This window comes from Natronococcus sp. (assembly GCF_047921035.1).
GTDB lineage: Archaea > Halobacteriota > Halobacteria > Halobacteriales > Natrialbaceae > Natronococcus.
Window position 1 is genome coordinate 54,164 of record NZ_JBLRWX010000003.1, and the last position, 41,850, is coordinate 96,013.

Here is a 41,850-nt window from a genome sequence, read left to right on the forward strand (position 1 = left end):
TGTGCCGCGGACTGGATCTCGCCGCCCTCGTCACCGAGGTCGATCCAGAGCTTCGTCATCTTCGGCTTGTTCGCCTCGGGGAACGCTTCAGCCTCGAGTACTTCGCCGACCCGGATCTCGACGTCGAACGGATTCTCGACCATACGTCGAACGTGGGTTCCGATCCCATAGTTCTACGCCAGACGGCAGGGTCTCACATCGAACCATTACCACTCCGAACTTTCAACATTGTTGCCGCGAACGAGGGCGTATGGATCGTCGTCGACTTCTCCGTTCGGCCCTCGGCGCCACGCTCACCGCGGCGCTGGCCGGGCGAGGGGTTCGACGGCGCGAATACGGGGTTCAATTCCGAGGCCGAGCTGCTCGAGGCACCCCCGAATACGACGCCGATCACCCGCGAGGGGTCGGGGATCGAGACCTCGCTGGGCGGTGGCGTCGCGGTCGCCGACGATCGCTGTTACTTCGGCTCCGGGGGCGACGTCGTCCGCTTCGCGACAACGGGGCAACGCCGCTGGGCGTACGAGGCCGACACCGCCGCGGGGGTCAGATCGATTCCGGCGCTCTCTCGGGACGTGGTCTACGTCTCCTCGGACAACGGGACGTACGCGCTCGACCGCGAGGACGGGACGACGGTCTGGAGCCACGACCGCGAGACGACGGGGACCACGCAGCCGACAGTCGGGCACGGTCGGGTCTACCTGCCGCGGGAAACCCGATCACGAACGGTCTGTCTCGACCTCGAGTCGGGCGAGCCCCTATGGACGCTCGAGACGGACTTCTACAGCGACCAGCCAGTCGCCGTCGCCGACGGAGTGTATTTCGGGACGCCCAACGAGGGGCTGTTCGCGGTCGAGCCCGACGGAACGGTTCGGTGGCACGACCCGGAACTGCGAACCGACGGGCGGATGGCCGCCGTCGGCGAGAGCCTCTACGCGGTCGCGTTCGGCGGTCCGTTCGGCAGCGGCGACCTTCACGCCCTGTCTCCCGCCGACGGGAGCGACTGAGCTGGCGGCGACTCACTCGAGCCGATCGCGCAACTCAAGCGTTCGCTCGGTTAGCGTCTCGGCGTCCTCGGCGACGAATTTCACCGTCGCCTCCCGCCCGACGTCGGCGCGGTCGATCACCGCGATAGGCGTCTCCCGGTCGGCGAAGACGCCGTCGGTCGATTCGTCCGAACCGTTCTCGGCGACGGCCCAGTCCAGGTCCTCGAGCGCGGCCTCGATCTCCCCGTCGAGCCGACAGTTGACGGCGAACCGGAGGTCGGGTGCGGACTCGCGAGCCGCGAGCAGGAAGGTGGCGAGATGCGTCGAGGCCCCGAATCTGACCCCGCGGTTCGGGTGGACGCCCTCGAGCGTGCGCGTGATTCGACCTTCGACGGCGGCCGTCTCGGCGACCGATTCGGCGTAGGGGGTCGCGCCGACGACGTTCATCCCGACCTCGGGGACGAGCCGCGAGACGTCGGCCGCGACGAGTCGATCGACGACTTCCTGGACCGCCTCGGCGGTCGGCTCGCGGGCCGCCGCGTTCCGCAGGTCGACGGCATGGTTGACCGCACCCGGCCCCTCGCCGACGTCGTAGTAGTACCGGACCGCGCGGGCGAGGAAGTCGGTCGCGCCCTCGACGGCGGTCTCGAGGGACTCACCCTTCGACAGCCGGGCGGCGATCGCCGCGGCCAGCGTACAGCCCGAGCCGTGGGTCGCCTCGGTGTCGATCCGCGGGTGTTCGAACGTCTCGACCCCCTCCGCCGTGACGAGCCGGTCCCGGACCGTCTCACCGGGGACGTGACCGCCCTTCACGAGGACGGCGTCGACGCCCGTCTCGAGGATCGCCTCGCCCGCTTCTCGGGCGCTCTCTCCGTCGGTCACCTCGACTCCCGACAGCACCTCGGCCTCGTCGGCGTTCGGCGTCGCGAGCGTCGCCGCGCTCAGGAGATCCTCGTAGGCGCGTTCGGCTTCGGGCTCGAGCAGTCGATCCCCCGAGGTCGCGACCATGACGGGGTCGACGACCAGCGGGAACTCGAACCCCGCTGCGCGGTCGGCGACCAGCCGAACGGTCTCGGTGGTCGCGAGCATCCCCGTCTTCGCCGCGCCGACCGCGAAGTCGTCGACGACCGCGTCGAGCTGGGCCTCGACTTCCTCGAGCGGGAGCGCGAACGACGACTCCACGCCGCGAGTGTGCTGGGCCGTGACGGCGGTGATCGCCGACGTCCCGAAGACGCCGTGGGCGGTCATCGTCGCCAGGTCGGCCTGGATCCCGGCGCCGCCGCCTGAGTCGCTGCCCGCGATCGTCAGCGCCACGGGGCGGGCGTCGGGTGCTGGCGTTCTCATGGGAGAAGCTATCGCCCCGTTGTACTAATCGGTAGTGGTCGGCGCGGCGGAGTATCGGCGTCGAGAGGGTGGCGGATCCGGCGTTACCAGTAGTCGGTAGTATGATTTCTGTGTCGTACGAATTTGCTACGTGCAGACGCAAACTGCTCGCTTCGCTCGCCGTTTCTACTGGGCGAACAGCCGTCCGAGACGCGCGACAGCGCGTCTCTCTGCGGAACGACGATCGAAGCGCGAGCGTAGCGAGCGGTGAGTGAGTCGTCTCTACGTAACGCGAGTTTCACGCGATACTCTGAACAGGAATCGTACTACTGTTGCCCGTCGGCCAGTCTCGCGTAGGCGTCCCACGACGGATCGACCCGCGGGTGCTCGAGGACCTCGCCGTCGACGACGACCGTTCCATCCCCGCCCTCGTCCGCCTCGACCCGTCCGATCTCGGCCACGACGGTCCCTCGATCCTCGAGCGCCTCGCGAACCGCGTCGACGCCGTCGGGGTCGGCGGCGATGACGAGCGAGCCGCAGCTGGTCGCCGCCCAGGGATCGATCTCGAGGTGCTCGCAGACTTCGATGACGCCGGGACGCATCGGGACGGCGGCGCGGTCGATCTCGAAGCGGGTCCCGGAACCGGCGGCCATCTCGTTCAACGCGCCCGCGAGCCCGCCCTCGGTGACGTCGTGCATCGCCGTCACGGGACCCGCGGCGGCCGCGGTGAGGGCGTCCCGGACGCAGTGGACCTCCTCGAGTCGCTCCTGGGCGTCGGCGACCACGTCGTCTGGAAGCTCGAGTTCCTCGGGAAACAGCGTGCCCAGCAGGCCGACCGACTCGACGGCGGGGCCGGTGGTCAGCAGGAGGCGATCTCCCGCCCGCGCGCCGTCCGGGCGGACGATGTCGTCGTGTGTGCCGACCCCCATCGCGGTCGCGGCGCCGACCCACGGGTGTGAGGGATCGGAGTACCGCGCCGTGTGCCCGGTGACGACGGCGACCCCGAGGTCGGCACACTCCTCGTGGATCGTCTCCCAGACCGTCGCGAACGCCTCGTCGCTCATCGTCTCCGGGAGGGTGAAACAGATCGACAGATGAGAGGGCGCCACCCCGCTGACGGCGACGTCCGCGAGGATCAGGTCGAGCGCGAACCGGGCGGCGCGCTCGAGGCCGAGCGCCGGGAGGATCGAGACGGGGTCGGTGGCGGTCACCAGCGCCCGCCCGCCGACGTCGATGACGCCGAAGTCGACGCCGTGGCTCGGCCCCAGGGCGACGTCGTCGCGCTCGGCGCCGAGGTTGGGGGCGATCCGCGATTCGAAGAACTGCCGATCGATTTTGCCGAGGTCGCTCACGGCCGGTGAATGCGGGGACTGGCTCTTAGCGGTAGTGGTTCGACGGACGGACGGCTGCTTTCCGCCCCGCTCGGAGGCGATCGGACGAGCCGCTGGCAACCTAACTTCGTAGCAGTCCGCCGTCGATCGGCACCTCGGCGCCGTTGACGAAACTCGCCCGCGGACTCGAGAGGAAGGCGACGACCTCACCCAGCTCTCGCGGGTCGCCGATGCGATCCATCGGGATGTCGTCCGCGAGGTCGACCAGTCCCGACTCGTAGTCGTCGTACTCGCCGCGCTCGACGCGGGCCTCGACGAGTTCCTCGATTCGGGGCGTTTCTATCGTCCCCGGCAACACGGCGTTGGCGCGGATCTCGGGAGCGAACTCCCGCGAGACCGTCTTCACGAGTCCGATCACGCCCCGGCGAACGGAGTTCGACAGCAGGAGACCGTCGGCGACCTCCCTGACCGTTCTCGAGGTGATACAGGTGATCGACCCGTGTTCGGAGTCGAGCAGGTGGGGGTGAGCTTCCTCGATCGTCCAGACGACGCTCATCACCAGCAGGTCGTAGGCCTGGTACCACTGCTGTTCGCTGGTCTCGAGGAAGGTCGTGCTCGGCGGGCCGCCCGCGGAGGTGACGAGGTGGTCGAGCCCCCCGAACTCCTCGACCGTCTCGCTCACCAGCCGCGAGACGTGGTCGGGGTCGGTGAGGTCGGTCTCGACGGCCAGCACCTCGCCGTCCGCCGTTTCGGCGAGTTCCTCGCGGGCCTCCTCGAGTCGCTCGGCGTCGCGGCCACAGATCGTCACGTTCGCACCCGCCTCCGCCAACGCCTGCGCGCTCGCGAAGCCGAGCCCGCTCGAGGAGGCCGTTACCAGTGCCGCCGTTCCGTCGAGATCCAGTTCCATACCGCGACCGACGTCGTCCGGATACAAATCACTCCGGACTCCGGCACGTCGTCGCCGCTACTCCTGGTGGCGAACCCGGACCACGCCCTCGGAGCTGACGCTGACGGTCAGCGGCGCGGACACCTGCCGGCCCGTGATCGCGTTGCCGGCAGCGTCGCTGACGACCTTCATTAGGTCCGGCGCGGTGTGATCGACCTTGACGCCGGCCTCGTCGCAGGCCTCGTAGACGAGCTGGGGGACGTCGTAGAGGTCGGTTCCCTCGGGGACGCGAACGCGAACCGGGGCCTGAAGCGCCTCGGCGAAGGCGACGGTCTCCCGGGCCTTCGCGACGTTCTCGCGGGCGCTGGCCTCGATCGAGGAGACGTTCGCCCGGGAGGTCCCCAGTGCGTCTGCGATGTCGGCCTGGGAGACGTCCCGTTCGCGCAACGCGAGCACCTGCGCCTGGCGGTAGGTCAACACGCTGTCCTCGGGATCGAAACCGATCTCCTCGAGGACCGCCGCGACGTCATCGATCACGACGATCCCCTCCGCCGCCGGTCGAGTGGGCTCGCGTCGGCATACGAGACACTAGCCGGTGGCGGGATGAAAGCTTCCACGGTCGCGGACCGATCTGCGACCCGAATACGGCTTCGGACGGATCGGCGCTGTCCACTCGAGGGAGCTACGAGCCCCAAAAGTTCTCGCGGCTGCCGAGTCGTTCGCGCTTCGGTGCGGTGGGTCCCTGGTTGGATTCGGTCTCCTCGTCGTCGGCGACGTCGTCATCGTCGTCGCTGGCACCCTCGTCACCGTCGTCACCGTCGTCCTCCTCGCCGTCCATCGGGAGGAGTTCGATTTTCTCCGCGCGTGCGTGGTTGCTGTGGACCCGGGTGATCTCGACTCGCGCCCGGGCCTCCGGGAGGACGCCGTCGACCATCACGATGAACCCGTCCTCGGTTCGACCGACGCCCGCACCGCTCTCGTGCATATCGACGACGTCGATCACGACCTCCTCGCTGGGCTTGACGGGCTGGGTCTTCAGATCCTCGATCGGCTGGTTGTAGTGGTTACACCACTCCTTGCCACCCCGATCGCCGTAGTGCTGACAGCCCATTCCCGAGATCCGCTCGGAAAAGCTCGGGCAGTCATCAGCGAGTGGACAGTCTGCCATGCGGTGTACTACCGGTGGCGTCGTTAAACCGTTTCCGTCTCGAGATCCGGGCTGGGACCGTCTGCCACGGGATTCGCCCGACGAGAGCGTAACGGCCGAGCGGCGAGCGTGGGATTCGTAGGACGAACGCCGAATCAACTGGTCGTTCGTGACACGGTGTTTCGAAAACGTTTACGGGAGGGGCGTCCGATCGATAAATGATGAAGATCCTCGTGACGGTAAAAGAGGTCTCGACCGTCGAAGACGAGTTCGAGATCGAAGGCACAACCATCGCCGACCAGTACCTCGGCGCCGACCTCAACGAGTGGGACGACTACGCCGTCGAGGAGGCCGTCCAGCTCCAGGAAGCCGGCATCGCCGACGAAGTCGTCACGGTGACGATCGGCCCCGAGGAGTGCGAGCAGACGATCCGCCAGGCCCTCGCGAAAGGCGCCGACCGCGCGATCCGCGTCTGGGACGACGCCCTCGAGGACGTCGACCTGCTCGACGTCGGCGCGAAGACCGACATCCTGCGGGCGGTCGTCGAGGCCGAGGACCCCGACCTCGTGCTGACGGGCGTCCAGTCGGGCGACGACAACTGGGGGGGCACCGGCGTCTCCCTGGCCCAGGACCTCGGCTTCGAGTGGGGCGCCGTCGTCAACCACCTCGAGCACGACCTCGAGGACGGCGTCGCCTCCGTCCGGCGCGAACTCGAGGGCGGCGTCGAGGAGCTCACCGAGATCGAACTCCCCGCGGCGCTGACGATCCAGACGGGGATCAACGAGCCCCGCTACGCCAGCCTGCGCGGTATCCGCCAGGCCCAGCGCAAGGAACTCGACGTCCAGACGCTCGGCGACCTCGGCGTCGACGAGGGTGCGGTCGAGGGCGCCGTAACGGTGACGGACATGTACGAGCCCGAGAGCGAGACCGACGCGACGGTCTGGGAGGGCAGTCCCGAGGAGACCGCCGCCGAGTTGGGTGAACTGCTCCGCGAGAAGGGGGTGGCGCCATGACGGATATCCTGGCAGTCACCGACCACCGCCGGGGCGAACTGCGCGACGTCAGCTACGAGACGATCACCGCGGGCCGTCAGCTGGCAAACGAGACCGGCGGCGACCTCCACGTCGTCGTCATCAGCGGTCCCGTCGAGGAGTTCGCCGAGAAACTCAACCGGGAGGGCGTCGACGCCGTCCACACCGTCGAGTACGGCGAGGAGTTCAACCACGACGTCTACGCCCAGGTCATTACCCAGCTCTACGACGAACTCGCTCCGCAGTACGTCGTCGCCCCCAACAGCGTCAACGGTCTCGACTACGCGCCCGCCGTCGCGAACGCGCTCGGTCTTCCGCTCGTCACCGACACGGTCGACCTCGAGGCCGACGGCGACACCCTGATCGCGACCCGCGAGATGTACGGCGGCAAGGTCGAGACGACCAACGAACTGACGGGCAACGCCGTCGTCACGATCCGGGGTGCCGAGTGGCCCGGCGCCGACGGCACCGGCGACGCCGCAATCGAGGAGTTTCACGCCGAGATCGACGAGGACGCGATCCGCTCGACGGTCACCGGCTTCGAGGAGGTCGGCGGCGGCGACGTCGACATCAGCGAGGCCGACGTGCTCGTCTCCGTGGGCCGCGGCATCGAGGAGGAGGAGAACCTCGAGATCATCGAGGAACTCGCCGACGCGCTCGACGCGACGGTCTCCTCGTCGCGACCGATCGTCGACAACGGCTGGCTCCCGAAGAACCGCCAGGTCGGCCAGTCCGGTAAAGTGGTGACGCCCGACGTCTACATCGCAATCGGCATCTCCGGGGCCGTCCAGCACGTTGCCGGCATGAAGGGCTCGGAGACGATCGTCGCGATCAACACCGACCCCAACGCGCCGATCATGGACATCGCCGACTACGCGATCCACGACGACCTCTTCGACGTCGTCCCCGCGCTCACCGAAGAGTTCCAGTAGCCGATCGCTCCTCCGGCGATTCCGGCAGGCACGTCTCGCGGGGGGGACTCGAGCGATCGTCGACAACCGTCACCTACTTTTTCGCCCTGTCCTAAGCGCGGGTAATGGAACTGCTGGAGCGCCGACGGGCGCTGATCGAGGAGCGTCTCGTCGCGGTGGTCGACGGGGTCGAGCCCGAGACGCTCAACGAGGAAGTTCGCCACGTCGCGCTCTCAGGCGGCAAGCGCGTGCGACCGATGGTGACGCTGCTGGCGTGTGAGACTGTCGGCGGCAAGCCCGAGGATGCCGTCGACTTCGGCGTCGGCATCGAACTCGTCCACAACGCCTCGCTGGTGATCGACGACATCATCGACCGCTCGGACCTGCGGCGCGGCACCGCGAGCGCCTGGGCCGAGTTCGGCCACGGGCCGGCGATCATCACCAGTGACGGCCTGCTCGGGGAGGCGTTCGCCCTCTTTTCGGCGGATCCCAAGGCCACCCAGGTCGTCGCCGAGGCGATGGTCGAACTCGGCGTCGGCGAGGCGACCGAACTCTCCTCGCAGCCCTCGAACGAGGAGGAGTACATGACCCTCGCGAGACGAAAGACCGGGGCGCTGTTCCGGGCTGCGGCCGAACTCGGCGCGATCGCCGCCGACTCCGATCCCTTCACCGTGGAGGCCCTCGGCGAGTACGCCGAGCGCGTCGGCGTCGCCTTCCAGATCCGCGACGACGTCCTCGACGCCGTCGCCGATCCCGAGGCGCTCGGGAAGCCGACCGGCCACGACGCCGCCCTCGAGCGTCCCTCGGTCGTTCAGGTGACCGATCTTAGCCCGGCGGAAGCCAACGCCCGCGCCCGCGAGGAGGCCGATCGGGCGATCGACGCCCTCGAGCGGGTCGACGCCGTCGACCGCGAGGCGCGGGAGTACCTGCGCGAGCTGGCGGAGTTCGTTGTCGAGCGCGAGCAGTAATCGGTCTCAGGCGCTGTCGGGCCGGTGTGGCTCCTCGCCGTCGTCCTCCGAGAAGTGCGACTCGGCGACCGCGAACGCGAGCGTGCTCACGATGCCCAGCAGCGTCCCCGCGGTGAGCGCCGTCGCGAGGAAGGTCAGCCCGACTGCCTCGAGGAAGTAGGCGCTCACCGCGTAGAGGACCATCGCGATCGAGACGACGTAAAACGGCGCGTTGAGGTACCGCCACTCGAGACGACCCGCGATGTACTCGTCGGTGATCTGACCGAGACTCGTGGTGACGCCGGCGGCGGCGAACCACTGGACCGAGCCGTACAACAGCGCGGAGAGCATGACTGGGACGCCGACCTCGCCGGCCGCCTCGGCCTGGACCCGCTCGAGTTCGTTCGCCCCGCTGACGCCGCCCAGAACGAGCAAAACGGTCGCGACGACGTACGCGAGCATCGTCGTTCGGCCGGCGTACAGCGACCGTCTGGCCCCCTCGACGGCCTCGTCGAGGCGCTCGCCGAGCCCGAGCCCCCGCGAGATGAGATAGAGTCCTAGCAGCGTCGACGTCATGCCGAGGACGACCCCGGGCATCTCGAGGACGGTCCCGATTAGCGCGAGCGGGTAGATCAACAGGAGGATCCCGATCGGGATGAGGACGGTCCCGCGGGTCTCGGGATCGTTCAGCACCTGTTTGAACGTGTAGTACATCGACTCGAGGTTCTGGGCCTGCCTGACGACGACGCGACGTACGCCGTCGATGGGGACCCGCGAGCGGATGACGGGGATCACGGACTCGTCCTGTGCACCGTCGGTGACGACCAGGGCGGTGACGTCCTCGGCCGTCGAGAGGCTCGCGAGGACGGTGTCGACCTCGTCGCCGACCTCGCGGTTGGCGTCGACGTCGCCGTCCTCGTTGCCCGTGACGATGGCGACCTCGACGCTCTCGCCTCGAGACGAGAGATCGTCGTAGATGTGGACGCCCTGGAAGGCGACGTTGACGTCGGAGTCCTCGGGATCCGCGGTCGCCAGCGCGACGGCAGCCTCCTCGACGGCGTCGCGGCCGATCACCGGCGTGGTAAAGTCGGTCTTGCGGCCGAGATCGTCGTCGAGGTCGACACACAGGACCAGCAGCATCGCTTCGTGGTTGGTCACGGCGGTATTTCCCTCTTCTGGGAGCGACGGAACCGCGAGGCGGCTCGGCGGTCACCCGCGTTCGGGTTCGGCGTGGGAACGATACACAGCGTTCAACGCCGCCGTTTCGTACCGCTTTTGAGGCTCCGCCGGTTACGTACCCTCGAATGATATCGAAGGGCTGTGAGCAGTGCGCGAAAGGCGGCAAGATGGTGCTGTTCGTCTACGGTTACTGCGACCAGCGCGACTGCTTTTACTGCCCGCTCGGCGAGAACCGCAAGAACGTCACGGACGTCTACGCGAACGAACGGCAGGTCGAGCGCGACGAGGACGTCCTCGAGGAGGCCCACCGGATGGACGCACTGGGTACGTCGATCACCGGCGGCGAGCCCCAGGAGGCCCTCGAGCGAACCTGTCACTACCTCGAACTGCTGAAGGAGGAGTTCGGCGAGGACCACCACACCCACCTCTACACCGGCATCACGGGCGGCCGCGAGAACATGCGCAAGCTCTCGGAAGCCGGCCTCGACGAGATCCGCTTCCACCCGCCGTACGAGCTGTGGGGCGAGATGCACGGCACCGAGTGGGAGGAGATCCTCTACATCGCCCGCGAGGAGGGGCTCACCCCCGCGTTCGAGATTCCCGGTATCCGCGCCGAGGAGGAGTTCCTCGAGTTTCTCGACGAGGGCGCCGCCGACTTCTGTAACGTCAACGAGTTCGAGATGTCCGACGGGAACTACCGCCGGATGCAGGAAGAGGGGTACGAACTCAAGGAGGGCCACATGAGCGCCGTCGACGGCTCCCGGGAGGAGATCCTCGAGGTGATGGGCGACCACGAACGGGTCTACTTCTGTACCTCAGTGTTCAAGGACGCGGCCCAGCACCGTCGTCGGCTGAAACGGGCCGCCCGGAACGTCCGCCGGGAGTTCGACGACGTTACCGACGACGGTACGCTCGTCTACGGGAAGACGTACGCGGACCCCAAGCGGTTCGCCGATCTGGGCGTCCCCGAGGAGTTCTACACCGTCAAGTCCGAGCACGTCGAGGTCGCCTGGTGGCTCTTAGAGGAGATGATCGAGGAGGGAGACCTCGAGGACGGTGAAATCGTCGAGCAGTATCCGACCTACGACGGCCAGGTGGTCGAGCGGACGCCGTTAGCCTGACTTCTCCTACGACTGATGTCGTAGACTTTCGCTGTAATCTATGCGCTGTGGCCGGGAGTGTGGCTCGAGCGACGGCGAGAGCCACACGACTCGGGAGAGGGCAGGCGATCAACCGGTGTCCCGCGGGTGACCGCAGGCGGTGAGCGACTATCCGAGTGCGGTCGCGCTCGGATCCCCTGTCGACGTTCTTCCCGCTGTGGGACTTTCGGTCCGTGCGAAGACGCGCTTCGTGTCCGTGAGCAGAATCGGGTCCGAGCGCGACCGACGGGTGCGCGAGTATTCGGCTCAAAACGTTGGTTAGTCGATCTCCGTCGGATCGACTTCCGGTAGCGTGATGAGGTTCTCGCGGCCGATTCGAAGCTTCTCGACCTCGTCGTCGTCGGCCATCTGCGAGAGCAGCTGGGAGACCTTCGCGTTCGACCAGCCGGTCTCGGAGACGATCGACCCCTGTTTCATCCGCCCGCCGTTTCGCCTGAGCAGTCGGAGAACCCGCTCCTCGTCGCTCAGCAGTTCCGGGTCGACCGTTTCTTCCTCGGCCTCCTCGGACCCCTCGACGTACGCGAAGGTCTGGCCCGACGATCCTCGAGAGGCGGAGTCGACTCCGGCGTTCGACCCTCGAGCCGCGTCGGCGTCTGGCGCGCCCGATTCAGTCTCCCGCCCCGAAGCGGTCGTCGGGTCGTCCCGCTCGGTCGGCGACGGCCGCCCGTCGGTTCGTTCGCCCGCGTTCGACGGGAGGAGTCCGAAAACCCACAGCGCCGGCGACCACTCGGACTCCGCGGACCACCGCGCCAGGGCGTAGCTTCCGACCCCGACCAGTACCGCGAGAACGATCAGTCCGCCGAACAGCAGTTCGGCGCTGGCGGGTGCGAACCCGCCGGCGACGCCGGGCGATCCGTCTCCGGCGCCCCGGAGGAAGGTCGTCTCGAGTTCGCCCTCGTCGAACTGGTAGGGGCCGTCGACGACGAGTGCGCTGTTCTGGGGGCTCACCGGGAGGTTGTAATCGTGGAAGCCGTGGTCCGAGGGGGCCTGAATCACGAGGCGTTGGTCCTCGGCGATCGCCGAGAGCCACGGGCCGTCGGCGCCCTGGAGCGCGTCCCCGACGTGGATTCGCGTTCCGTCGACCGCCGCGAACTCGGTCCAGGTAAACGAGTACGAGAGGACGCCGACCGCCGATCCGGACTCGTTCGATCCGTCGTCGTCGACGGACCGTAGCTGCGGATCGTCCCAGCCGGCGTCTTCGATCGCCATCTCCCGGTCGGTCGCGTCCGCTGCGGTCTCGACGTGGGGTTCGAACAGGCTTCGATCGTAGACGCCCTCGCGGTCGTCGCCGGAAACCGTCTCGGCGTACGCGAGGAACGCGTCGGCCTCCTCTCGGTCGCTCAGGAGGAACCGGCTCTCGATCGTCCAGACGGCGTCCCCGCTCTCGGAGACGTTGATCCGGATCTCCTGGGCCGGATCCGCGGCCTCGAGCGTCGACCCGTTGTCGACTTCGGGCTGTGTGCCCTGAACTGGTGGCGCGCTCGCCGGTTCCGAAGCGGTCGCTGTCGACGCGGCGGCGGCAGCCGCTCCGGGGATCGAACCGGCAAGTAACACCACCAGTACGACCGACGTGACGATCGAAACCCGCATACATACCACCGACATTCTCAGAGTAAAAAACACTTTCTATGGGAAAATAAAAAATCACAGCGAAGCATGAAGCGTCTCCGCCCCTCTCGAACGGTCCCGAAACGACGACGGCCGATCGTATTTTATATCATGAGTTATTACGGTGTATTGATGAAGGGTGTGATGGCCGTCATCCTCGCAGGACTCCTCGCCCTCTCGCTGCCAGCGATGGCCGTCTCCGCGAGCGATCCGGGACCGGATGTCGGTCCCAACGAGACGGGCGTGGTAGTTCCCGCGCTGGAGGAGCCGGACCAGGGACCGACGTTCGTCGAGGTAGACGGGACGACGAACCGACTCGATCCCGGCGAGGAGAGTAGAAGCGAACGGATCGAACACGGCACCGACCTCGGAGCGACGCTTATGGCCGCGGACGACGAGCTCAGAGTCGACTACGAACAGGAACGGCTCGTCCGAAACGGGTTCGACAACGCCTCCAGCGAGGACCGCGAGGAGATGGTCCGATCGGGGTACGACCGTCTTCAGGAGCGGACCGACGCGCTCGAGGATCGCGAGCGGACGGCGGTTCGAGCCCACGCGGCGGGCGAGCGGTCGACGACCGAGCTGCTCCAGACGTTCTCGCGGAACTACCACGAGTCGGACGTGATCGAGCGCGCGCTCGAGGACCTCGTCACGTACGCGAACGAGATTCCCGGATACTCCCTTTCGATTCGAGACGACACGAGAGAGCTGGAGACCCACCGTAGCGACGTCCGGTCGCAGCTGGATACGACGCCGAACGGGTTCGGCGACGATCGGAAGTCGCTGGCCGTTCGAACCGCCGAGACCGGCTACACTCTCTCGTTGCTGGATCGGAACTACGTCCGAGAGACGACGCGGTTCGACGCCCGGAACACCACACAACCGAACCAGTTCGACGATATCGTCGACGCACACGAGACGGCCCAGGAGCTGTACCCGTGGGTGTTCGGCGGCGACCACCAGACTCACTCGACGGTCGCCGAGGAACGGACGGCACAGCTGTACCAGGTCAGGGCTATCCACGACCACGGGCAGCTGACCGCCTCCCTCGACGGCGGAACGGGATCGGTCTACCGGGAAGTTCAGACCCTCGACTACCGGCAGCTCCCGACGATCAACAACAGCCGGTGGAACGACGACGGGCTCGTGCTCTCGATCAACGAGACCGCCGCGAACGGCCCGGCCGAGGTCGTCGTGACGGCCGCCGAAACCGGTGAGCCCGAACCCGCCACTGTTTCGATCGACGGCGAAGAAGTCGGCGAGACCGGCTCGAGCGGCTCGCTGTGGCTCCTCCCGCCCGACGGCGACTACGACCTGCGAGCGGAGACGGACGACGGCAGTATCGAGGGGACCGTCTCGAGTAGCGACACGTCAGGGGACGGCGAGTAGCGGGCGGTAGCCGACCGTTTATATAGGAAGGCGACGCCAGGGTGCGTCGTGAGACCGGAATCGCCGTCCCGAGCCCGCGCGTCCGACGACCGGGGGGTCGCCCCGGTGATCGGGGTAGTGCTCCTGATCGGCGTTACCGTCGCGCTCGCGACGGTCGTCGCGGTCGGCGCCGGAGGACTGAGCCCGGAGCCGGCCCACCAGCCGGTGGCGTTCGATCTGACGGCCGACGGCGGCGAGGGAACGATCACGATCGAACACGTCGCCGGTGATCCGATAGCCGTCGACGACCTCTCGGTGACGGTCGCCGTCAACGGCGACCCGCTCTCCGATCAGCCGCCCGTTCCGTTTACCGGGGCGACCGGATTCAACCAGACGCCCAGCGGCCCGTTTAACGCCGCGAGCGACTCCACCTGGACGGCCGGCGAACGGTCGACGATCTCCGTGGCCGGATCCAACGATCCCACCGTCAGTTCGGGGGACATCGTCTCCGTGACGCTCGCCGTCGACGGCCAGCAGATCGCCGCCCTCGAGACGACGGCCGACTGATACGGATTGTTGTAGCGTTCTACCGGTGATCGCTCGGGCGGGGACAGCGATCACCGGTAACGAACTACAATAGTCCGTATGACTACTCGGGGGCGCGAGCGACGGTCGTGATCGCGACCTCCGGCTCGTACTCGGGGCCCATGAAGGCGTGTCTGACGTCCTCGAACCCGGCGGTCTTGAACATTCGGTCGGCCTCGTACTCGTCGTAAAACAGCATCATCGCGTCGGCCAGCCGCTGTGCGATCGGATTCTCGGGGTAGTTCGGGCCGACGACCAGCACCTGGCCGCCGGGTTTGAGCACGCGACGGAACTCCCGGAGCGCGAGGATCGGGTTCGGCCAGTACTCGATCGAGCCCGACGACCAGACGACGTCGAAGGTGTCGGTCGCGAACGGGAGCCGTTCGGCGTCGCCGCGGTGGAAGTGAACTGGCGGGGCCCGCTTGCCGAACTTGGCATAGGCCTGCTCGAGCTGGTGTTCGCTCTGGTCGATCGCGTACACCTCGTCGACGTGCTCGAGCAGCCCCTCGGTGGCGAAGCCGGTGCCACAGCCGACGTCGAGCACCGTCGACTCGGGCTCGAGCTCGAGCAGTGCGAGGGCCTCGCCGCGCATCTGCTCGTTCCAGATGAACGGGTTGATCCGGTCGTACACCGTCGAGAGGTACTTATAGAACAGCCGCGCTCGGGCCTTGTTCTCGAGAACTCCCATTGCGAACCGGTTTCGATCCGACGGGCATATGTCTGCTGTTCCCGGTCGATTCGTCGCACGATGATCGCGGACTACCGCCGAGCGGTGGGGCGTCCGAACGGGATACTTTCGCAACTACCATATACGCGTTGCTGCAAACGTTCGCTTGCTTAGAGTATGCCGAGGCCACAGGTTCTCGAACGAATTAAGTCGGCGGAGGAGGAGGCCGACGAGATCGTCGCACAGGCAGAAGACGACCGCGACGAGCGAATAGCCGAGGCCCGGAAACGTGCCGAGGAGATTCGCACGGAAGCGGAACAGGAGGCGCGGGATCTCAAGGAGCAGCGCCTCGAGGAGGCGCGCGCGGAGATCGACGAGGAGTGCGAGCGCGTCCTTCGCGAGGGAGAACAGGAGCGCGAGGCGCTCGCCGAGCGTGCCCAGAGCCGGGTCGACGAGGTGACCGACTACGTCGTCGAACTGTTCCAGGAGGACGTTCATGCTCAGACCTGAGCGGATGAGCAAGGTCTCGGTGACCGGTTCCAAGGGCGTCATGCCCACGGTCATCGAGCGCATCCACGAGCTCAACCTGGTTCATCTCTCGGACTACGACGGCTCCTGGGAGGGGTTCAACAACGGCAACCCGATCGAGGGAGCCGACGACGCCTCCGAGAAGCTGGTCACCGTCCGCGCGCTCGAGAGCTCGCTCGAGCTCTCGGACGACGACACCGCGCCGGGAACGATCGACGACGACTGGGAGGAGCGACTCGAGCGCATCCGGACCCGAATTAACGAGCTCGACGACCGCCGCGGCGAGCTCCGCGAGCAGCTCCGCGACGTCGAGGAACGGATCGATCGGGTCGCCCCCTTCGCCGAGCTGGGGATCGACCTCGATCTGCTCGGCGGCTACGAGTCGGTCGACGTCCTCGTCGGCGAGGGCTCCGTCTCGGAGGTCGAGGCGGCGCTCGAGGCGGCCGACGACGTCCGAGCGTACGAGACGTTTACCGGCGGTGACGTCGTCGCCGTCGTCGCCGCGCCGACCGAGGACGCGGGCGAGGAAAACGTCGTCGACGACGCGCTCGTCGGCGTCGAGTTCGCCCGTCACCCGGTCCCCGAAACCGAAAAGAGTCCCGACGCCTACGTCGCCGAACTCGAGGAGCGCAAGCGCGACCTCGAGAGCGACCTCGAGGAGATCGACGCGGAGCTCGCAGAGATCAAGGACACGGAGGGTTCGTTCCTGCTGCGCGTCGAGGAGGAGCTGACGATCGAGGTCCAGCGCGCGGAGGCGCCGCTACAGTTCGCGACCAGCGACCGGGCCTTCATCGCCGAGGGCTGGATCCCGGCCGACGAGTACGACCAGTTCGTCGACGCGCTTCGCGGCGCCGTCGGCGACAGCGTCGAGATCGAACAGCTCGAGGTCGCCGACTACGACGAACACGAACACGGCGCCGAGGCCCACACGGGCAGCGGCGGCGACGGTGACGGCAACGGCGGCGAGCCGAGCGCTGACGCCGAAACGGAGCAGCCGGCCCAGCGCAAGGCCGCCACCGACGGCGGCCAGCCACAGTCCGGCCACGGCAAGGGCGCCGTGACGATGGACGACGAGCCGCCGGTCATCCTCAACAACCTCACCCCGGCGAAGCCGTTCGAGCTGCTCGTCAAGATGGTGAGCCAGCCCAAGTACAGCGAGCTCGATCCCACGCTGCTGATCTTCCTGACCTACCCGTTCGCGTTCGGCTTCATGATCGGGGACATCGGCTACGGGATCCTCTACATGCTGATGGGCTGGGGCGCCTGGAAGGTCTTCGACTCCGACGCCGGCAAGGCCGTCGGGACGATCGGTATCTGGGCCGGTGCGTTTACGATCCTGTTCGGCTGGCTGTACGACGACATCTTCGGCATCCACATGTCGGACGTCGGCCTCGGGTTCATTCCGCTGGCGGGTACCCTCGACAAGGGCCTGCAGGCGACCGACTGGGCGATCTTCTGGATCATCTTCAGCATCGCCTTCGGTCTGATCCACCTGAACGCGGGGCTCATCCTCGGGTTCATCAACGAACTCAGTCACAGCGTCAAGGCTGCCGTCTACGAACGGCTCTCGTGGATCCTCGCGATGAACGGCCTGTTCGTCTGGATCTTCAGCCTTCACGCGGTCGAGCAGAAGCCGGCCTTCCTCGTCGGCGCCACCGAGGAGGCGGTCCTCTACGACTTCATGGGCTTTGCTGGCCTTCCAGAGATCGTCGGTATCGTCGGCCTCGCCGCGTTCATCGCCGGCAGCGCGTTGGTCGCCGTCGGTGAAGGCATCGCCGGCATCTTCGAGATCCCGGCCTGGGCGTTCGGTCACGTCCTCTCGTATCTCCGGATGGTCGCCGTCCTCCTCGCGAAGGGTGGGATGGCGTTCGCGGTGAACCTGCTGGTGTTCGGCGCCTACGAGACGCCCGAAGGGTACACGTACTTCAACTACCCCGGGTTCGGTATCACGGAGATCTCCGGCTACGAGTACGCCGAACTCACTCCCGAGTTCGTGGGTCTCGTCCACGCCGGTGACGGACCGCTGGTGTCGGCGATCGCGATCGTCGGCGCCGTCCTCGTCTTCGTGTTCGGACACATCCTGGTCTTGCTGCTGGGTATCACCGCAGCGGGGATCCAGATGCTCCGCCTCGAGTACGTGGAGTTCTTCCAGAAGTTCTACCAGGGCGGCGGCGAGGAGTACGAACCGTTCGGTCACGAAAGCCGTGAAGAGGCGACGTCCGCCTCGGCACAGCCGCAGGCCGACTGATCGCCACCGCGACTCGTTTCGCGCCTTCAGCTTCTGTGGTTTCGGCTCCCTTCTGTAGCGGTCGAAACGGAGCCGAGAGAAGATTGTTCTGAGTTAACATAGGCCTCCCTCGAGCGGTGTGAGGGGGGAGCTGGGTCGAAATGTTTCGAGAGTTTTATGGGGTGTGCAGAGACAGATACGGCTGTCAGGAGCAATCGAGCTCACAGTGAGTCTTAAACCATGATTGAAGGAGTTGAACTCGCCACCGCCCTTGCACAGCAAGCCGAAAGTTCCGAAGTTCTCGCCCCCGAGTCCGCAGCCGCACTCGCTGTCGGTCTCTCCGCGCTCGCCGCCGGATACGCTGAGCGGGGGATCGGCGCTGCCGCCGTCGGCGCGATCGCCGAAGACGACGACATGTTCGTTCCGGGTATCGTCATGACCGTCCTGCCGGAAACGCTCGTCATTTTCGCGATCGTCGCCATTTTCCTGGTCTAACGACCACCCCTTCCCCCTTTACAATGAGTTTGGAAACAGTCGTAGAAGACATTCGGGAAGAAGCCCGCGCGCGTGCGGAGCGTATCCGCGACGAGGGCGAGACTCGCGCCGAGGAGATCGAGGCGACCGCGGAGGAGGACGCCGACGAGATCCGCGAAAACGCACGGCGTGACGCCGAGCGCGAGACCGAGCAACTACGTGAACAGCGACTCTCCAGTGCGAAGCTGGAGGCGAAACAGAAGCGCCTGGAGGCCCGACGGGACGTGCTCGGCGACGTTCGCGAGAACGTCGAGGAGGAGCTGGCCACCCTCGAGGACGGCCCGCGGGAAGCGCTGACCCGCGAGCTGCTCGAGGCCGCAAGCGAGGAGTTCGACGACGGCCACGACGTCAACGTCTACGGCCGCGCCGACGACCGGGAGCTGCTCGAGTCGATCCTCGACGACTACGACGGCTACGAGTACGCCGGCGAGTACGACTGTCTCGGCGGCATCGTCGTCGAGAGCGACCAGTCCCGGGTCCGCGTGAACAACACGTTCGACTCGGTGCTCGAGGACGTCTGGGAAGACAACCTCCGGGAGATCAGCAACAGACTCTTCGAGCAATGAGCACGGTCGTTCTCACTCGCACGGCTCGTGAGCCACTCCCTGCAAACACTCTCCGGTGGTTCGCGTGAGTGTAGGCGCCTCGAATCCGGAATACGTGAACGCTCGCGTTCGGTCGCGCCGAGCCTCGCTGTTCGCGGACGAAGACTACCGCAAGCTGATCCGGATGGGGCCGAGCGAGATCGCACGGTTCATGGAGGAGACGGAGTACGAACGCGAGATCAACGCGCTCGGAACGCGCTTCTCCGGTGTCGACCTGATCGAGTACGCACTGAACCGCAACCTCGCGAAGCACTTCAACGACCTGCTGGACTGGGCGGAGGGGCGACTGTACGACCTCATCGCACAGTACCTCCGGAAGTTCGACGTCTGGAACCTGAAGACGATCATCCGGGGTATCTACACCGACGCGGATTCCGAGGCGATCCAGACCGACCTCATCCGCGCCGGCGACCTCGACGAGCGGACGATCGACCGACTGCTCGAGGTCGACTCGATCGAGGACGCGATCGACGTCCTGTACGGGACGATCTACTACGAACCCCTCAGCGCGGCCTACGAGGAGTACGAGGAGACGGGCGCGCTCGTTCCCCTCGAGAACGCGCTGGATCGAGAGTTCTTCGAGCACCTGCTCGACGGCTTCCGTCGACCCGACAGCTACGAGCCCCAGGAGGGACCGGAGGCGCTGTACCTCGAGTTCCTCCAGGCGGAGATCGACTTTCGGAACGCCCGGAACGCGCTCCGGCTGGCGCGAAGCGGCGCCGACCTCGACCCTGCGGCCTACTACATCGAGGGCGGCGTGCTGTTCGATCAGGGCGAGCTGAGCCGGCTCGTCGCCGACTACGACGAGCTGGTCGATCACATCGCCGAGAACAAACGCTACGGCGACCGGCTCTCGGTCGCGCTGGATCGACTCCGCGAGGCTGACAGCCTTATCCAGTTCGAGCACGCAATAGATGCTGCACTACTCGAGTACTCGGACCGACTCTCGAGTATCTACCCGACCTCCGTCTCAGCCGTGTTCTCGTACATCCTCGCGAAGGAACGCGAGGTCGAGAACATCCGCGCGATCGCACGCGGCCGCGAGGTCGGGCTCACCGAAAGCGAGATCGAGGACGAGCTGGTGATCCTATGAGCCAGGAGATCGCAGTCGTCGGCAGCCCGGAGTTCACGACTGGATTCCGACTCGCGGGCGTTCGCCGCTTCGAGAACGTTCCAGACGAGGAGAAGGAGGAATCGCTCGACGACGCCGCGACGGCCGCCCTCGAGGACGAGGGGGTCGGGATCGTCGTCATGCACGACGACGACCTCGAGTACCTCTCGCGGGGCGTCCGTCAGGAGGTCGAAACGAGCGTCGAACCGGTCGTCGTCACCATCGGGAGCGGAACCGGCGGCGGCGGACTGCGCGAGCAGATCAAGCGCGCGATCGGTATCGACCTGATGGAAGAGGACGAACAAGAGTAAACTATGAGCCAGGCAGAAGACATCGAATCCGTCGACGAAGGCGGAGTTATCGAAAGCGTGAGCGGTCCGGTCGTGACCGCCGCGGACCTCGACGCCCGGATGAACGACGTCGTCTACGTCGGCGACGAAGGACTGATGGGCGAGGTCATCGAGATCGAAGGGAACCTGACCACGATTCAGGTCTACGAGGAGACCTCCGGGGTCGCTCCGGGCGAACCCGTCGAGAACACGGGCGAACCGCTCAGCGTCGACCTCGGACCGGGGATGCTCAACGCCATCTACGACGGCGTCCAGCGTCCCCTCGACGAGCTCGAGGAGAAGATGGGCTCGGCGTTCCTCGACCGCGGAGTCGACGCGCCCGGTATCGACTTCGAGCGCGAGTGGGAGTTCACCCCCTCCGTCGCCGAGGGCGAGATCGTCGAACCCGGCGACGTCATCGGAAAAGTTCCCGAGACGGCGAGTATCACCCACAAGGTGATGGTACCGCCGAACTACGAGGGCGGCGAGATCACCTCGATCGAGACCGGCGAGTTCACGGTCGACGAAGTGATCGCCGAACTCGACTCCGGCGAGGAAATCACCATGCACCAGGAGTGGCCCGTCCGCCGGGCTCGCCCCTCCGACGAGAAGGAAACCCCGACGGTGCCGCTGGTCTCGGGCCAGCGGATCCTCGACGGCCTGTTCCCGATCGCGAAGGGCGGGACCGCGGCGATTCCCGGTCCGTTCGGCTCCGGGAAGACCGTCACCCAGCACCAGCTCGCGAAGTGGGCCGACGCCGACATCGTCGTCTACGTCGGCTGCGGCGAGCGCGGCAACGAGATGACCGAAGTCATCGAGGACTTCCCCGAACTCGAGGACCCGAAGACGGGCAAGCCGCTGATGTCCCGGACGTGTCTCATCGCGAACACCTCCAACATGCCGGTCGCCGCCCGCGAGTCCTGTATCTACACGGGGATCACCATCGCGGAGTACTTCCGCGACATGGGGTACGACGTCGCGCTGATGGCCGACTCCACCTCCCGGTGGGCCGAGGCCATGCGCGAAATCTCGAGCCGGCTCGAGGAGATGCCCGGCGAGGAGGGGTACCCCGCCTATCTCGCTGCGCGGCTCTCGGAGTTCTACGAGCGCGCCGGCAAGTTCCAGCTGATCAACGGCGACGAGGGATCGATCTCGGTCATCGGCGCCGTCTCCCCGCCCGGCGGGGACTTCTCGGAGCCGGTCACCCAGAACACGCTGCGTATCGTCAAGACGTTCTGGGCGCTCGACGCCGACCTCGCCGAGCGACGCCACTTCCCCTCGATCAACTGGAACGAGTCGTACTCGCTGTACCGCCAGCAGCTCGACCCCTGGTTCCGGGAGAACGTCGCCGAGGACTGGCCCGAGCGACGCCAGTGGGGTATCGACGTGCTCGACGAGGAGGACGAACTCCAGGAGATCGTTCAGCTCGTCGGGAAGGACGCCCTGCCGGAGGACCAGCAGCTGACCCTCGAGGTCGCTCGCTACCTGCGCGAGGCCTGGCTCCAGCAGAACGCGTTCCACGACGTCGACACCTACTGCGACCCGAAGAAGACCTACCGGATGCTCGGCGCGATCAAGACGTTCAACGACGAGGCGTTCGACGCCCTCGAGGCCGGCGTCCCCGTCGAGGAGATCCAAGACGTCGACGCCGCGCCCCGGCTCAACCGGATGGGCGTCGCCGACGACTGGAACGAGTTCATCGACGAGCTCGAATCGGACCTCAGAGAGCAGATCAGAGCACTGTACTAACATGAAAGAGTACCAGACAATCACGGAAATCAGCGGTCCGCTGGTGTTCGCCGAGGTCGACGAACCCGTCGGCTACGACGAGATGGTCGAGATCGAGACGCCGCAGGGCGAGACCCTGCGCGGACAGGTCCTGGAGTCGAGCGACGGACTCGTCTCGATCCAGGTCTTCGAGGGAACGGGCGGGATCGACCGCAACGCCTCCGTCCGATTCCTGGGCGAGACGATGAAGATGCCCGTCACCGAGGATCTGCTCGGGCGGGTGCTGGACGGCTCCGGGAACCCGATCGACGGCGGCCCGGAGATCGTCCCCGACGAGCGCGTCGACATCGTCGGCGAAGCGATCAACCCCTACTCCCGGGAGTATCCCGAGGAGTTCATCCAGACCGGCGTCTCCGCCATCGACGGCATGAACACGCTGGTTCGGGGCCAGAAGCTGCCGATCTTCTCCGGCTCGGGGCTGCCCCACAACGAGCTCGCGCTCCAGATCGCCCGACAGGCGTCGGTGCCCGAAGAGGAGGAGGGCGATAGCGCGGAACAGAGTTCCGCGGACCATTCGAGCGGCGACGAGCCGCGAGAAGACGACGAGGAGGGCTCGGAGTTCGCGGTCATCTTCGGCGCGATGGGGATCACCCAGGAGGAGGCAAACGAGTTCATGCAGGACTTCGAGCGCACGGGCGCCCTCGAGCGCTCGGTCGTCTTCATGAACCTCGCGGACGACCCGGCCGTCGAGCGCCAGGTCACGCCGCGGCTCGTGCTCACCACGGCCGAGTACCTCGCCTTCGAGAAGGGGTACCACGTCCTGGTCATCCTGACCGACATCACGAACTACTGCGAGGCGCTGCGCGAGATCGGTGCGGCACGCGAGGAGGTTCCGGGTCGGCGTGGCTACCCCGGATACATGTACACTGACCTGGCCCAGCTCTACGAGCGCGCCGGTCGTATCGAAGGCCGCGAGGGATCGGTCACGCAGATCCCGATCCTGACGATGCCCGGCGACGACGACACCCACCCGATCCCCGACCTGACCGGTTACATCACCGAGGGCCAGATCGTGATGGACCGGGACCTGAACAGTCAGGGAATCGAACCGCCGGTGAACGTCCTGCCGAGCCTCTCGCGGCTGATGGACGACGGGATCGGCGAGGGCCTGACCCGCGAGGACCACGGCGACGTCTCCGACCAGATGTACGCCGCCTACGCGGAGGGTGAGGACCTGCGCGACCTCGTGAACATCGTCGGTCGCGAGGCCCTGTCCGAGCGCGACAACAAGTTCCTCGACTTCGCCGACCGCTTCGAGACGGAGTTCGTCCAGCAGGGGTACGACACCAACCGCTCGATCGAGGAGACGCTCGATCTCGGCTGGGACCTGCTGTCGATGCTGCCCAAGGAGGCGCTCAACCGGATCGACGAGGACCTCATCGAGGAGTACTACCGCGAAGAGGAAGCCGAGACCGCCGAAGTCGAGGCCTAACGCAGCGAAAGACCGCGAGCCCGCTCGAGGCTCGCGCTTCCGATTTTTCGACGACGCCGTCACGTACAGCGAGCTGACCACCGTTACTGACGGATCCGTTCGACCGTCGGAATCAAAACGAACATAACGATCGTTGCTTGAGGTTGAGTTATGCAGAAGCCACTGCTCGTCACGGAGTTTCTCGATCGCGCGCGAACCCACTACGGCGAGTCGGAGGCCGTCGTCGGCACGGACGGCGAACGGTTCACCTACGACGAACTCGGCGAGCGCGCCGACCGGTTCGCCGCGGCGCTTCAGGACCGGGGTATCGAGAAGGGCGACCGCGTGGCGGTGCTCGACCCCAACACCCACTACCACCTCGCGGCGGCCTACGGCTCGATGCAGATCGGCGCGGTCCACACGCCGCTGAACTACCGGCTCACGCCCGAGGACTTCGCGTACATCCTCGAGGACGCCGGCGTCGACGCCGTCTACGCCGACTACGAGTACGCCGACCGGATCGAGGAGATCCGCGACGAGGTGCCGACGGAGACGTTCATCACGAACGACGTCGGCGCCGTCGAAGGGAGTGAGGCCGCCGAAGGCGGGCGATCCTCGTCGGACTCGTCCGACGGCGGGTGGGAGGACTTCGAGCAGGTGCTCGAGGACGCCACGCCCGAGTACGACCGTCCGGAAATGCACGAGGACGAGATCATCACGATCAACTACACCTCGGGAACGACGGGCGATCCGAAAGGGGTCTGTCGGACCCACCGCGGTGAGACGATCCACGCCTACCTGGTCGCAGTCCACCAGAACCTCACCGACGACGATATCTACCTCTGGACGCTACCGATGTTCCACGTCAACGGCTGGGGGCACATCTACGCCGTCACGGGGATGGGCGCGAAACACGTCTGTACCCGCGGGGTCGACGCCGAGTGGCTCTTCGAGACGATCCGCGAGGAGGACATCTCCTACCTCTGTGGCGCCCCGACAGTGTTGAACATGCTGATCGACTACTACGGGGACAACGAGGTCGAGACGACGGGCGCGAACGATGTCCGGATCGCGACCGCGGGGTCGGCACCGCCGGAGGCGACGCTGCGGACCGTCGAGGACGAGTTCGGCTGGTACCTGAAACACGTCTACGGCGCTACCGAGACCGGGCCGCTGATCACGACCTCGGACGCCCGGCGCCACTTCGACGACGACAGCGATAGCCGGTTTGCGGTCAAGAAACGCCAGGGCCTGGGCTTCATGGGCACCGAGATCCGGGTCGTCGACGAGAACGGTGAGGACGTTTCCCGGGACGGCGAGACGCTCGGCGAGGTCGTCGTTCGCGGAAACCAGGTCATGGAGAAGTACTGGAACAAACCCGAGGAGACCGAGGAGGCTTTCTCGGATCGCGTGGAAGGCTACTACCACACCGGCGACCTCGCGACGATCGACGAGAACGGAATGATCGCGATCCAGGACCGCAAGAAAGACATCATCATCTCCGGCGGGGAGAACATCTCGAGCATCGAACTCGAGGACACCCTCTTCGACCACCCGGAGGTCTCCGACGCTGCCGTCATCCCGTCGCCCAGCGAGCAGTGGGGCGAGACGCCGAAGGCGTTCGTCGTTCCGGAGAGCGGCGATCCGGACGACCCGGGCGTCAGCGAGGACGACCTCGTCGCGTTCACCCGGGAGCACCTCGCGAACTACAAGACCGTCCAGCGGATCGAGTTCGTCGAAGAGCTGCCGACGACCGCGACCGGGAAGGTCCAGAAGTACGAACTCCGCGAGCAGGAGTGGGACGACGAGGAGGGGATGGTCGGCCAGGGATAGTCCGCAATACGCCCGTACGCCCCGTCGACAGGGCCGAGACGGTCGAGACGCCGTCTTCCGCGCCAAGCAAAACTGTAAACAGTTATCCGACTGGGAACGCAATCCCTCCACAAGATGGCCAAGGACGTCAAACCGACCCGCAAGAACCTGATGGAGATCGAAGACCGGATCGAACTCTCCGAGCGCGGGCACGGGACCCTGGAGAAGAAACGGGACGGGCTGATCATGGAGTTCATGGACATCCTGGACAAGGCCCAGGACGTCCGCGGCGACCTCGCAGACGACTACGAGGACGCCCAGAAGAAGATCAACATGGCCCGGGCGATGGAGGGCGACGTCGCGGTTCGGGGCGCCGCCGCGGCCCTGCAGGAACACCCCGAGATCACCACCGAGTCGAAGAACATCATGGGCGTCGTCGTCCCGCAGATCGAGTCCTCGCGAGTCTCGAAGAGCCTCGATCAGCGCGGCTACGGGATCATGGGCACCTCCGCGCGCATCGACGAGGCCGCCGAGGCCTACGAAGATCTCCTTGAAAGCATCATCCTCGCCGCCGAGGTGGAGACGGCGATGAAGAAGATGCTCCGAGAGATCGAAACCACCAAACGCCGCGTCAACGCCCTCGAGTTCACGATTCTGCCCGACCTCTACGAGGGCCAGGAGTACATCGAGCAGAAACTCGAGGAGAAGGAACGCGAGGAGACCTTCCGCCTGAAGAAGATCAAGGACAAGAAAGAGCAGGAGGAAAAGGAGGCACAGCAGGCCAAAGACGACGTCGAGGAGACCGAGGAGGCCGCGACCGGCGACACCGCCGGCACCGAGTCCGAGGAGATGGGGCAGTCGACCGCCGGCGGCGTCCCCGGCGGCGACTGAGCCGCAATGACCTGTTCGGCGTGTGGATCCGACGCGACGATCGCACTCTCCCTTTCTGCCGAGTATCGCGACCACGCGCCGTCGAACGCCGCGGCGATACGCGTCTGCACGCATTGCCTCACGGTCGATCCGATCGGAAGCGACGCTGACCCGACTATCGAACCTGACGACGGTCCCGACTTCTCACGGATCAGCGACGCCCTCCCGACCCGTCCGGAGCGAGCGGTTCCGCTGCTCCTCGCAATCGACCTGTCGTCCTCGCTGGCGACCAACCGCGCCGCGATCGAGTCGCTGCTCGAGGACGTCGAACGCGCCGGCACGGACCCGCTGCTGGCGATCGATCGACTCGTTGCGGATCCGACCCTCGAGCCGGCGGTCGACCTCGAGCGGCGACGCCACCAGTTCGAACAGCTGCTGTACTAGAAGAGCGACCTCGCGGGATTACTTCGCCGTCGGCGTCACGTTGTTGCTGACCGCCTGCTTGACCTGTAGGGCCGCGCTCGCGGCCAGTCCGCGGGCGACCTCGTCGCGTTCGTCGGCCGTGATGAGTTCCTCGGTCGGCTCCTCGAGATCGGGCTGGAAGCCGGCACTGACGGGATGGCCGATCGGGGGCTGGACGGCGACGGTCACCTGAAAGCCGGCCTGGCCGCCCGCGACGTCGGCGTCGACGACGTACTCGTCGGGCAGGAACTCTCGAGTTCGGGCGGCGATCCGCGAGACGTCGCGGCTGAGCGTCCGCCGTTGGGTGGTCGAGAGCTCCGGAACGTCCGCCGCGGCGCGCTGACCAGCACCGGTCTCGCCCGGCAGCCCTGCATACGGCGTATTTCCGTTCATGAGAAGTTGTATCCTGTGTATAGGGGCGATAGGTGAAAAGCGTTCGCCTTCGGGCAGCTCAACAGATCGGCTCGCTCTCGCCGTAGACCGCGAGCGCCAGCGCCGTCGTGTACGTTCCCGCGTCGGCCCGGCTGCTTTCGACGACGACACTCGGTTCGTCGAAGGTCCAGTCGCGAAGGTCCTGGCCCGCCTCGAGCCCTTCCCGGACGCGTCGTTCGACGTCCTCGCGGTCCATCTCGCCCGCGGTCTCGTAGAACAGTCCCGGCCCGCCGTCGACGGACTGGTTCCACGCGAGTGCGGCACTCGCCCGGCCCGGCCCGGCGGTAGTCGCTCGAGCCTCGACGACGGTCAGGCGCTCGCCGACGGGGCCGAGGTCGGGTGCGGTGCCGACGGCCTCGACGGCGGTGTCGGCCGGAATAACGGACGACACCGAGACGAGGTTGTAGTTCTCGACGCCCGCGTCGGCCAGCGCAGCGTCGTAGGAGGCCATCTTCGTGGGTCCCGAACCGGTTCCCCAGACGACTCGGATCATGCTCATGGCCGGGGTAGGGGTCCCGCGGCGTAAGGCGTTGCGATCCGGAGTCGAGACCGGAACGCGGGGATCGAACCCGAACCGTCGCGAGCGGAACGCCTACTGCGGGCGCGAAAGGTCGGTGAGGACGGCAGCGACGAGTGTCGGCAGTCCCGTGACGAATCCGTATCCGACCGCCGACGGAAGCGGATCGCCACCGATCAGCACCGAGCTGGTCGCCTAGCTCGCGCCGATGACGAACGAGAGGGTGACCGCGTGGACGAACGGGCGATCGGCAATTCAGCGGTTCGCTCGCCGGTATCGTCGACGGACGGACTCGAGACGCATACTCGGAATACCGTCCGACGGACACGGCTGACACGTATCTAACGGGTGTCCGATATCCGTCCTCGTCGTTCCCGTCGAACGAAACAGCCGAAACGGCGTCCTTACTGGTAGAAGTAGCCCGCCGACGAGATCACGTCGCTCGAGTCGTCCTCCTCGATCTTCTCCAAGGCGTCGAGGAAGTCCTGCTGGCGGACCTCTTCGCGCTCGTTGCGAATCGCGAACATGCCGGCTTCGGTCGCGAGGCTCTCGATCTCGGCGCCGGAGTAGCCGTCGGTCTCCTCGGCCAGCGCGGCGAAGTCGACCCCGTCGTCGACGTTCATGCCGCGGGTGTGGATCGCGAGGATCTGCTCGCGGCCCTCCTGGTCGGGTTCGGGGACCTCGATGAGCCGATCGAACCGACCGGGACGGAGGATGGCGCGGTCGAGCATGTCGAAGCGGTTGGTGGCGGCGATGATGCGGATATCGCCGCGGGCCTCGAAGCCGTCCATCTCGCTGAGCAGTTGCATCATCGTCCGCTGGACCTCGGCGTCGCCCGACGTCTTCGACTCGGTTCGGGTGGTGGCGACGGCGTCGATCTCGTCGATGAAGATGATGGCGGGTTCGCGCTCGCGGGCCATCTCGAAGAGGTCCCGAACGAGTCGGGAGCCCTCGCCGATGAACTTGCGAACGAGTTCGGAGCCGGCCATCTTGATGAACGTGGCGTCGGTCTCGTGGGCGACGGCCTTCGCGAGCATCGTCTTCCCGGTGCCCGGCGGACCGTGCAAGAGTACGCCGCTCGGGGGATCGATGCCGACCTGCTCGAACAGTTCGGGGTTCGTCAGGGGTTGCTCGACGGCCTCGCGGACCTCCTGAACCTGCTCGTCGATCCCGCCGATGTCGGTGTAGTCGACCTCGGGGCGCTCGGTGATCTCCATCGCCTGCGCGCGGGCGTCGGTCTCGGCCTCGAGGATCGTCTGGATGCCGAAGGAGTCGTTGACGGCGACGCGGTCGCCGGCCTCGACGCGCTCGAGCAGCCGCGGCGAGACGTCGGTCAGGACCTCCTGGTTGTTGCCGTGCTGTTTGACGATGACCTCGTCGTCGATCACGTCCTCGACGGTCGCGATGTACAGCGAGGAACTCTTCAGGGTCTCGTTCTCGCGTTCGACCCGGTTCGCCTTCTCCTGGAGGCGCTGTCTGCGGCCCTCGGCCTCGTCGAGCTGCTCCGTGAGCTGCTCGTTGACGTCGACGAGATCCTCGAAGTGGTCGCGAAGCGCCTCGAGCCGCTCGTCGTCGGGGAGATCGGGGTCGATCTCGCGGTGGGGTCGGTCGGGGATAGACGGGCTTCGAGACATCTGTTATGCCTCGATTAGTTTTCGACGATAAATGTGCCTTTGGGTCGCGGTGGGATTCCGCGACGGATTCCGTCGCTCGAGGGCGGACACGACGCCATCGGGTCAGTCTCGTTACTCGAGTTCGAGTTCGGAGACGGGGTACTCGAACAGCCGCTCGTCGGTTTCGGCGCAGGTGACGGCGATGACGTCGTGGGAGCGACAGCAGGATTCGACGGTCTCCTCGCCCATGACGACCTCGCCCCCGCTCGTCGGACAGGTCTCGAGGAACAGTCGCAGGCTGTTGAGCAACTCGCCTCTCGCCCGCGGATCGTAGGCCGCCCAGTCGTCGTCCCACGACTCGAGGACGCGGGCGGCGGTGACGTCAGCGACGAGGGCCGCTTGCGAGGGCCACTTGCCGAGCAGGCGGCCGTCCCGCCGGAGCGTTCGCGCGTCGTCGCCGTGACCGGCGATCTCGAAGGCACCCTCGTCGGCGTCGAATCCAAGGGCTACCGCGGCGTCGGTCCCCTCGAGCGCGTCGGTATCGATCCGGTCGATCTCGTCGCTCCAGGCGGTCTCGAACGGCTCGGTCAGACAGAGGTCGTCGATCTCCTCGCAGGGTTCGACGACGCCCGCCTCGAGGAAGTAGGTCTCGGGTTCGGGGGGCTGCGGCCGGTCGGCTGTGTCTCCGCTCTCGTCGATCGAGGACTCGGCCCCGGAATCCACATCCAGTTCGTCGGCGTCGCCCTCGAGATCGATCTCCTCCGCACCCCTCTCGTCGGCTCGCGACTCACCCGCGACGAGCCCGCCGCGGATCTCGGGCTCCGATGTCTTGCCGAACAGTCGGAGCACCCGCTCCGGAAGGTACCGCTTGGTCAGTTCGGGTGTTCCGGGGACGAGATACCCCCGGAGGTAGATCGCGGCGGCCGACGCTCCGACGACGGCGGCACCCGCGAGTCTCGACCTGCGCGCGACGGCCGCCCCGATCGCGCCGGCGATGGCGAGGTTGAGAACCGTACACGGCGTACACCGGTTCTCGCCGGTGTACTCCGGTTTCCGGAGGCGCTCGACGATGGTCTCTCGCATTCTCCCGTAGTATCTTCCGGCGATCGTATCGATCTTTCGGTGGCTCCGATCCGCGACGGCGATCGACGGCCGTGATCGACTCCGTTCGGACGACGACCGCGGGGTAACGATTATGTAATTTATCGTAGTTTTTCAGTATGGCTCGCTTCCAGCGCCGCCTCGCACTGCCGCTCGGGGTCGGGATACTCCTCTCGTCGGTCGGGTTTCTCGCGCTCGCCGACCCGTCGGGCTGGCCGTCGATCGTCGGTGCGGTCCTGCTCTGTCTCGCCGGCATCGCGTTCGTGCTCTCGAGCGCGACCGACCGACTCCGGATCGCCGGGCGAACGGTCGGCTGGCAGCAGGCAAACAGCCTCGGGACGATACTGCTCGCGGCCGGCTGGCTGCTCACCGCGGTACCCTCCGCCGACTCGGCACCGCTGTTCGGGACCGCGGCGGGAGTCGACGCGCTGTCGCTCGCCTTCTTCGGCGTCCAGACGCTGATCGACGGCCCGCACGTCGATCTCGAGCGCGAGCCCTCCCGCGGGCGACTCGTCGCCGTGCTGGCGCTGGTGCTCGTCTCCGTCGGACTTGGGGTCGCAGTCGCGATCTGAGCCGTCGGGAGCGGGTGTCCCGCTCGCGACGTCTCGATGACGAACGATTAATCGGCCCCACCTCCGTTCGTCCGAACGTGAACCGGGAACGCCGACGGCCGCTGATCGTCGCCTCGCACGGAGTCGCCGGGATCGCACTGGTCGGCTACGGACTCCTCGCGGGTGAGATCCTCGCCGTCGGCTTCGGGGCGGTACTGGTCGCTATCGGAGTCGCGTATCTTCGGCTCGAGCTCCGGTAGCCGAACCGTCGCGAAACGCGGAAAACGGCGGGTTACGCCAGCAACTCCTCGAGCTGCTCGAGTCGTCGGCCGTAGGTCTCGAGCGCGCGGTCGACGGGCTCGGACGAACTCATGTCGACGCCCGCGATCCGCAGCAACTCGAGGGGGTACTCGCGGGAGCCCCGGCGGAGGAAGTCGAGGTAGTCTTCGGCGGCCTCCTCGCCGTTCTCGTCGATGCCGTCGACGATCGCCAGCGCGGCGGAGATTCCCGTCGAGTACTGGTAGACGTAGAAGGCCCGGTAGAAGTGGGGGATGCGCATCCACTCGCGGGCGATGCGGTCGTCGATCGCCGCCGGCTCGTAGTACCGTTCCTTGAGCCCGCCGTAGATCCCGTCGAGACGGTCGGCGGTCAGCGGCTCACCCTCCTCTTCGAGGCGGTGGGCCTCGTGTTCGAACTCCGCGAACAGCGTCTGGCGGTACAGCGTCGAGCGCACTCGCTCGAGGAACTCGTTCAGGACGTGCTTGCGGAAGTGGGGATCCTCGACGGTCTCGAGCAAGTGATTCGTCAGCAGCGCCTCGTTGACCGTACTCGCGACTTCGGCCACGAAGATCTCGTAGTCGGAGTAGACGTAGGGCTGTTCCTCCTTCGTCAGCTCGGAGTGCATCGAGTGGCCCAGTTCGTGGGCGAGGGTGTACATCGAGGCGATGTCGTCCTGGTAGTTCATCAGGATGAAGGGCTGGGTGTCGTACGTGCCGCCCGAGTAGGCCCCCGCCTGTTTGCCCTCGTTCTCGTAGACGTCGACCCACCGCGACTCCAGACCCTCCGCGACGCGGGACCGGTACTCCTCGCCCAGCGGCTCGAGGGCGTCGACGACGTACTCGGCCGCCTGATCGTACCCGACGTCGGGGCCCTCGTCGGCCGTCAGCGGCATGTACAGATCCCACATCCGCAGCTCGTCGACCTCGAGGGCCTCGCGTTTGAGCTCGGCGTGGCGGTGGAGCTTGTCGAGGTTGTCGTTGACGCTGTCGACGAGGGTGTCGTAAACTTCGACCGGAACGTTCGGGCCGTCGAGAGCGGCCTCGCGGGCCGTGTCGTAGTCGCGGGCCCGGGCCATCTTGACGTCGGCCTTGACGCTGTTCTTGTAGGAGGCCGCGACGGTGTTGCGGACGTCGCTCCACTCGTCGAAGTAGGCCTCGTACACCTCCCGTCGGAACTCGCGGTCGGGTCGCTTGAGCAGGTTCGTGAAGTTGCTCTGGGTGATCTCGACGGGCTCGCCGGAGGGGTCCTCGACCGTCGGGAACGACATATCCGCGTTCGAGAGCATGTTGTACACCTCCCCGGTCGCCCCCGTCACCTCGCTCAGGTCCGCGAGCAGGGCCTCGACCTCCGCCGAGCGCGTGTGGGGTTTCATCCGCAACACGTCGTCGACGTAGTGGTCGTAGGTCTCGAGTTCTGGAACGTCGTCGACCATCGCCTCGAACTCCTCGCGGGTCAGCGCCTGGAGTTCGGGCTCGATGAACGACGCCGCGGACTGGGCGTCGGCCGCAAGCGACTGCGCCCGGGCCGTCATCGCCTGGTACTCCTGGTCGGTCGTGTCCTCGTCGCGTCGCATCCGCGCGTACGAGAAGACAGTCGCGACCTCCCGCATGATCTCGTTGCGAAGCTCGAGCACGGTATGCAGCGTCTCGGCGTCGTCGGTCGCCTCCCCCTCGTAGGCCGCGAGTTCGTCGACGCGCTCGGCGACCGCCTCGTAGGCGTCCTCCCAGTCGTCGTCGGTCGCGTAGATGCTCTCGAGATCCCACGTGTACTCCTCGTCGATCTCGGAGCGCTCCGGAACTGAACTCATGGTCCGGAGTTCGGAACGAAGCTGGTAAAGGGTATCGAAGGGTACGCGGGCTCCCCCGAGGATTTTGCCCGTCGCCTCGAAAGGGGACCGTATGGACGACACGAACGGACCGACGACTCGCGAGCGCGACCCGATACTCGAGCGCGCGCTCGGCCGCGCGTGGGCCGACGATCGCCCCTGGGAGCTGCTGAGCCGACTGACCGCCTTATCCAACCGGATGGGCGGCTCTCCGGGCGAACGACGGGCCGCGGAACTCGTCCGCGACGACCTCGAGGAGGCTGGTGTCGCGGACGTCCGAATCGACGAGTTTCCGATGCAACGCTGGCAGCGGGGGACGACCGAGTTCGCGGTCACCGACGTCGACGACGGTGCAACCGACGCCCCCGCGGGCGAGCGCTCCTTCGAGGCGATCGCCCTGCCGTACTGTCCGCCGGGCGACCTCGAGGGGCCGCTGGTCGACGTCGGCTACGGCACCCCCAAGGAGATCGACGACGTCGACCTCCAGGGTGCGATCGCGGTCGCGAGCACGACGACGCCCTCGGATCGACGGTTCGTCCACCGGATGGAGAAGTTCGGCCACGCGGCCGCAGCCGGTGCCGAGGCCTTCGTCTTCGCCAACCACGTCCCCGGGCAGCTGCCGCCGACGGGCGCGCTGAAGTTCGACGCCGAGGCCGCGATCCCCGGCGTCGGCGTCAGCGCCGAGACCCACGACTGGCTCGTCGAGTACGCCGAGCGGGGCGCTCGAGTCCGCCTGCGGGTCGACGCCTCGACGACGGACGGCACGAGCCGGAACGTCCACGGAACCCTCGGTCCCGAGACCGACGAGGAACTCCTCGTCCTGGCTCACTACGACGCTCACGACATCGCCGAGGGCGCGCTGGACAACGGTTGCGGGATCGCGACCGTCGCGGGGGCGGCCTCGATCCTCGCCGACCTCGAGGACGACCTCGACTGCCGGGTCCGGATCGCCGGCGTCGGCTGCGAGGAGATCGGGCTGCTGGGCGCCGAGGCCCTGGCCGACGACCTCGACCTCGAGTCGGTTCAGGCGGTCGTCAACGTCGACGGCGCCGGCCGCTTCCGGAACCTGAAGGCGCTTTCGCACGCCTCGGAGCCCCTGGCAGACCTCGCCGAGAACGTCGCGGAGTCGTTCGGCCAGCCGGTCGTCCACGACCGGGATCCCCATCCGTTCAGCGACCACTGGCCGTTTCTGCGTGCGGGCGTTCCCTCGCTACAGCTCCACAGTGAGCCGGCCGACGGCGGCGATCGCGGACGGGGCTGGGGTCACACCGCGGCCGACACCCGCGACAAGGTCGAGCCCCGCAACCTGCGCGAACACGCTATGCTGACCGCGCTGCTGGTTCGTGAGCTGACCGGGACCGAGGTCCCGCGGGTGTCGGCCGACGAGCTCCGCGAGCGCTTCGAGGACCAGAACTACGTCCCCGGAATGCGGGCGGCCGAGGTCTGGCCCCCGGCATGGGAGTAGCCGACCCGCTTCGGCGGGCGAGCATATGCAGGCTGTAGCGGTTTGTCCGCAGTTAGCAAAGATCGAAGGAGAATATGACATTCGACCCACCAGTTACGTGTCCGGTCTGCGAGGAGGTTCTGGAGCTGGATCGCGGACTCGAGGACCACCTCATGGGCAAACACACCCAGCGGGAGGTCGTCCACTACGTCGTCTCACAGCAGGACCGCACCGAGCCCGAAGCGCTCGTCAGGTGACGACCCTCGAGCGGATCCGGTCTCACCCTCGCATCTCCGCGTCGACGGCGGTTCGAACGACCTGCGCGACCCCGAGCATCGCGAGAAAGCAGCCCGCGAACGTCAGCGTCCCGAACAGGAACAATCCGATCGCGATCGGACCGCCCTCCGACTGGGCGAACAGCGTCGAGATGACGAACCGATAGCTCAGAGAGGCGAGGACGACGCCCGCGGCGACGTAAATCGACGCGCGCCAGTAGGCGCCGTACTCCTCGGGAGAGAGCTCCATGCTCCGTCGATCGAACGCGGGGATCAAAAACGCTCTCCTGGGTGCGGTCGAGCGGTAGTTATCGGAGGCCGTCACGGAGCTGTCCCGCCACCCGCGAGCCGGTCCGGCGCTCGATCCGTCGCGCGTCGAACACCGCTCGAGCGCTCGCCGCGGCGTCCTCGTCGACCTCGAAGGCGAGATTCGGATAGTCGACGGCGGCGAGCACGAGCGGTTCGGGCGAGGCGGGCGCGATCCCCTCGTGGCCGGGCAGCGGCTCTGGCTCGAGTGCGCGCTTGAGGTCCGCGAGCGAGCGCTCGCCCGTTCCGACCGATTCGGCGAGCGAGACGAGTCGCCGGACGAGTTCGCGGGCGAACCCGCCCGCGGAGACGGTGACGACGAGGTAGTCGCCCTCTCGGCTGGCCTCGAGGGTCGGCGAGCGCTCGGTGTTCGAGCCGTCGGGCGTGAGGTTGTGAAAGTCGTGCGTTCCCGACAGCGCGTCGCAGGCGGCCCGGAAGCGGTCGTCGTCGACGGCGGCTCGAGCCAACGACGTCCCGGACGAACCGTCACGGAGACGGTCCGCGGGCGGCGCGTACAGGTGGTACGTGTACTCACGTCGAGTTGCGTGGTGGGTCGCGTGGAACCCGTCGGGTGCGTCGGCGGCCGCCCACGCCCGAACGTCGGCGGGGAGCTCGCCGTTGAACGCCCGCGGTGTCAGCCACTCCGGGGCCTCGAGGGCGACCGTCTGAGCGAGCGCGGAGACCCCCGCGTCGGTTCGCCCGGCCGCGGCGTAGCCGGCCGGCTTCCTCGCGTCGGGCTCGAGGACGCCCAGGGCGCGCAGGGCGTCGAAGAGCGCGTCCTCGACGGTCGGCACGTCGGGCTGGCGCTGGAAGCCGTAGTAGCCGCTGCCGTCGTAGGCGATCCGGAACGCGCGCATCGATACTCGTACGCAGCGCCTCTGACGTGTTAGAGTCGTCGAACGGAGTCGCGTCAGCCCGTCTCCTCGAGGGCATCGACGAGTCGACACAGCTCGGAGACGGCGGCGTCGACGAGCGCCGCGCCCGTTTCCGCGGTCGCGACGGTCGGATCGCCGATGTTCCCGGTAGGCGTCAGTTCGTCCATGTCTTCGGCCGTGAGCGACCAGCCGACCTTGTTATCGCCGAGGGCGTCGTAGTCCGTAAGCGGCAGCGACTTCGCAGGCGGGTCGACGCGCTCGGCAGCGTCCATGTCGACGAGTTCGGGCAAGAGCTCGAGCATGATGCTGGTCTCGAACTCGGAGGCGTGAAAGGAGACCTCGCCCGTACGGATCTCTTCGGCGACCTCCGCGAACAGTTCGACCAGCGGCGCGTGGAACGCCTCGAGACCGTGCTCGCTTCGGAGGTTCCGAGCGACGATCTCGAGTTCCGGGTCCTGGGCGAGGTAGTGGCCGTTGAGCATGACGACGTTCTCGATCCCCCAGTGACCCGCGGAGGCACAGACGTCGGTCACGTAGCGCTGGAACGTCTCCGAGGAGAGCGTGAACGTGCCGGGTTTGAACGTGTGATGGGGGCTGACGCCGTACCAGATCGGCGGCGCCAGCAGGGCGGGGCTGCGCTCGGCGACGCGCTCGCCGATCGCCTCGGGCATGTAGACGTCGACGCCGAGGGGCAGGTGGTGGCCGTGCTGTTCGGTCGTGCCGACCGGGAGCAGGAGCGTCGTCGTTCGCTCGAGGGCCGTCTCGATCTCCCGCCAGGTCATCTCGGCGACGCGGTAGAGGTCGTCGGTCGCAGCCGGATCGGTGGTCATACGCGAAGTTCGAAGTGGGGCAACTAAACCCGTTCGGACGGTGAAGCCGCTACGATGAGCCGGACCGCTCGGGAACGTCGGGTCGCTGACGCTGAACGGCGACACCTCCCAGCAGCAGCGTCCCGCCGACGACGACCGCGAGAATCGTCGCGGGAACGCCGAACGGATCGCCAAGGGCCTCCCAGCCGACGCCGATGATCGTACCGGCGACCATCGCCGCCAGTGTCGCCGTCCCCGGGACTCCCCGGAGGTAGAGGGCTCCGTATATCGGGACGAGGAACGCACTCGTAAGCAGGATCGCGCGGAACTCGTAGATCGCGATGAGCGTTCCCGGCGGATCGACGGCGATCGCGGTCGCGGTGATCCCGAAGCCGATCGTTGCGAGCCTTGAGATACGCATGAGCCGCTGGTCAGACGCGTCGGGGTCGAAGTAGTCGTAGATGTCTCGTGCAGTCGTCACGCCCGTTGAGTGGAGATAGGTGTCGGTCGTCGAGAGGATCGCGCTGAGCACGGCAAGCACGATGATCGTGCCGATCGTCGTCGGAAGATACTCGGTGATCAACACCGGGAACGCCAGATCCGGATTGTCGACCGCGAGGCCGGCATCGACCAGCGCGACGGTCGTACCCGCCCCAACGACGACGAGAAGCACGTAAAAAACAGCGAGTACGAACGACGAGGCTGCGAGCGTCGCCTTCGCCGTCCGAACGTTTCTGGTCGCGTTGATGAGGATAATCTGGTTCTGGGAGGTAAACGTCGTTCCGAAGAAGGCAATGAGCGACGCACTCAGTCCGAACAGCGTGTACGTTCCATCACCCAGCGGGGCGACGTTCGTCGAGTCGACTGCGGCGAACTGGGTGTTGATCGCCCCCAGGCTACCCAGGTCGACGAGGAAGTACGCGAAGACGACGGCGACGGTGGTGACCATGATCGAGGCCTGAATCAGATCGGTGTAGGCGACGCTGACGAGGCCGCCGAGTACCGTATAAAGAATAAAGACGCCGCCGATTACCCAGACCATATATCGGTACGGAACTCCAGTGATCGTCGTTACGAGGAGGCTCGCACCGACAAGTTGCATGATCAGGTAGGCCCAGGCGTTCCCGAGGAGGACGGTCGCGGTGATCGGGCGAGACCACTCGGCGCCCGTGATGTCGGCAATTATATCCGGGAGTGTGATGTGATCGAGTTCACGGACTCGGCCGACGACGAAGTACAGCCCCGCCGTCCCGAGGACGAGTCCGAAGACGATCCCCGTTAGTACGGAGTAGCCGTCGCCGTAGATCGCCCCGATGAACCCGATCACGCTCACGGCGCTGACGAACTGGGCGACGTACGTCGCCGTGGCTAGCCCCGGCCCCAACTCCTTCCCGTACACCCAGAAGTCGTCGATCGTCTCCGTTCGCAGATACGCCCAGGCGCCGATCGCGAGGACGATCAGCAGGTAGACGAGAAACGTTCCCAAGTAGAACGGGTTCGCGTCCGACAGGACCATCAGGATCCCCCCTGGGGCGTTCGTTCGATCAGCAGAAAGTGGAGCCCGGGGACGACCCCGGCGAGAAACGTCAGCACGAACACGAGCAGCATCTCAGGCGGTAATCCGATCATTACTCTGTGGTTCGCATAGCGGGCTCACGAGTACATATACGTCGGCCGCACCAATTCTCACCGCAATCCGCGAGCGCCCAACTCAAACGCAACCGGATCGAACGAGCGCCCGCGACCGATTACCCGTGTACGTCGTAAGAATACGAACGTGTATCTCAGACCACGATACGGCCGGTCGGGGAACGGCTACCGGTCTCGTTCGTCGCCCAATTGCGGGTGGATCTCCTCCCAGTCGCTCGGTCGAACCGGTCCCTCGAGCAGCGGGTCGTCCGTCTCGAGCATCCACCCGATGAGGTCGTCCCGGAGGCGATCCCTGACGTCCGCGTGGTCGGGATCCTCGGCGAGGTTCTCCCGCTCGTGGGGGTCGGCCTCGAGGTCGTACAGCTCGACGTACGGTCGCTGTTCGCAGTAGTACTCCTCGCGGACCTCGCTGCCGGCGGCGCTCTCGTAGATATCCTTCGTCAGATAGACTCCGGGGAGGTGCCAGAAGTTCCGGACGTACTTGTACCGCTCCGTCCGAACGGCCCGGATCGGGTTGTACCGATCGTGCCAGGTCATCCCCGCAAAGACCCGTTCCCGGGGCTCGTACTCCCCGTATTCGCCCCGAGCGAGACGATCGTGGAAGCTCCGCCCGGCGACGTTCGCCGGGACCTCGATGCCGGCGAACTCGAGCAGCGTCGAGAAGACGTCGACGTTGCTGACGAGGTCGTCGACGACGTCCGGCCCGAACCCGTCGGGGTAGCGCATCGCCAGCGCGGCGCCGATGCCGGCGTCGTAACAGCACCCCTTCGCCCGGGGGAACGCCAGCCCGTGTTCGGTCGTGAAGACGACGAGGGTGTCCTCGGCGAGACCCGCCGCCTCGAGGGCGTCGAGCACCGCCCCGACGCCGTCGTCGAGCGCCTCGAGCATCCCCTGGGCCTCGGCGATGTCGCTACGGATCCCCGGCCGGTCGGGGAGAAACGGCAACGGTTCGACGCGCTCCGGGTCGGGCGTCTCGTAGCGGTCGGCCTCGAAGCCGAACCCGTCTTCCTCCTCGACCCGGTGGAGTTCGAAGAAGCCGACCGAGGCGAAGAAGGGGGCGTCGTGCTCGCCCGCCGAGAGCACCGACGCGACGTCCTCGCCGACCTCGCGGGCGCGGGCGGTCTCGTGGACCGACGGCGGCGTGTTCACCCGCAGCGGCTCCTCGACGTGTTCGCGGTCGTAGCCGAGCCGATCGGGATACTCGGTGACGTGCTGGAGGCCGAACCGGTGGGTCTCGTAGCCGGCCTCGCCTAGCAGCTGCGGGAGCAGGCGTTCGTCGGGACCGATCTCCCAGTCGCCGTGAGCGAGCCCCAGCATCCCGTTCTGATGGGGGTGGCGTCCGGTCATCAGGCTCGAGCGACTCGGCGAACACTGGGGTGCCGTCACGAAGTGGCGGTCGAAGCGGACTCCCTCGTCGGCGAGGCCGTCGATCCGCGGCGTGTCGACGGCCGCGCCGTAGCAGCCGAGGTACCGCCCCAGGTCGTGGCAGTGCATCAAGACGATGTTCGGCGGGGCCATCGCTCCGGCGTACGTAACCGGAGCGAGTAAGTATTGGGCCGGCGACGGCCTGATCGGTCGCCGATGGAGACGGTCACTCGACCCGATCCGAATCCCTGAATCCCCTGCATTAGCCGGGTCTGGCGCCTTCCCGTCGAGAGGCGGAGGTGACGTAGCCATGAGCGAACCCAACGAGCGTGACGGAGAGTCACACACGAACGTCCGGAACGTCGTTCTCGTCGTTCTCGACACCGCTCGAGCGAAAAGCGTCGGGCCGGAGACGGCGCCCGCGCTGTCCTCGCTCGCCGCGGAGGGGACGACCTTCGAGAACGCGTTCGCGACCGCGCCGTGGACGCTGCCCTCACACGCCTCGATGTTCACCGGCTGCTACCCGTCCGAACACGGCGCCCACGGCGGGCACACGTTCCTCGACGAGAATCTCCGGACGCTGGCGGAGGCCTTCTCGGCGGGCGGGTACGAGACGGTCGGCGTCTCCAACAACACCTGGATCACCGAGGAGTTCGGCTTCGACCGCGGGTTCGACGACCTGCGGAAGGGCTGGCAGTACATCCAGTCCGACACCGACATGGGCGCCGTCGTCCGGGGCGAGGACGTCCGCGAGAAGTTGCAGGCGACCCGCGACCGGCTGTTCGAGGGCAACCCGCTCGTCAACGCGGCGAACGTCCTCTACAGCGAGGTGTTTCAGCCGACGGGCGACGACGGCGCCTCGCGATCGGCCGACTGGATCGGCGACTGGCTCGAGGGGCGGGGCGACGACCCCTTCTTCCTGTTCTGTAATTTCATCGAACCTCACGTCGAGTACGACCCGCCGCGGGAGTACGCCGAGCGCTTTCTCCCCGAGGGGGCGAGCTACGAGGAGGCCACGGCGATCCGACAGGACCCTCGGGCCTACGACTGCGAGGACTACGACCTCACCGAACGGGAGTTTCGGCTCCTGCGCGGGCTCTACCGGGCCGAAGTCGCCTACGTCGACGACCAGCTTGCGCGACTACGGGCGTCCCTGGAGGCGGCCGGCGAGTGGGAGGACACCCTGTTCGTCGTCTGTGGCGACCACGGCGAGCACATCGGCGAGCACGGCTTCTTCGGCCACCAGTACAACCTCTACGACACCCTGATCAACGTTCCGCTGGTCTGCCACGGCGGTCCCTTCACCGGCGGCGGCAAACGGCGGGAGCTGGTCCAGCTGCTCGACCTCCCCGCGACGCTGCTCGAGACGGTCGGGATCGACGACTCGGAACTGCTCGAGCAGGGCCACGGGCGGTCGTTCCACCCCGAGGGCGACGACGAGCGACGGGACGCCGTCTTCGCGGAGTACGCCGCGCCCCAGCCCTCGATCGACCGCCTCGAGGCACGGTTCGACGAGATTCCCGACCGCGTGCGGGCGTTCGATCGCCGGCTCCGGGCGATCCGTACCCGCGACGAGAAGTACGTCCGCGGCGACGACGGCTTCGAGCGTTACCACGACCTCGAGGGCGATCCCGACGAGCGAACCGACCTCGCGGCCGACCGTCCCGACCGGGTGCGGGAACTTCGAGGGCGACTCGAGGAGCGGTTCGACTCGCTCGAGGCGGCCGAGGCGGGCGGGGAGGTCGAGATGCAGGCCGGAACCAAGGAGCGGCTGGCGGATCTCGGCTACCTGTAGCCCGCTGCGTACGAACGGGGCCTGTGCTGAACGCATCCTTCGTCGTTGATCGACTGCTGACTTGTGAAACGTTCGTGCTTTGTATTCGGTACGATTCCTGCAATGGATCACCGACGAAGGGGTTCCGGGGCCAATCGGCAGTAACTGAGTTGCTCACGGCCGAAGCCGCAGGTGTTCTTCTGGTTTCCAGAAAAAAGAGCCGGAGTTAGC

Annotated in this window: 42 protein-coding genes (1 of these 42 running past the window's edge); 23 read left to right on the forward strand and 19 right to left on the reverse strand. The window is 66.8% G+C overall.

Going from position 1 to position 41,850, the window contains the following annotated elements; translation table 11 throughout:
• Nucleotides 1-143: the beginning of a tRNA-binding protein gene (locus ACNA7R_RS01425; protein ID WP_416281746.1), read on the reverse strand. It extends 193 nt beyond the left edge of the window; only the first 143 of its 336 coding nucleotides appear in the window; its start codon is at nucleotides 141-143; its stop codon lies beyond the left edge, outside the window.
• 9 nt (nucleotides 144-152) lie between these two features.
• Between ACNA7R_RS01425 and ACNA7R_RS01430 the strand changes: the two genes are divergently transcribed.
• Nucleotides 153-1,004 (forward strand): PQQ-binding-like beta-propeller repeat protein, encoded by an 852-nt coding sequence (locus tag ACNA7R_RS01430; protein WP_416281747.1) that lies wholly within the window; start codon nucleotides 153-155, stop codon nucleotides 1,002-1,004.
• A gap of 12 nt (nucleotides 1,005-1,016) precedes the next feature.
• Here the strand turns inward: ACNA7R_RS01430 and thiD are convergent, their stop codons facing one another.
• From thiD to ACNA7R_RS01455, 5 genes are all read right to left on the reverse strand, one after another.
• Nucleotides 1,017-2,327: a bifunctional hydroxymethylpyrimidine kinase/phosphomethylpyrimidine kinase gene (gene thiD, locus ACNA7R_RS01435; RefSeq protein ID WP_416281748.1), complete on the reverse strand. Its 1,311-nt coding sequence runs from the start codon at nucleotides 2,325-2,327 to the stop codon at nucleotides 1,017-1,019.
• 305 nt (nucleotides 2,328-2,632) lie between these two features.
• The gene (locus ACNA7R_RS01440) at nucleotides 2,633-3,658 is read right to left on the reverse strand and encodes a HypE family hydrogenase expression/formation protein (protein WP_416281749.1); all 1,026 of its coding nucleotides are present in this window, start codon (nucleotides 3,656-3,658) and stop codon (nucleotides 2,633-2,635) included.
• Nucleotides 3,659-3,758: 100 nt separating this feature from the next.
• Entirely contained in the window at nucleotides 3,759-4,544 is a 786-nt protein-coding gene (locus ACNA7R_RS01445; RefSeq protein WP_416281750.1) for an SDR family oxidoreductase, read from the reverse strand.
• A gap of 57 nt (nucleotides 4,545-4,601) precedes the next feature.
• Nucleotides 4,602-5,060 (reverse strand): Tfx family DNA-binding protein, encoded by a 459-nt coding sequence (locus tag ACNA7R_RS01450; RefSeq protein ID WP_416281751.1) that lies wholly within the window; start codon nucleotides 5,058-5,060, stop codon nucleotides 4,602-4,604.
• A 145-nt stretch (nucleotides 5,061-5,205) separates the two neighbouring features.
• Nucleotides 5,206-5,691, reverse strand: a complete 486-nt coding sequence (locus ACNA7R_RS01455) for a TRAM domain-containing protein (protein ID WP_416281752.1) — start codon at nucleotides 5,689-5,691, stop codon at nucleotides 5,206-5,208.
• 200 nt (nucleotides 5,692-5,891) lie between these two features.
• Between ACNA7R_RS01455 and ACNA7R_RS01460 the strand changes: the two genes are divergently transcribed.
• The 3 genes from ACNA7R_RS01460 (at nucleotide 5,892) to ACNA7R_RS01470 (ending at nucleotide 8,580) form a co-directional block, all read left to right on the forward strand.
• Nucleotides 5,892-6,683, forward strand: coding sequence for an electron transfer flavoprotein subunit beta/FixA family protein (locus ACNA7R_RS01460; RefSeq protein WP_416281753.1), 792 nt, complete (start codon nucleotides 5,892-5,894; stop codon nucleotides 6,681-6,683).
• Nucleotides 6,680-7,633 carry an electron transfer flavoprotein subunit alpha/FixB family protein gene (locus tag ACNA7R_RS01465; RefSeq protein ID WP_416281754.1) on the forward strand — a complete coding sequence of 318 codons (954 nt, stop codon included), beginning with the start codon at nucleotides 6,680-6,682 and terminating at the stop codon, nucleotides 7,631-7,633. The genes ACNA7R_RS01460 and ACNA7R_RS01465 overlap by 4 nt, the downstream gene beginning before the upstream one ends.
• A gap of 104 nt (nucleotides 7,634-7,737) precedes the next feature.
• On the forward strand, nucleotides 7,738-8,580 hold the full coding sequence (locus ACNA7R_RS01470; protein WP_416281755.1) for a polyprenyl synthetase family protein: 843 nt from the start codon (nucleotides 7,738-7,740) through the stop codon (nucleotides 8,578-8,580).
• 6 nt (nucleotides 8,581-8,586) lie between these two features.
• On the opposite strand, the gene ACNA7R_RS01475 is transcribed toward ACNA7R_RS01470, so the two are convergent.
• Complete coding sequence (locus tag ACNA7R_RS01475) at nucleotides 8,587-9,699, reverse strand: DUF373 family protein (protein WP_416281789.1); 1,113 nt, start codon at nucleotides 9,697-9,699, stop codon at nucleotides 8,587-8,589.
• Between the two features lie 164 nt (nucleotides 9,700-9,863).
• On the opposite strand from ACNA7R_RS01475, the gene ACNA7R_RS01480 reads away from it, so the two are divergent.
• Nucleotides 9,864-10,859 carry a radical SAM protein gene (locus ACNA7R_RS01480; protein ID WP_416281756.1) on the forward strand — a complete coding sequence of 332 codons (996 nt, stop codon included), beginning with the start codon at nucleotides 9,864-9,866 and terminating at the stop codon, nucleotides 10,857-10,859.
• A gap of 297 nt (nucleotides 10,860-11,156) precedes the next feature.
• On the opposite strand, the gene ACNA7R_RS01485 is transcribed toward ACNA7R_RS01480, so the two are convergent.
• Complete coding sequence (locus ACNA7R_RS01485) at nucleotides 11,157-12,488, reverse strand: helix-turn-helix transcriptional regulator (protein WP_416281757.1); 1,332 nt, start codon at nucleotides 12,486-12,488, stop codon at nucleotides 11,157-11,159.
• A gap of 162 nt (nucleotides 12,489-12,650) precedes the next feature.
• Here ACNA7R_RS01485 and ACNA7R_RS01490 point away from each other — a divergent pair, with 162 nt between their 5' ends.
• Complete coding sequence (locus tag ACNA7R_RS01490; protein WP_416281758.1) at nucleotides 12,651-13,895, forward strand: hypothetical protein; 1,245 nt, start codon at nucleotides 12,651-12,653, stop codon at nucleotides 13,893-13,895.
• A gap of 48 nt (nucleotides 13,896-13,943) precedes the next feature.
• Nucleotides 13,944-14,441 carry a type IV pilin N-terminal domain-containing protein gene (locus ACNA7R_RS01495; protein ID WP_416281759.1) on the forward strand — a complete coding sequence of 166 codons (498 nt, stop codon included), beginning with the start codon at nucleotides 13,944-13,946 and terminating at the stop codon, nucleotides 14,439-14,441.
• A gap of 82 nt (nucleotides 14,442-14,523) precedes the next feature.
• Here the strand turns inward: ACNA7R_RS01495 and ACNA7R_RS01500 are convergent, their stop codons facing one another.
• Entirely contained in the window at nucleotides 14,524-15,147 is a 624-nt protein-coding gene (locus ACNA7R_RS01500; RefSeq protein WP_416281760.1) for a methyltransferase domain-containing protein, read from the reverse strand.
• A gap of 156 nt (nucleotides 15,148-15,303) precedes the next feature.
• Here ACNA7R_RS01500 and ahaH point away from each other — a divergent pair, with 156 nt between their 5' ends.
• The 11 genes from ahaH (at nucleotide 15,304) to ACNA7R_RS01555 (ending at nucleotide 26,785) form a co-directional block, all read left to right on the forward strand.
• Nucleotides 15,304-15,636, forward strand: a complete 333-nt coding sequence (gene ahaH / locus ACNA7R_RS01505; protein ID WP_416281761.1) for an ATP synthase archaeal subunit H — start codon at nucleotides 15,304-15,306, stop codon at nucleotides 15,634-15,636.
• Nucleotides 15,623-17,902 (forward strand): V-type ATP synthase subunit I, encoded by a 2,280-nt coding sequence (locus tag ACNA7R_RS01510; RefSeq protein WP_416281762.1) that lies wholly within the window; start codon nucleotides 15,623-15,625, stop codon nucleotides 17,900-17,902. Before ahaH ends, ACNA7R_RS01510 begins: the two co-directional genes overlap by 14 nt.
• 219 nt (nucleotides 17,903-18,121) lie before the next feature.
• Nucleotides 18,122-18,376, forward strand: coding sequence for a hypothetical protein (locus ACNA7R_RS01515; protein ID WP_293032431.1), 255 nt, complete (start codon nucleotides 18,122-18,124; stop codon nucleotides 18,374-18,376).
• A gap of 23 nt (nucleotides 18,377-18,399) precedes the next feature.
• Entirely contained in the window at nucleotides 18,400-18,981 is a 582-nt protein-coding gene (locus ACNA7R_RS01520) for a V-type ATP synthase subunit E (RefSeq protein ID WP_416281763.1), read from the forward strand.
• Nucleotides 18,982-19,045: 64 nt separating this feature from the next.
• Nucleotides 19,046-20,113, forward strand: coding sequence for a V-type ATP synthase subunit C (locus tag ACNA7R_RS01525; RefSeq protein WP_416281764.1), 1,068 nt, complete (start codon nucleotides 19,046-19,048; stop codon nucleotides 20,111-20,113).
• Nucleotides 20,110-20,442, forward strand: coding sequence for a V-type ATP synthase subunit F (locus ACNA7R_RS01530; RefSeq protein ID WP_416281765.1), 333 nt, complete (start codon nucleotides 20,110-20,112; stop codon nucleotides 20,440-20,442). The genes ACNA7R_RS01525 and ACNA7R_RS01530 overlap by 4 nt, the downstream gene beginning before the upstream one ends.
• A gap of 3 nt (nucleotides 20,443-20,445) precedes the next feature.
• Complete coding sequence (locus ACNA7R_RS01535; RefSeq protein WP_416281766.1) at nucleotides 20,446-22,209, forward strand: ATP synthase subunit A; 1,764 nt, start codon at nucleotides 20,446-20,448, stop codon at nucleotides 22,207-22,209.
• 1 nt (nucleotide 22,210) lies between these two features.
• Nucleotides 22,211-23,680, forward strand: a complete 1,470-nt coding sequence (locus tag ACNA7R_RS01540; protein ID WP_416281767.1) for a V-type ATP synthase subunit B — start codon at nucleotides 22,211-22,213, stop codon at nucleotides 23,678-23,680.
• A gap of 150 nt (nucleotides 23,681-23,830) precedes the next feature.
• On the forward strand, nucleotides 23,831-25,492 hold the full coding sequence (locus tag ACNA7R_RS01545) for a long-chain-fatty-acid--CoA ligase (RefSeq protein WP_416281768.1): 1,662 nt from the start codon (nucleotides 23,831-23,833) through the stop codon (nucleotides 25,490-25,492).
• 114 nt (nucleotides 25,493-25,606) lie between these two features.
• On the forward strand, nucleotides 25,607-26,362 hold the full coding sequence (locus ACNA7R_RS01550) for a V-type ATP synthase subunit D (protein ID WP_416281769.1): 756 nt from the start codon (nucleotides 25,607-25,609) through the stop codon (nucleotides 26,360-26,362).
• Nucleotides 26,363-26,368: 6 nt separating this feature from the next.
• On the forward strand, nucleotides 26,369-26,785 hold the full coding sequence (locus tag ACNA7R_RS01555) for a DUF6276 family protein (protein WP_416281770.1): 417 nt from the start codon (nucleotides 26,369-26,371) through the stop codon (nucleotides 26,783-26,785).
• A gap of 18 nt (nucleotides 26,786-26,803) precedes the next feature.
• On the opposite strand, the gene ACNA7R_RS01560 is transcribed toward ACNA7R_RS01555, so the two are convergent.
• The 4 genes from ACNA7R_RS01560 to ACNA7R_RS01575 all read right to left on the reverse strand — a co-directional run bounded on the left by ACNA7R_RS01560 (nucleotide 26,804) and on the right by ACNA7R_RS01575 (nucleotide 30,448).
• A complete protein-coding gene (locus ACNA7R_RS01560) occupies nucleotides 26,804-27,196 on the reverse strand; it encodes a DUF5811 family protein (RefSeq protein WP_416281771.1) in 393 nt (130 codons plus the stop codon).
• Between the two features lie 58 nt (nucleotides 27,197-27,254).
• Nucleotides 27,255-27,734 (reverse strand): pyruvoyl-dependent arginine decarboxylase, encoded by a 480-nt coding sequence (locus tag ACNA7R_RS01565; protein WP_416281772.1) that lies wholly within the window; start codon nucleotides 27,732-27,734, stop codon nucleotides 27,255-27,257.
• Nucleotides 27,735-28,156: 422 nt separating this feature from the next.
• Nucleotides 28,157-29,386 carry a proteasome-activating nucleotidase Pan2 gene (gene pan2 / locus ACNA7R_RS01570; protein ID WP_416281773.1) on the reverse strand — a complete coding sequence of 410 codons (1,230 nt, stop codon included), beginning with the start codon at nucleotides 29,384-29,386 and terminating at the stop codon, nucleotides 28,157-28,159.
• Nucleotides 29,387-29,497: 111 nt separating this feature from the next.
• Complete coding sequence (locus ACNA7R_RS01575) at nucleotides 29,498-30,448, reverse strand: hypothetical protein (protein WP_416281774.1); 951 nt, start codon at nucleotides 30,446-30,448, stop codon at nucleotides 29,498-29,500.
• 137 nt (nucleotides 30,449-30,585) lie between these two features.
• Here ACNA7R_RS01575 and ACNA7R_RS01580 point away from each other — a divergent pair, with 137 nt between their 5' ends.
• Together ACNA7R_RS01580 and ACNA7R_RS01585 are read left to right on the forward strand one after the other, a co-directional pair.
• A complete protein-coding gene (locus ACNA7R_RS01580) occupies nucleotides 30,586-31,038 on the forward strand; it encodes a hypothetical protein (protein WP_416281775.1) in 453 nt (150 codons plus the stop codon).
• Between the two features lie 77 nt (nucleotides 31,039-31,115).
• Nucleotides 31,116-31,277: a hypothetical protein gene (locus ACNA7R_RS01585; RefSeq protein ID WP_416281776.1), complete on the forward strand. Its 162-nt coding sequence runs from the start codon at nucleotides 31,116-31,118 to the stop codon at nucleotides 31,275-31,277.
• Between the two features lie 32 nt (nucleotides 31,278-31,309).
• Here ACNA7R_RS01585 and pepF read toward each other — a convergent pair whose 3' ends face one another.
• Complete coding sequence (gene pepF / locus ACNA7R_RS01590) at nucleotides 31,310-33,103, reverse strand: oligoendopeptidase F (RefSeq protein ID WP_416281777.1); 1,794 nt, start codon at nucleotides 33,101-33,103, stop codon at nucleotides 31,310-31,312.
• Between the two features lie 91 nt (nucleotides 33,104-33,194).
• On the opposite strand from pepF, the gene ACNA7R_RS01595 reads away from it, so the two are divergent.
• Together ACNA7R_RS01595 and ACNA7R_RS01600 are read left to right on the forward strand one after the other, a co-directional pair.
• Nucleotides 33,195-34,586 carry a M28 family peptidase gene (locus tag ACNA7R_RS01595; RefSeq protein ID WP_416281778.1) on the forward strand — a complete coding sequence of 464 codons (1,392 nt, stop codon included), beginning with the start codon at nucleotides 33,195-33,197 and terminating at the stop codon, nucleotides 34,584-34,586.
• Nucleotides 34,587-34,660: 74 nt separating this feature from the next.
• Nucleotides 34,661-34,822, forward strand: a complete 162-nt coding sequence (locus ACNA7R_RS01600) for a hypothetical protein (RefSeq protein ID WP_416281779.1) — start codon at nucleotides 34,661-34,663, stop codon at nucleotides 34,820-34,822.
• Between the two features lie 22 nt (nucleotides 34,823-34,844).
• Here ACNA7R_RS01600 and ACNA7R_RS01605 read toward each other — a convergent pair whose 3' ends face one another.
• The 5 genes from ACNA7R_RS01605 to ACNA7R_RS01625 all read right to left on the reverse strand — a co-directional run bounded on the left by ACNA7R_RS01605 (nucleotide 34,845) and on the right by ACNA7R_RS01625 (nucleotide 39,998).
• Entirely contained in the window at nucleotides 34,845-35,090 is a 246-nt protein-coding gene (locus ACNA7R_RS01605; protein WP_416281780.1) for a hypothetical protein, read from the reverse strand.
• A gap of 58 nt (nucleotides 35,091-35,148) precedes the next feature.
• Nucleotides 35,149-36,003, reverse strand: a complete 855-nt coding sequence (gene truA / locus ACNA7R_RS01610) for a tRNA pseudouridine(38-40) synthase TruA (protein WP_416281781.1) — start codon at nucleotides 36,001-36,003, stop codon at nucleotides 35,149-35,151.
• Between the two features lie 53 nt (nucleotides 36,004-36,056).
• Nucleotides 36,057-36,851, reverse strand: coding sequence for a creatininase family protein (locus ACNA7R_RS01615; RefSeq protein ID WP_416281782.1), 795 nt, complete (start codon nucleotides 36,849-36,851; stop codon nucleotides 36,057-36,059).
• Nucleotides 36,852-36,900: 49 nt separating this feature from the next.
• Nucleotides 36,901-38,346 (reverse strand): sodium:solute symporter family protein, encoded by a 1,446-nt coding sequence (locus ACNA7R_RS01620; protein WP_416281783.1) that lies wholly within the window; start codon nucleotides 38,344-38,346, stop codon nucleotides 36,901-36,903.
• A gap of 299 nt (nucleotides 38,347-38,645) precedes the next feature.
• Nucleotides 38,646-39,998, reverse strand: coding sequence for a sulfatase (locus tag ACNA7R_RS01625; protein WP_416281784.1), 1,353 nt, complete (start codon nucleotides 39,996-39,998; stop codon nucleotides 38,646-38,648).
• A 157-nt stretch (nucleotides 39,999-40,155) separates the two neighbouring features.
• Here ACNA7R_RS01625 and ACNA7R_RS01630 point away from each other — a divergent pair, with 157 nt between their 5' ends.
• On the forward strand, nucleotides 40,156-41,640 hold the full coding sequence (locus ACNA7R_RS01630; RefSeq protein ID WP_416281785.1) for a sulfatase: 1,485 nt from the start codon (nucleotides 40,156-40,158) through the stop codon (nucleotides 41,638-41,640).
• Nucleotides 41,641-41,850 lie beyond the last annotated feature (210 nt).

Excerpts from the sequence above, each read along its gene's own strand:
- thiD (WP_416281748.1), bottom strand. The coding sequence starts at position 2,327 with ATGAGAACGCCAGCACCCGACGCCCGCCCCGTGGCGCTGACGATCGCG.
- ACNA7R_RS01445 (WP_416281750.1), bottom strand. The coding sequence starts at position 4,544 with ATGGAACTGGATCTCGACGGAACGGCGGCACTGGTAACGGCCTCCTCG.
- ACNA7R_RS01455 (WP_416281752.1), bottom strand. The coding sequence starts at position 5,691 with ATGGCAGACTGTCCACTCGCTGATGACTGCCCGAGCTTTTCCGAGCGG.
- ACNA7R_RS01460 (WP_416281753.1), top strand. The coding sequence starts at position 5,892 with ATGAAGATCCTCGTGACGGTAAAAGAGGTCTCGACCGTCGAAGACGAG.
- ACNA7R_RS01465 (WP_416281754.1), top strand. The coding sequence starts at position 6,680 with ATGACGGATATCCTGGCAGTCACCGACCACCGCCGGGGCGAACTGCGC.
- ACNA7R_RS01470 (WP_416281755.1), top strand. The coding sequence starts at position 7,738 with ATGGAACTGCTGGAGCGCCGACGGGCGCTGATCGAGGAGCGTCTCGTC.
- ACNA7R_RS01475 (WP_416281789.1), bottom strand. The coding sequence starts at position 9,699 with ATGCTGCTGGTCCTGTGTGTCGACCTCGACGACGATCTCGGCCGCAAG.
- ACNA7R_RS01480 (WP_416281756.1), top strand. The coding sequence starts at position 9,864 with ATGATATCGAAGGGCTGTGAGCAGTGCGCGAAAGGCGGCAAGATGGTG.
- ACNA7R_RS01485 (WP_416281757.1), bottom strand. The coding sequence starts at position 12,488 with ATGCGGGTTTCGATCGTCACGTCGGTCGTACTGGTGGTGTTACTTGCC.
- ACNA7R_RS01490 (WP_416281758.1), top strand. The coding sequence starts at position 12,651 with ATGGCCGTCATCCTCGCAGGACTCCTCGCCCTCTCGCTGCCAGCGATG.
- ACNA7R_RS01500 (WP_416281760.1), bottom strand. The coding sequence starts at position 15,147 with ATGGGAGTTCTCGAGAACAAGGCCCGAGCGCGGCTGTTCTATAAGTAC.
- ahaH (WP_416281761.1), top strand. The coding sequence starts at position 15,304 with ATGCCGAGGCCACAGGTTCTCGAACGAATTAAGTCGGCGGAGGAGGAG.
- ACNA7R_RS01510 (WP_416281762.1), top strand. The coding sequence starts at position 15,623 with ATGCTCAGACCTGAGCGGATGAGCAAGGTCTCGGTGACCGGTTCCAAG.
- ACNA7R_RS01515 (WP_293032431.1), top strand. The coding sequence starts at position 18,122 with ATGATTGAAGGAGTTGAACTCGCCACCGCCCTTGCACAGCAAGCCGAA.
- ACNA7R_RS01520 (WP_416281763.1), top strand. The coding sequence starts at position 18,400 with ATGAGTTTGGAAACAGTCGTAGAAGACATTCGGGAAGAAGCCCGCGCG.
- ACNA7R_RS01530 (WP_416281765.1), top strand. The coding sequence starts at position 20,110 with ATGAGCCAGGAGATCGCAGTCGTCGGCAGCCCGGAGTTCACGACTGGA.
- ACNA7R_RS01535 (WP_416281766.1), top strand. The coding sequence starts at position 20,446 with ATGAGCCAGGCAGAAGACATCGAATCCGTCGACGAAGGCGGAGTTATC.
- ACNA7R_RS01540 (WP_416281767.1), top strand. The coding sequence starts at position 22,211 with ATGAAAGAGTACCAGACAATCACGGAAATCAGCGGTCCGCTGGTGTTC.
- ACNA7R_RS01545 (WP_416281768.1), top strand. The coding sequence starts at position 23,831 with ATGCAGAAGCCACTGCTCGTCACGGAGTTTCTCGATCGCGCGCGAACC.
- ACNA7R_RS01550 (WP_416281769.1), top strand. The coding sequence starts at position 25,607 with ATGGCCAAGGACGTCAAACCGACCCGCAAGAACCTGATGGAGATCGAA.
- ACNA7R_RS01555 (WP_416281770.1), top strand. The coding sequence starts at position 26,369 with ATGACCTGTTCGGCGTGTGGATCCGACGCGACGATCGCACTCTCCCTT.
- ACNA7R_RS01560 (WP_416281771.1), bottom strand. The coding sequence starts at position 27,196 with ATGAACGGAAATACGCCGTATGCAGGGCTGCCGGGCGAGACCGGTGCT.
- ACNA7R_RS01565 (WP_416281772.1), bottom strand. The coding sequence starts at position 27,734 with ATGAGCATGATCCGAGTCGTCTGGGGAACCGGTTCGGGACCCACGAAG.
- pan2 (WP_416281773.1), bottom strand. The coding sequence starts at position 29,386 with ATGTCTCGAAGCCCGTCTATCCCCGACCGACCCCACCGCGAGATCGAC.
- ACNA7R_RS01575 (WP_416281774.1), bottom strand. The coding sequence starts at position 30,448 with ATGCGAGAGACCATCGTCGAGCGCCTCCGGAAACCGGAGTACACCGGC.
- ACNA7R_RS01580 (WP_416281775.1), top strand. The coding sequence starts at position 30,586 with ATGGCTCGCTTCCAGCGCCGCCTCGCACTGCCGCTCGGGGTCGGGATA.
- pepF (WP_416281777.1), bottom strand. The coding sequence starts at position 33,103 with ATGAGTTCAGTTCCGGAGCGCTCCGAGATCGACGAGGAGTACACGTGG.
- ACNA7R_RS01595 (WP_416281778.1), top strand. The coding sequence starts at position 33,195 with ATGGACGACACGAACGGACCGACGACTCGCGAGCGCGACCCGATACTC.
- ACNA7R_RS01600 (WP_416281779.1), top strand. The coding sequence starts at position 34,661 with ATGACATTCGACCCACCAGTTACGTGTCCGGTCTGCGAGGAGGTTCTG.
- ACNA7R_RS01605 (WP_416281780.1), bottom strand. The coding sequence starts at position 35,090 with ATGGAGCTCTCTCCCGAGGAGTACGGCGCCTACTGGCGCGCGTCGATT.
- truA (WP_416281781.1), bottom strand. The coding sequence starts at position 36,003 with ATGCGCGCGTTCCGGATCGCCTACGACGGCAGCGGCTACTACGGCTTC.
- ACNA7R_RS01615 (WP_416281782.1), bottom strand. The coding sequence starts at position 36,851 with ATGACCACCGATCCGGCTGCGACCGACGACCTCTACCGCGTCGCCGAG.
- ACNA7R_RS01620 (WP_416281783.1), bottom strand. The coding sequence starts at position 38,346 with ATGGTCCTGTCGGACGCGAACCCGTTCTACTTGGGAACGTTTCTCGTC.
- ACNA7R_RS01625 (WP_416281784.1), bottom strand. The coding sequence starts at position 39,998 with ATGGCCCCGCCGAACATCGTCTTGATGCACTGCCACGACCTGGGGCGG.
- ACNA7R_RS01630 (WP_416281785.1), top strand. The coding sequence starts at position 40,156 with ATGAGCGAACCCAACGAGCGTGACGGAGAGTCACACACGAACGTCCGG.